The following is a 57671-nucleotide window of genomic DNA, read 5'->3' on the forward strand; positions in this document are numbered from 1 at the left end:
TCTCCGTGAGAAATCACATACCCCTTCGGAGACGCCGGTTTAATCGCTCTCACAGAGACACAAAGTCACAGAGGAAAGCCGGACATGCCTTCGCATGTCACACGGTGCCGCTGATCGACATCCGGATCATGACCGTGGAACATGCGATTGCCCTGCAGGCGATATAAACGGATAAAAAGGCAAAGGCGGCCGCAACCCATGATGCCGCAGGTCGCAAGCCGATTGTTTAGCCTCAAACGCTAAGCCGGCGGTTTTCTATGCCCGTGTGTTGAAAAAGGCCTTGGCTTCGCCGACCACGTAGAGTGAGCCGGAGATGCAGATCACGTCGTCGGGGTCGCCGGCCTTTTCGGCGAAGGTGATGGCCTCGGGAATATCCTCGATGACCCGGGCATCGGCGCAGAGGGTCCGGGCCGCCTCGAACAGGCGACGGGGGTCGATGCTGCGTTCGGTTTTGGCCCGGGTCAGGATCACCCGGCGGCACAGGGGCAGCAGGCATTTGAACATGGCGGTGTAGGCCTTGTCGTCGAGAATGCCGGTGATGAGGGTGATGGTCCGGCCGGAAAAGGTTTCTTTGAGATAGGCCGCAAGGGTATGGATCGACATCAGGTTGTGGGCGCCGTCGACCAAGGTCAGGGGACGCTCGGACACGATCTCCAGCCGTCCGGCCCAGCGGGTTTCGGCCAGTCCCTCGCGGATCGCGGTTTCATCGAGGCCGGGGACCCGGTCCATGAGGATTTCGGCGCCGCACAGGGAAAGGGCGGCGTTATCCACCTGGTGACGGCCCAGAAGATGGGTTTTCATGTCGGGCCAGTGATGATCGAGGCCGTAATAGGTGAACCTTCCCGGCTCCGATGTTCGGCGTGCTTTGAAGTCTTTGCGGTAGAGGTAGCACGGCGCGTTTTTTTCTTCGGCGGTTCGGCGGATCACGTCGATGACAGGCCTCTGGGTGGCGGCGCTGATCACCGGGACACCGGGCTTGATGATGCCTGCCTTTTCAAAGGCGATGGCGGAAAGGGTGCTGCCCAGATAGGATTTGTGCTCCAGGGAGATGTTGGTGATGACGGACAGCAGGGGGTCAATGATGTTGGTGGCGTCGAGCCGCCCGCCCATACCGGTTTCGATGACGGCGAAATCGACCTTTTTTTTGCTGAACAGGTAAAAGGCCATGGCCGTTGTCAGCTCGAAAAAGGTGGCGGACCGCTCGCCGGTATTGGCGGCCTCGACGGCTCTGTAGGACTCGACCACCTCGTCGTTGGTGACGTTCACGTTGTCGATGCTGATCCTCTCGTTGAAACTGACCAGATGGGGGGAGGTGTAGAGCCCCGTCCGGTATCCGGCCCGGTGGAGGATGTGGGACAGGGTCGAGGCCACGGAGCCCTTGCCGTTGGTTCCGGCCACGTGGATGCACCTGAAATCGCGGTGGGGGTTTCCCAGGCGGGCGAGAATGCCCTCCATGGTGGCCAGGCCCAGGACGATGCCGAAGCGGCCCAGGGCGTACATGGTGTCAAGACAGCGATCGTATTCGGTGTGTGCGGTCATAATAAGGGGGTGCCGTTCGTGTTTGTCGGGATGACCCTGGAAAAAACCCGGCATGACGCAAGGTCATGCCGGGTCTTGAAAACAACGTCTCGGTCTTTTTTTTGAGAATTATCTGTTTCGGCTTCGTGCCGTGGCAATTCTCTGGCGGCGCAGGGACTCTCTGTGCTTGCGCCGTTTGTATTCGCTCGGTTTTTCGTAGCTTTTTTTGAGCTTCAACCGTTTGAACAAACCATCGTTCTGAATTTTTTTCTTCAGAATGCGCATGGCTTTTTCCAGGTCATTATCAATGACTTTGACTTCGATTTCTTTCAAATGTATCGCCCCTTTCTTCTCATCGAATCTCCCGGCTCGAAGCGCCGGGTCGACGGTTATTTTTTTAAATCGTTATATAAACCAGTACCATTATACGAATGGGCGTCAAATGGCAAGGACAAAGTGGGCGGCCGGACCATAAAAAACCCCGCGGCGAGGCGCGGGGTTTTTCGTTTGGGTGGTGACGGCGGGTCCTGTCTTAGAGTTTGGACACCAGCTCGTTGGTGACGGATTTCATGTCGGCGGCGCCGTCTAAGGTGATGTATTTGGTCTTGCCGTTGCTCTTGGCAGCCACATCCTTGAAGTAGTATGCGCTGGCCAGGGTGCCGTCCACGGTGTTGTAGTAAATGTCGTGACGTTTGTCGATGGCGGCTTCGTCCTGGTCATCGGCGCGGGCGGTCAGAGCGCCGCCGCAGACGCGGCATTTGTCGCCGTTGGGTTTGATGGCCTCGATGCCGATGTTGTTGGGATGGTTGTTGTCGTTGACGCACAGTCTGCGGCCGGTGATGCGGAGTTTGGCGATTTCACGGTCAAGAAGGATTTCAACCACGTAGTCCAGGTTGATGCCTGCCTGTTTCAGGGATTCGTCGAGTTTCTCGGCCTGGACCTTGTTTCTGGGGAAACCGTCAAGAAGCCAGCCGTTTTTGCAGTCATCCTGTTTGAGCCGGTCGAGGATCATGGGAATGGTAATTTCGTCGGGAACCAGATCGCCGGCGTCGATAAAGCTTTTGGCTTTCTTGCCCAGTTCGGTGCCGTTTTTGATGTTTTCACGGAAAATGCCGCCGGATTCGACGTGGGCGCAATTGTACTTTTCCTTGAGGATGGAACCCTGGGTACCCTTGCCGCTGCCGTTGGGGCCGAAAAACAGGATGTTCATGACAATGTCCTTTCGAGATAAAAGTTAATGGGTTAGGGGCGTGGATGTCAGGCCGCGCTCCAAATCAATCAGAAACAGAGGGAAGAGCCTCCCCTCCGGATATTCGAGAATACAACTCGACTTTACTATATAAATGTCGATACCTTGTCAAGAACTGGAATGATTATTACCCGCATCGATGATGTCGCGGGCCAGCCGGACGGCCTCGTCTCTGGAACGGATCTGTCCCGCAAGACGTGATTCTTCGACCTGGTCGAGGATAATACGGAAAAAGGGTGAGGGGGTCATGGAAAACTCCCGGATCAGGTCCCGGCCGGTCAGCACGGGTTTTGCCCGGCGGACGGGGACAAAGGCGGTGAAATAGTCTCTGATCATGTCCCGGACGAACTGCTTGAACGCAGTCTGTTCGGGCCGGTCCGGGTCGTTTTTTTTGGACAGGAAATCGGCGCAGGCGTGCAGCAGGATGTCCGGACTGTGGTCGCCGCAGGTCATGAAAAAGCGGGTTTTCGCTTTGTTCCGGTTGGTTTTCGGATCGGTGTCGGAAAAAAGAAACAGGGGCCGGAGATGGTGGCGGATCACAAAGGCGGTGTATTTTTTTTCATACCCGGAGCACTTGAGTCGGGTGCAGATCGCCTCGGCCATGTCGGCTCCAAGGATCTCGTGGCCGTAGAAATGAATGGCCCCGTTTTTTTCGGTCAGGCAGCCGGGTTTGCCGATATCGTGAAGCAGGATGGCGAATTTGATCAGGGCGATGTGATGGCGGATCCGGAGCCGTTCGTCGTGGGGTTTTTCTATGAAGTCATCGAGATGATTGAGCATCGATTCCAGATGCTCGTAGGCGCGGAGGGTGTGTTCCAGAACGTCGAAATCGTGATGCCGGTTCTGCGGACAGGCCGAAAGGCCCTCAAGTTCGGGAAAAATGACGAACAGCAGGCCGCTGTCGATCATCTGTCGGAGGTAGACGGCGGAGTGCGGGCGCTCGAATATTTTCAGCAGTTCGGCGTTGATGCGTTCTCCGGCGCTGCGGTCGATCAGCAGGCGGTGGTGTCCGATGGCCGCCCGGGTGTCCGGTTCCAGGTCGAAATCGAACAGGGCCGCCATGCGATAAGCCCGAAGGAGTCTTATCGGATCGGCTTCAAAGGATCGGCTCGAGACCATGCGGATGCGTTTTTTTTCAAGGTCGTCCCGGCCGCCGAAGGGATCGATCAGGTCGCCGGTGTAAAGATCCACCGCCATGGCATTGATGGTGAAATCCCGCCGGGACAGGTCTTCGACAAGGGTGGGCCCGGCGGCCGGGGTGACGTCGAACACGCCCAGCGGCGACATGACCCGGTAGAGCGTAAGGCCGGGTTTGCCCAGGGTGATCACCTGGCCGTGGGTATTTTCACCGATGGCCATGGCAAACCCCTTGGGGTTGTCGAGAACAACGAAATCGTAGTCGCCGGGCACGCGCCGGGCCAGGATATCCCGGATGGAACCGCCCACCAGAAAGGCCCCTTTCCAGGGCGGGATGATATGAGTATTGAACCGCACCATATTCCGCTGTCTCTTTGTCGTGTTTGATGCTATGAATGCCGGTTGAAGAATAACCGACTATATGCGTTTTCAGGAAGCCTGTATAGAAAAAATATATTTTGGAGTCCGATGATGATTGAGACGCCGTCCATCCGGACCATCGCCGTAACCGGCGGGGCCGCCTCGGGGAAGTCCACCGTCTGCCGGTGCCTTGAAGGCAAGGGCGTGCCGGTGATCAGCCTCGACGCCGTGGCCCGTGACGTGGTCCTGCCGGGGATGCCGGCCCATGGGGCCATTGTCCGGGCCTTTGGGCCGTCCGTGCTGACGGCCGATAAGCAGCTGAACCGGCCGGTTCTTCGGGAGATGATCACCCGGGCCCCCCGGAAAAAAGAGATGCTGGAAGCCCTGGTGCAGCCGGAGATTTTAAAGGTCATGAATCAGCGTATCCGGGACTGCGCGGACAGGGGGCACCGTGTGGCGGTCATTGAAATCCCTCTGCTTTTTGAACTGGGTATGGAAAAGGATTTCGACCTGACGGTGCTGGTGGCCGTGGATGAAGCGGTCCAGATCCGGCGGCTGATGGACCGGGATCGGGTGAGCGAGGACGCGGCACGGGCCCTGATCGGGATTCAGATGCCTTTGTCTGAAAAGAAAAAAAGGGCCGATGTGATCATCGACAACAACGGGGATCGTGAACGGCTGTGTCGTCTGACCGAACGATTCTATCAGGAACGGTTCTAAAATGCGTTTTCGTGTGTCAAAAGCACTTGACAGGTAATGCGTACCTATTGTACTAAAAAAATGTTATTTCTGAAACAGGGCTTTAATCCACTGACACGAATAATCAACACGTCTCTTTGAACTAATCTTAGGACAACACGGGTGGTCGGTAACTGATGGGTTATGCCAGGCTCATTTTTTTTCCTGGTTTTTACCCAGATCTTTTCAAACCAGGCCAGGCACGAATGGTGGCACGCTGAATCAATCAACCCCAACACACAATCAGGTGAACGACAAATTTTATCTATTATTTATGGAGTGCGAGTGAATGAATATTGTTGAATTAAAGGCCATGAAGATCGAGGAGTTGGCCAAGCTGGCCAAAAAATTCAAGATCGATGGCGCCGGCGGACTCAGAAAGCAGGAGCTGATCTTCCTTCTTCTTCAGGCTCAGATCGAAAAAGACGGGATGATCTATGGTGAAGGAGCCCTTGAAATTCTTCCCGACGGATTCGGTTTTTTAAGGTCCCCGGACTGCAACTACCTGCCCGGACCGGATGATATTTATGTCTCGCCCTCCCAGATCCGGCGTTTCAACCTGAAGACCGGGGACACCGTGTCCGGTCAAATCCGGCAGCCCAAGGAGTCGGAACGCTATTTCGCCCTGCTCAAGGTCGAAGCGGTCAACTACGAGGATCCCGAAATCGCCCGGGAAAAAATCTTTTTCGACAACCTCACCCCCCTGTATCCCGATACCAAAGTCCAGCTTGAACGTGATCCCGACAACTATTCCATGCGCATCGTCGAACTGATGGCCCCCATCGGTTTCGGCCAGAGGGGACTGATCGTGTCGCCGCCCCGGACCGGTAAGACCATGCTTCTCCAGAACATCGCCAACTGCATGATCGAAAGCCATCCCCACATCGTTCCCTTTATCCTTTTGATCGACGAGCGGCCCGAAGAAGTGACGGACATGGAACGGTCGGTCAACGCCGAGGTGATCAGCTCCACCTTCGACGAACCCGCCGAACGGCACGTTCAGGTGGCGGAAATGGTGATCGAGAAAGCCAAGCGTCTGGTCGAACACAAGAAGGACGTGGTCATTCTCCTGGACAGCATCACCCGTCTCGCCCGGGCCTACAACTCCGTGATGCCGCCGTCGGGCAAGATCCTGTCCGGTGGTGTGGACTCCAACGCCCTGCACCGGCCCAAGCGGTTCTTCGGCGCCGCCCGGAATGTGGAAGAGGGGGGCAGTCTGACCATTATCGCCACGGCCCTGATCGAAACGGGCAGCCGCATGGACGAGGTGATTTTCGAAGAATTCAAGGGGACGGGCAACATGGAGCTGGTGCTGGACCGCAAGCTGTCCGACCGGCGTATGTACCCGGCCATCGATATCAAAAAGTCCGGAACCCGGAAGGAAGAGCTGCTTGTCGACAAATCCCAGCTGGATCGGATCTGGATTCTGAGAAAGCTTCTGGCCTCACTGAACACCGTGGACAGCATGGGCTTTTTGCTTGACAAAATAAGCGGAACAAAAGATAATAAAGAGTTTCTTGAATCCATGAATTCGTAACCACAGTGTTAAGGAGTTGAAATAATAATGAAAGAAGGTATTCATCCCAAGTATGTACAGACCACGGCCACTTGCGCCTGTGGGCATGTGGTCAATGTGGGCTCCACCCGGGAAGACATCAAGGTTGAAATCTGTTCGAACTGCCACCCCTTTTTCACCGGCAAGCAGAAGCTGGTGGACACTGCGGGTCGAATTGATCGTTTCCGCAAAAAATTCGCAGGGTTCGACGCAAAGAACATCAAGAAGTAGACCGACAGAGCGTTCAATGGTCATGGCTAAGGGGAATCGGGTGTCAACCCGGTTTCCCTTTTTGTCGTTTATCCACACAGATGCAAAAAAGGGCGGTTGAGGTCTCCGGTCCGTCCGGACCTGCGCCGCACACGGGGCTATGTTTCAGAAATTACAGGGTGTCGAGGATCGTTTTATCAAGCTGGAGAGGCTGCTCAGTGATCCGGCGGTCATGAACGATAGGACCCTTTATCAGAAATACATCAAGGAGCACGGTGAACTTTCACGCATCGTCGAGGCGTACCGCCAGTACCGGAAAATCCTCGCGGACATCGACAGCAGCACGGAGCTTCTAAGCGACAGTGATCCGGATATGAAGGCCATGGCCAGAGACGAGCTTGAAAGCCTGGACGTGCAGAAGGACGAGGCGGAGCTTGAGCTGAAAAAGCTTCTTATTCCCAAAGATCCCCTGGATGACAAGAACGTGATCGTCGAAATCCGTGCCGGAACCGGCGGCGAGGAAGCCGGACTGTTCGTGGGAGACCTGTTCCGCATGTACAGCCGCTACGCCGAAGCCAGAAACTGGACCATCGAGGTGATGGACAGCAGTGAGACCGGCGTGGGCGGGTTCAAGGAACTGATCATGATGGTCCACGGCAAGGGGGCCTACAGCGTTTTCAAGTACGAAAGCGGAACCCATCGGGTCCAGCGGGTGCCCGCCACGGAAACCCAGGGCCGGATCCACACCTCGGCGGTGACGGTGGCGGTTCTGCCCGAAGCCGAGGAAGTCGAGCTTCACATCGACCCCAGCGAGATCAAGGTTGACGTGTTCCGGGCCTCGGGGCCGGGCGGCCAGAGCGTCAACACCACCGACTCCGCCGTGCGACTGACCCACCTTCCCACCGGTACCGTGGCCATCTGCCAGGACCAGAAATCCCAGCACAAGAACAAGGAAAAGGCCATGAAGGTGCTTCGTTCCCGAATTCTGGACGCCATGATCCAGGAGCAGAACGCCAAGCGATCGGCCGACCGCAAGGGGCAGGTGGGCTCCGGGGATCGGAGCGAACGGATCCGGACCTACAACTTTCCCCAGGGCCGCCTGACCGATCACCGCATCGGCTTGACCCTGTACCGGCTGGACAGCATCATGCAGGGAGAGATTGACGAGGTGATCGACAGCCTGCGCACCCACAACCAGGCCCTGGCCTTGAAAAATGAAGAATCCCTCTGATTCGACCGAGGCGCCCTGGACCATCGCCCGGCTGATCGGCTGGACCACGGATTTTTTCAGCGCACGGTCCATCGACAGCCCCCGGATGACGGCCGAGCTCCTTCTGGCCCACAGTCTGGGGATCAGCCGTATCGATCTTTACCTGCAATACGACAAACCCCTGACGGCGGACGAGCTGGCGAGGTTCAAGGCCCTGATCAAGCGCAGGGCCGACCGTGAACCGGTGGCCTACATCATCGGCACCCGCGGCTTCTGGACCCTGGATCTTGACGTGTCGCCCGGGGTATTGATTCCCAGGCCGGATACCGAATGCCTGGTCGAGCGCGCCCTCATTGAGATGGCGGCGCTTTCCACAGGCGGCCGCCCGCTGACCGTGGTCGACCTGGGAACCGGTTCCGGCGCCATTGTACTGGCCCTGGCTTCGGAGAAGCCCGATCACCGCTATCTGGCTGTGGATTTGTCGCTGACCGCACTGATTCAGGCCCGTTCCAACCGGGACCGCCTCCTTCCCGGCGCGCCGGTGCACTTTGTCAACGGAAGCTGGCTCGATGCCTTTGAACCCCGGCAGGCCATGGATCTGATCGTCTCCAACCCTCCTTACATTCCCCGCGCGGTGATCGACACCCTGGAACCTGAAGTGGCGCGGTTCGAACCCCGGCAAGCCTTGGACGGCGATCATGACGGTCTTTCCTGTATACGGCATATCGTGGCCTCGGCGGCGGCCTTTCTCAGGCCCGGCGGCGTGCTTCTCATGGAAATGGGGTATGACCAGAAAGAGGCGGTCAGGGCCTTGTTCGAGGCCTCCCCGGACTATGGCGACGTCGATTTCTTCACCGATTACGCCGGCCGCGACCGGGTGGTCCGGGCCAGGAAAATCCAGAAGCCCTGACAAAATATTCTGTTGATCATCATTATATTATCTGATACATAAATTTGGATTTGTAATCGCAGCTCACACGCCTTTCGGACCGGAGACCCGGTGCTTTGATGCAAAGTCGGTTGACGGGATGATGGAGGCGGTGGAAACAACCACTCACAAGGAGAAAAAAATGGCTTACGTAACCATGAGAGAACTGCTCGAAGCCGGCGTTCATTTCGGGCATCAGACCAAACGCTGGAACCCGAAAATGAAACCGTACATTTTCGGCGCACGCAACGGCATCTACATTGTCGACCTGCAGCAGACCGTCCGTATGTTCAAGGACGCCTACGACTTCATCGCCAACGTCACGGCCGGCGGAAAGTCCGTGCTGTTCGTGGGTACCAAGAAACAGGCCCGGGAAACGATCTATGAAGAAGCCAACCGCGCCGAAATGTACTACGTGCACAACCGCTGGCTGGGCGGCATGCTGACCAATTTCCAGACCATCAAACAGAGCATCAACCGTCTGAATCACCTGAACACCATCGAAAACGACGGGACCATCAACAACTATCCGAAAAAAGAACGCCTCCAGCTGGCCAAGGAACGTGAGAAACTCAGTTCGGTCATCGGCGGCATCAGCACCATGAACGGTCTTCCCGGCGCAATTTTCGTGATCGATCCGAAAAAAGAAGCCATCGCCGTTCGTGAAGGCAAACGCCTGGGTATTCCCATCGTGGCCGTGGTGGACACCAACTGTGACCCGGATGACGTGGACTACATCATTCCGGGCAACGACGACGCCATCCGTTCCGTCCGTCTTTTGACCTCCCGCGTTGCCGATGCCTGCATCGAAGGCATGAAACGCTATGAAGAAAAACGTGTGGCCCAGGCGGATAAGGACGAGGACGCGGACTTTGACGGCGTGAAAGCCAGAGCGGAAAAGATCCAGGCGTCGGACGGCGATACGGACGGACCTGTGGTGGAAGTGATTCGCAAAAAGACGGTTGCCACTGAATACGAAGATGCGGATGATCAATCCGACGATATGGGAGAATGATTATGACAGAAGTCAATGCAGCAATGGTCAAAGAACTTCGGGACAAAACCGGTTCCGGTATTATGGATTGCAAACAGGCCCTGAAGGAAAACAACGGCGATGTTGAAAAAGCCCTTGATTTCCTCCGGAAAAAAGGCCTGGCCACTGCCCAGAAACGTTCCGGCCGGGACGCCAAGGAAGGGGTGATCCAGTCGTATATCCACATGGGCGGTAAAATCGGGGTCATGGTCGAAGTGAACTGTGAAACCGACTTCGTGGCCAAGAACGACGACTTTCTCGAATTTGCCAAAAACGTGGCCATGCACATCGCCGCCGCGGCACCCATGGGCCTTGACCCGGAGGAAATTCCCGCCGACGTGGTGGCACGTGAACGTGAAATCTATCGTGAACGCGCCCTCGAGCAGGGGAAACCCGCCAACATCGTCGACAAGATCGTCGACGGGCAGATCGATAAATTCTACAAGGACTCCTGCCTGCTGAGCCAGGCGTACATCCGTGATCCCAAGCTCACCATCAGCGATCTTCTGACCGAAACCATCGCCAAGATCGGTGAGAACATCAAGATCCGTCGCTTTGCACGTTTTCAACTGGGTGGAGAGTAATCGTTTTGAGCGAACCCATGTACAAGCGTATTTTGTTGAAGCTCAGCGGTGAAGCCCTGATGGGCGAGCAGAGCTTCGGTATCAGTCCCGACATGTTGAAATATGTCGCCGATGAAGTCCTTTCCGTCCATGAGCTGGGCGTGGAGGTGGCCATCGTGGTCGGCGGAGGCAATATCTTCCGCGGCATCAAGGCGAGTTCCTACGGCATGGACCGGGCACCCGCGGATCACATGGGCATGCTGGCCACGGTGATCAACAGTATCGCCCTTTCCAATGCCCTGGAAAAAAACGGGATTCCAACCCGGGTCCAGACGGCCATTGCCATGCACGAGTTTGCCGAACCGTTTATTCTCAGGCGGGCGGTCCGGCATCTCGAAAAAAAACGCTGCGTGATTTTCGCCGCCGGGACGGGGAGTCCCTATTTCACCACGGATACGGCGGCGGTGCTTCGCGCCCATGAAATCCACGCTGAAATCCTGATGAAGGCGACCAAGGTCGACGGGGTCTATGATTCCGATCCCGTGACCAACAAAGATGCCGCCTTTATCCGCAAGATTTCCTACATGGAGGTTCTGGAGCGTCAGCTGCATGTCATGGACATGACCGCCATCTCCCTTGCCATGGACAACAACCTGCCCCTGTCGGTCTTCAACATGTCCGGTGCGGGCAACATCAAAAAGGTTGTTATGGGCGAGGATAATGTCGGGACCCGTATCGAGAACCTTTAAGATCCCTTGCACGTTCCGCAACGCCCGTGTGACGGCGTTGCGGAACGTGTTTTTTTCTCCGTTCAAACCGCTGAATCTATGACTGTATAACCCGTTACGATCGAAAGGTGGTGTCACCATGATTGCATCCATTCATCAGGAAACCAAAGACAGAATGGCCAAGTCCATCGATGCACTCAAGAAGGAAATGCAGCGCGTCAGGACGGGTCGTGCTTCCGCCTCCATGCTCGACAGCGTCAAGGTGGATTATTACGGGACCCTCACCCCCCTCAACCAGATGGCGTCCATTTCCATTCCCGAAAGCCGGCTCATCACCGTCCAGCCCTGGGACGTCAGTGCCCTCAAGGAAATCGAGAAAGGCATTCTCAAGGCCAACATCGGCCTGACGCCGTCCAGTGACGGTAAAATCATCCGTATCTCCGTGCCGCCCTTAACCGAACAGCGCCGCAAGGAGATCGTCAAGCTGGTCAACAAAACCTGCGAGGACTTCAAGGTGGCCATCCGGAACATCCGGCGGGACTCCAACGAATTGCTGAAGAACCTCAAGAAAGACAACGAAATTTCCGAGGACCAGCAGTTCAAGGCCCAGGACAAGGTCCAGGCCATCACCGACGAGCACATCAAGATGATCGATGAGATCCTCAAAGACAAAGAAAAAGAGATTCTTGAAATTTGACCATGTCTTCCGAATCCCGTAAACGCATCGATCCCTCGAAGGTTCCCGCCCATGTGGCCGTCATCATGGACGGCAACGGCAGGTGGGCGAAGAAACGACTCCTCAATCGGGTCAAGGGGCATGAAAAAGGGTCGGAGACGGTCAGGACCATTGTCCGGGCATCCCGTGAAATCGGTGTGCGCTACCTGACCCTTTATGCGTTTTCAACAGAGAACTGGGGCCGTCCCAAAGCCGAAGTGGCGGCCCTGATGTCCCTTCTCAAGAAATTCATCCAGTCTGAAAAAAAACAGATGATGGACAACCGTATCCGTCTGAACGCCCTGGGCCGTATCGACCGGCTTCCCGATGATGTGGCCTCGGCCCTCCGGGGGGCCATGGCCGAGACCCGGAACAATGACGGCATGTGCCTGAACCTGGCCCTGAGCTACGGCAGCCGGGATGAGATCACCGGCATGGTTCAGACCCTGGCCCGCAAGGTCAAAGACGGTGAGATCGATGTGACGGATATCGACGAGGCCATGGTGTCCGGTCATCTGTTCACGGCGGGCATGCCGGACCCGGACCTGATGATCCGGACCAGCGGCGAGATGCGCATCAGTAATTTTCTGATGTGGCAGCTCTCCTATGCGGAAATCTATTTTTCTCCCACCCTCTGGCCCGATTTCAGCGAGGAGGAATACCTGGGCATCATTGCCGATTACCAAAACAGGGACCGTCGTTTCGGCAAGGTGTCCGAATAGGGCCCAGGGGGGCTCTCTCACACACAGGACAAGGTTTCTCCATGCATCTAAAACGAATACTCTCGGCTCTGGTGGCCATTCCCTGTCTGTATCTGATCATCGCCAAAGGCGGGCTTTTCTGGTTTTCCATCCTGATTTCCGTGGCGGCCCTGATCGCCCTTTCCGAGTATTATTTCATCGTGTTCAGCAAACAGCGCGAATCCGTGTTCGGGCCCGTGGCCCTGATCGGTTATCTGACCTGCCAGGCCATCGTCTTTTCCGCCTACCGGTACCCCGGACGCTTCGATCTGATGCTGGGCATAGTGGCGGCGAGCTTCATGATTTCCGGCCTTTTCACCCTGTTGCGCTACGAGGCGGGGTCCGATGCAATCTCGGTTCTGAGCCGTCAGGTTCAGGGAACGGTGTATATTCCCCTTTTGATCTCGTCACTGGTCCTGATCCGGAACGACGGGACAGACGGCGTGGCCTGGGTTTTTTATGTGCTGGTTCTGGTGGCCCTGTGCGACACCGGGGCCTATTACGCCGGAACCTATCTGGGAAAACACAAGCTCTGCCCCAAGGTCAGCCCCGGGAAAACCGTGGAGGGATTTTTGGGAGGCCTTTTTCTGACCCTAATCTGCGGCCTTGGCATCCAATGGTTTTTTTTCCCCAAACTGCCCCTTGTGATGACCCTGGTGTTTCTGGTGACGGTCAGCGTGGTGGGACCGGTGGGCGATCTGTTCGAGTCGGCGCTCAAACGGACCTTCGGGGTCAAGGATTCGGGATCGATCATTCCGGGCCACGGCGGCATTCTCGACCGTATTGATGCCCTGTTGTTCGTCGCGCCTGCGGCTTACCTGTTCAAGGTGTATCTGCTGGGATGAAACGGGGCTGATCATGAAATATCTTTCCGTGCTGGGCAGTACCGGTTCCATCGGACAAAACGTTCTGGATATCGTTTCCAGGTTCCCCGACCGCTATGCAATCAAGGCTCTGGCCGCCGCCACCCAGGTCGAGACCCTGGCCCGTCAGGTCGAACGCTTTCGGCCCGAGGTGGCCGTGGTGATCGACGAGGCCCACGCCCGGCAGCTGGCGGCCCGCCTGCCTTCGGATCTTGCCGTCGACATCGTGTTCGGAGATCAGGGCTACGCCGATGCCGCCGCCCATCCCGACGTCCACATGACCGTCTCGGCCATTGTGGGTGCCGCGGGCCTTCTGCCCACGGTGGCCGCCATCAGAGCGGGCAAGGACATTGCTCTGGCCAACAAGGAAACCCTGGTCGCCGCCGGAGATGTCGTGATGGCCCTGGCCCGGGAAAAAGGGGTCCGGATTCTTCCGGTGGACAGCGAACACAGCGCCGTGTTCCAGTGCATCGAAGGGCAGGCGAAAACGGCCCTGGCCAAAATCCTGCTGACCGCCTCGGGCGGGCCGTTCCGAACAACACCGGCTGCGGTCTTTGAGACCATCCGTCCCGAAGACGCCCTGGCCCATCCGACCTGGAGCATGGGACGGAAAATCAGCATCGATTCCGCCACTCTGATGAACAAGGGACTCGAGGTGATCGAGGCCCGTCACCTGTTTGATCTTGACGCCTCCCGCATCGAGGTGGTGGTGCACCCCCAGAGCATCGTTCATTCCATGGCCGTGTTCCACGATGGGGCCGTGCTGGCCCAGATGGGGGCGCCGGACATGCGTGGGGCCATCGCCTATGCCCTGTCCTGGCCCGAACGTCTGCCCCTTGACCTGCCGGTTCCCGACTTCGCCGCCTTAGGCGCCCTTGTTTTCGAAGCGCCCGATACCCAGCGCTTTCCCTGTCTGTCTCTGGCTTACGAAGCCTGCCGGGTCGGCCATACCCTTCCGGCCGTATTGAACGCGGCCAACGAAACGGCGGTCCATGCCTTTCTTGACCGGCAGATTCCCTTTACGGCCATCGCCCGGATTATCGAGCAGGTCATGGACAAACATGTGCTTGAAAAAAAACCGGATTTATCGGATATTATCGGGACTGACGCATGGGCAAGGGACCAGGCGGAAATTTTTATCAGACAGCAGCGGGGCAGGTGACGGGCGTCATGTCGCCTGCCTTCGTCGACATCAGGACAGCGTTACCTTATGACAACCAACATCATCGCATTGATTATCGTTCTTGGCGTGCTCGTTTTTTTTCATGAGTTCGGCCATTTTATCGTGGCCCGCCTGTTCAAGGTGGGGGTGGAAAAGTTTTCCCTGGGGTTCGGTCCGCGCATCGTCGGTAAAACCGTCGGCATGACCGACTACCGGATCAGTGCCATCCCCCTGGGCGGCTACGTGAAAATGGTGGGGGAGGAACCGAATGCGGACCTCGATCCCGCCATGATTCCCCATTCCTTTACCCACAAGTCCGTGTACAAACGGATGCTGATCGTGGCGGCGGGGCCGGTCTTCAACGTGGTCCTGGCCGTTATGATTTTCTGGGGCCTCTATGCCGGATACGGCGCCTATGACATGGACACGGTTATCGGAGGGGTCCAGGATGCCTCACCGGCCCAGGCGGCCGGCCTTCAGGCCGACGACCGCATCCTTTCCATCGACGGGGTTGTTATCAACACCTGGGAAGACATGGCCGCTCGCATCAAGGACGGCCGGGGCGGCGAGCGGGCCGTTACCATCAAGCGGGGCGAAAAGACCCTGACCGTTTCCGTGACCCCGATGCTGAGCGAAACCCGGAACCTGTTCGGGGAAACCGTCGAGCGCTACCTGATCGGCGTGGAAGCCCGGGGCGACCTGATCCGCAGAGAGATGAGCGTGTTTTCCGCCTTTGGCGAAAGCCTCAAACAGACCTGGGTCGTAACCGAAGTCACCGTGCTTTCGGTGGTCAAGATGATTCAGGGCACCATATCGAAAAAAGAGCTGGGCGGGCCGATCATGATCGCCAAGATGGCCGGCGACCAGGCCCGGGCGGGCTGGGTCAACCTGATTTCCTTTATCGCCGTGATCAGCATCAATCTGGCCATCCTCAACATTCTGCCCATTCCGGTTCTCGACGGCGGGCACCTGGTGTTTTTCGCCATCGAGGCCGTCAAGGGCAGTCCCGTCAGCGACGGGGCACGGGAAGTGGCCCAGCAGGTGGGTATGCTTCTGCTGCTTCTGTTGATGATTTTTGTGTTTTACAATGACCTGACACGCACCATCCCCACGTGAGGGGGCGGGCTTTGACGTGTGTCATGACTTTTATCAGGACCATGGACAATCATGCTCAAACGACTTGAAATCAGATTGAAACCCCAGTTAAGCGACGCCGAAGGCGAGGGCCTGCGCAAGAAAGCAAAGGCTTATTTCGGTATGGAGATCGAGGCGGTGAGGACCATCCACATCGTGACCATTGCCGCCGATCTCAGTGATGCGGACTTTGCCGTCATTCAGCGGGAACTGTTTACCAATCCCGTGACCCAGGAATCCTCGTTTGAGCCCCTGGACACGCCCTTCGACTGGTGTCTGTGGGTGGGGTTCCGTCCCGGCGTCCGGGACAACCCCGGCAGCACGGCCGTGGAGGCCATCGAGGACATCCTGGGCAAACGGTTCCGCCCGGACGAAGCGGTTTACACCTCCAGGCGCTACTGTATCGTATCGAAAACCATGACCGAGGCGGACGCCCATACCCTGGCCGGGCAGCTTCTGGCCAACGACATCATCCAGCAGTGGAAGGTGTTCTCAAACGAAAGCTGGGATCCGGCCGTCGGCGTGGGCTTCATCGTGCCCCGGGTGATGCTCGACCATACCCCCACGGTCGGCACTCTCTCGGTTGCAAGCGACGCCGTGCTTCAACACATCAGCTTCGAGCGGTCCCTGGCCCTGAACGCCAAGGACATTCCGGTGATCCGGAACTATTTTCTCCGTGACGAGGTCCGTCGTGAACGGGCCGCCGTGGGTCTTGCCGATCCCACCGACGTGGAACTGGAATACATCTCCCAGAGCCGCAGCGACCATTGCAATCACAACACCTTCCAGGGCGTGTTCCGCTATACCGATGCCGAAACCGGCGAAACTATCGTCGAGGACAACCTGTTTCGGACCTACATCAAAGAACCGACCCTTGCGCTCAAGGACCGCAAGGACTGGGTGGTCTCAGTGCTCTGGGACAACGCGGGCATCGGCCGGTTCGACGAGGAAAACAACTACGTGATCACCGGCGAGACCCATAATTCCCCGTCGAACATGGAAGCCTACGGCGGTGCCATCACCGGCATCGTGGGGGTTTACCGTGATCCTCTGGGCACCGGCCTGGGTTCCCGGCTGGTCATGGGCAGTTACGGCTTCTGCGTGGCGGACCGGGATTACGCCGGGGAACTCAAACCCCGTCTCCATCCCCGTCGCCTGCTCGACGGCGTCATCGAAGGGGTCAAGGACGGCGGCAACAAAAGCGGGATTCCCACCCCCTTCGGCCAGATCTATTTCGACCGGGGCTATCTGGGCAAAAGCCTGGTCTTCGTGACGGCCCTGGGCATCATGCCCGCCACGGTCAAGGGTAAACCGTCCCATGAGAAAAAAACCTCCCCCGGCGATCTGATCATCATGGCCGGGGGCCGGGTGGGCAAGGACGGCATCCACGGCGTCACGGCATCCTCCGAGGTGTTCAGCGAACACACCCCGGCCGGGCATGTGCAGATCGGCGACCCCTACACCCAGAAAAAAATGCACGACTTCATTCTTGAGGCCCGTGACGAGGGGCTGATCGAGTTCATCACCGACAACGGCGGGGGCGGCTTGTCCTCGTCCATCGGCGAATCGGCGGAAATCAGCAACGGCTGCCGTGTGGAACTGGACAAGGTCCCCCTGAAATACGACGGCCTGGACCAGTGGGAAATCTGGATCTCCGAATCCCAGGAACGGATGACCGTGGTCGTCCGGCCGGAAAATCTCAGTCGGTTCATGACCCTGTCAAAACGGCACGCGGTGGAAAGCACCGTCATCGGAACCTATACCGATTCGGGCAAGCTTCACATCACCTACAAGGGCAAGACCTGCGCCTATGTGAACATGGACCTTTTGTCCGAGGGCTTCCCCCAGTGGGAATTCGATGCCCTGTGGCTGTCTCCCGAAAAACGCGGGCTGACGGAACCGGTACTGGGCGAGCCGGCGGATTACCCGGTCCTGCTTATGGATCTTCTGGACCGGCCCAACCTCTGTTCAAAGGAATGGGTGGCCCGGCAGTACGACCACGAGGTTCAGGGCACCAGCGTGATCAAACCCCTGGTGGGCGGCGAGCGGGATCTGCCGAGCGATGCCTCGGTGATCAGGCCGGTTCTGGGTTCCGAACGGGGCCTTGCCTTTTCCCAGGCCCTTCTGCCCGCCTACTCGGCCATCGACGCCTATCACATGACCGCCTGCACCATCGACGAGGCGGTTCGCCGCCTGATCTGTGTGGGGGCCGATCCCGACCAGATCGGCGGGGTGGACAACTTCTGCTGGCCCGACATCCAGTACCATCCGGTGAAAAATCCCGACGGCCGTTTCAAGGCCGCCCAGCTGGTCAGGTCCTGCCGGGCCCTCAAAGACATGTGTCTGGCCTATGAAATTCCTCTGTTGTCCGGCAAGGACAGCATGTATGTGGACGGTCACCTCAAAGGCCGTTACGGCCAGACCGTCAAGGTGTCGGCTCGGGAGACCATGCAGTTCTCGGCCTCGGCCGTGGTTTCCGACATCAACCGCTGCGTGACCATGGACGTCAAGACGGAGGGCGATCTGATCTATCTGATCGGCGGCACGTCCGATCATCTTGGCGGATCGGAGTATTACGAGCATCTGGGCCTTGTGGGCCTGAACGTGCCCGTCGTCAATCCGGCCCATTTCATGCCCCGCTACCGGGCCCTGTCCCGGGCTCTGGAAACGGGCCTTTTGGCCTCGGCCCACGGTGTGTACCGCGGCGGCCTCGGGGTTCATCTGGCCCTTGCGGCCATGGGCGGCTGTCTGGGCATGGAGGTGAATCTGGCCGATGTGCTGTGGGAAGGGGACGAAACCGGACGGCGGAACGACCGCATTCTGTTTTCGGAAACCCCGGGGCGGGTCATCGTGACGGTTGCACCGGATCATGCCCCCGTCTTTGAAAAACTCTTTAAGGGCCTGGCCCTTTGCCGGATCGGCCGGGTGGGTTCAAAAACGGCTCCCGTGACGATCACCGGCATCGGCGGCGAACCCCTTGTGTCCCTGACGGTGGCCCGGTTGAAACAGGCGTGGAAGAAACGGTTTGGAGATCTGATATGAAAGATGTGAAGGTGCTTGTTCTGACGGGTTACGGCCTGAACTGCGATCATGAAACGGCCCATGCCTTCGAGCTGGCCGGGGCCGTGGCCGACCGGGTGCATATCAATGCCCTGATCGACGGGAGCGCATCCCTGTCCGATTATCATATTCTGGTGTTCGGCGGCGGATTCAGCTGGGGTGACGACCACGGCGCCGGGGTGGTGCAGGCCGTGCGGCTCAGGACCCATATCGGTGCGGCCGTCGAAACGTTCATCGCCGGGGGCAATCTGGTCATCGGCATCTGCAACGGATTCCAGACCCTGGTCAACATGGGACTTCTGCCCGGTTTCGACGGCGACTACCGGAGCCGGAAGGTGGCCCTGACCTACAACGACTGCGGCAATTTCAGGGATGACTGGGTCCATCTCGCGGTCAACCCGAACTCCCCCTGTGTGTTCACCCGGGGCATGGACAGGATGGAGTATCCGATCCGTCACGGTGAAGGAAAATTCTACGCCGAGGCGCAGGTGATCGACACCCTGATCGAGAACGGGCAGGTGGTGCTGCGCTACGCCCTTTCCGACGGGACCCCGGCCCGTGGACGGTTTCCCGAAAATCCCAACGGATCGGTGGACGACATCGCAGGGATCTGCGACACCACCGGCCGGGTGTTCGGCCTGATGCCGCACCCCGAAGCCTTCAATCATCCGACCAACCATCCCGCATGGACCCGCAGGCGGGAGACGGACAGGCGAAAGGGGATGGACGGCCGGCCCGGGGCCATGGACACGCCGGGTATCCGTCTGTTCAGAAATGGGGTTGACTATATCCGTAACAGGGGCCTATAATCCCTGGCATTCAGCCCGGAAATCATTGAAACGGTTCCTTTCCGGTTGTCCCGGAGACCGAGGAACCGTTTTTCTGCACACCGGCTTCGCCGAAATCCGCACCGGACACGCTCAACCGGGAGACGCCCTGACCCTATGTTCGCCTATGGCCTGAAAACCAACATCGCGGTTCAGATCGCCCTGATTCTTTTTTTCGGCATGGGCCTGACGGTGTTCATGACCACCAATGTGGTTGAGCACCTGTTGATCCGAAATCATGTGGCCCGTGGCCGGATGCTTCTTTCGATGATCGAACGGGAGCCCGATGGGCCCGGTCGTTTTCTGACGCCTGTCCTCCTGGATCAGGCGGGGGTGTCCGGGCTGGTGATCGTTCATGGAGATTCCGGACCTAACGACCGGTGGGGAGCGGGCGTCGAGACCCTGGAACCCCATGCCCGAAAGGCTCTGGACACGGGCCGCTTCATGGAAATCTCCGCCGGAAAGGACTGGGGGGTGTTCTGGCTCCAGGCCCAGTCGGTGATTCTTGCGGCACCCCTTGCCTTCGATCACGCCTCCGCGGCGGCGCTTTCGATTCCCCTGTCCCCCCTTTACAGCCAAATACGCCGGGCCCAGAGCCTGATGTTCATCTATGTTCTGATCAACGGAACCGTGCTGACTGCCGTTTCGGTCTATCAGCTGTCCCGACTGGTGGTCCGTCCCGTCAAGCGGCTGCTCCGGCGGGCGGAGGACTACCACGGAAACGACAAGGATCTGATTTTTGACGAGAAGGGCGGCAACGAGTTCAACACCCTGTCCAAGGCCCTCAACAACATGCTCGGCAGGATCTCAGACGGCCGGGAAGCTTTGGAGAAGACCGTCGTGTCCCTGGAGCGGAGCAACCGGGAACTTCAGAAGGCCCAGAAGGATATCATCCGGGCGGAAAAACTCGCCTCGGTGGGGCGCCTGTCTTCGGGCATCGCCCATGAGATCGGCAACCCCCTGGGTATTGTCAGCGGGTATCTGGAACTGATCAAGAACCCGTCCATCGACACGGAGCGGAAAAACGACTTCATCGCCCGGGCCGAACACGAGCTGGCCCGCATCGACCGGATCATACGCCAGCTTTTGAACTATTCCAGGACCTCGCCCCCCACGCACCGGTTTTTTTCCGCCCACGACACCATTGCCGAGGTGGCCGAGATGCTGAAGGTTCAGCCCGTGATGGCCGGTATCGCCGTCGCGCTGGACCTTGCGGCGAAAAAAGACCGGATCATGGGGGATGCGGATCTGTTTCGTCAGGTGCTGATGAATCTGGCCTTGAACGCGGTGGACGCCATCGGACTCTGTCCGGACCGTCGTCCGGGGACGATCACGGTCGAAACCGTTAATCAAGGCGGTGAGCGGCCGTCGCTTGTTGTCTGCGTGGAAGACAACGGCGCCGGTATTCCTCAGAAGAATCTGGACGTGATTTTCGATCCGTTTTTCACGACCAAGGACCCCGGCAAGGGCACGGGTCTCGGGCTGTCGGTCTGCTTCACCATTATCCAGGACATGGGCGGCCATATTCAGGTGAAGAGCACGGAAGGGTCGGGAACCCGGGTGACCATGGGGTTTCCCCTGCCCGGCAGTGACCGGGAGCCGGCCGATGACGGGGGTGAGTCCCGATGAATGCCGCAGACATCAAAAAACGGCTTCTTGTCATCGACGACGAGGAGAACATGCGCCACATGCTGGGCTCCATGATGGAGCAGTTCGGCTATCAGGTCGAGACGGCGGCCGACGGCACAGGGGGGCTTGACTGCGTGGACCGGGCCCGTGCCGACGGACGGCCCTTTGACGTGATTCTTTGCGATATCAAGATGCCGGGCATGGACGGCATGACCTTTCTGGTCGAGGGGCGTGAGCGGCTGGTGGGCAGCACCGTGGTGATGATGTCCGCCTACGGCACCATTGATCTGGCCGTTGAAGCCATGAAACAGGGGGCCTACGACTATATCTCCAAGCCGTTCAAGGCCGACGAGATCAAGCTGGTTCTCGAAAAGGCCAGTGAACGGGAAAAACTCAAAAACGAAAACCTGTTTCTCAAGAAACGCATTGAAACCATGGAAACGGGTTACCGTTTCGACACCCTGACGGCCCGGAGTCCGGCCATGAAAGAGGTCTTTCATCTCGCTGAAAAGGCCTCCCGGTTCAGCACCACGGTGCTGATCACCGGGGGCAGCGGGACGGGCAAGGAGCTGATCGCCAAAGGCATTCACCGGATGAGCGATCGGGCGGACAAGGCCATGGTGCCGGTCAACTGCGGCGGGATTCCCGAAGCCCTGATGGAGAGTGAGTTTTTCGGGTATAAAAAAGGCGCCTTCACCGACGCCCGTTACGACAAGAAGGGTCTGTTCGAGGAGGCCGACGGAGGGACCCTGTTTCTCGACGAGATCGGCGAGCTGCCTTTGTCCATGCAGGTCAAGCTTTTGCGGGTGCTTCAGGAAAACGAGATCCGCGCCGTGGGGGAACTCAAGACCCGGAAAATCGACGTGCGGGTCATCGCCGCCACGGCCCGGGATCTGGCCCTGGAAGTCCGGGAGGGTCGGTTCCGTGAAGATCTTTATTACCGGCTGAACGTGCTGTCCATCACCCTCCCGCCCCTCAAGGATCGGCGGGAGGATATTCCGGTGCTCTGCGAGCGGTTCATTGCGATGTTCAATGAGCGCTTCGGACGGAAGATCCGATCCATCGCTCCCTCGGCCATGGGCCTGTTTTTTGCCTATGACTGGCCCGGTAACATCCGCGAACTGGAAAACGCCATCGAGCGGGCCATCGTGCTGGCCGATGACGACGAACTCCTGCCCGAGCATTTCACCGCCCTGAAACCTAAGGGCGGTTCGGAGGATGCCGGGGGCGAAGACGGCGAGGCCTTTGCCCTGCCGCCGGGGTTTTCACTGAAACCCGCCCGGGAGCGGCTCGAGCGGGTGATGATCGTCCGCGCCCTGACGGAAACCGGGGGCAACCGGACCCGCGCGGCCCGTCTTCTTGAAATCAGCCATCCGTCACTCTTGAGTAAAATCAAGGCCTATGATATCGATTTGTAAAAAAATATGAACGGTCAAGGGGATTGATCCTATGCGCTCATTTGTCAACTCACCAGCGGTCCGCACCATCCTGTCCTTTTTTCGCCGTGTCTTCAAGGCCGAAGACGGGGCCTACGACACTCCCGCGAAGGTCGTCGACCGGCCCGCGGAAGACGCGGGGGACGAGATGGTCGCGGAGGCGTCGATCACCCGGTTCGGCGAGGCCCTGGCCGATGCCGAGTATCTGATTTCACGCAAGATGTTCCGTGAAGCCCTGGTGATTTACCGGAAACTCAACAGCGAGCTGACCGGAAAAGATGAGCTGATGAAAATTCAGTTTGTCCGGGAAAAAATTGAAATGCTGCTCAGCAGGATCAACCAGGAACCCACCCTGGCCGAATCGGCCCAGGTGATCGCCGAGGAAAAACGATCGGCCGAGGAACGCTATGCCGCCACCGTGCTCGAGGCGGACCATTACTTCGAGCACGAGCTGTACAACGAATCCCTGTTTCTCTATCTCAAACTTCAGAAGGAATGGGCCGCCTCCGGCGACCTGGAGAAGATCAACCATATCCGGGAAAAGGTCGCCTTTCTCAACGAGGTGGTCGATGACGACTTCAAGATCTCCCTTCAGCCCATCGATACCCCGCCGGTCAGCGATCTGACCGTTCCGCCGGAATCAGGCGACCTGTCCCGCCTGTTCGGCGAAATGATTTCCGATGCGGAGGAATTGATCACCCGGCGCCAATACCGTGAAGCCCTCGGCATCTACCGGAAGCTGAACAGTGATCTGGCCGGAACCGGCGAGTTGATGAAAATCCAGTATGTGCGGGATAAGATCGAGCGCCTGATCGAACGGATCAATCTCGAACCCACCGCCCCCGAGGCCGCCGAAATCATCGCCCAGGAAAAACGTTCGGCCGAAGAACGGTTTTCGGCCACACTCAACGAGGCCGATCAGTACTTCGAGCATGCGTTGTACGACGAGGCCCTGTTTCTTTACCGGAAGCTTGCCAGGGAATGGGCCGCCTCGGGTGATCGTGGGAGAATCGATTGCATCGCCGAAAAAATCAGGGCCTGCGACGGTCTGACCCAGGAGCCGGTGACTCCGGACGAACAGGGCCCCACGGTTTATCTGAATGACGAGGGCAGTCTGACCGACGAGGCCCCGCCGGCGCCGGAACCGTCGGCGACCGGTCCGACCGTTGTGCCGGGTCCCCTCTACGCCTTTCTTTCCCGCCGGCGCCTTCTGCTGATTGCGGCCCATGCTCTTCTGCTGATTCTTGGAATGTATGCCCTCGTCAACAATCCCCTGGACACCATGCCGTCTCCGTACCGGGGTGAGGTTTACATCATCACGCCCTGCGCGGGCATGGGCGTGGACGATGTGGAAGCCCTGGTGACGGTGCCCGTCGAAAAGGCCATCGAGGGCATGGCGGCCGTTCAGTCGGTCACCTCGCTGTCCGAACGAAACCGATCGTCGATTCGTGTGGTCCTGACCAACGACGCGTCCCATGCCGAGGCCTATGCCCGGATCAAACAGCACGTTCTGGCCGTCCGGAAAAGTCTGCCCGCCACATGCGGAAACTCGGACTTTGTGTTCGTTGACGACGGGGCCGCCGATCCGGTCGTGCGTCTGAATCTTGCCGGAAAAATGCCTGAGCCGAACCGGCAGATCCTGGCGGATCAGCTCAAAACGGTCCTTAAGGCCGTTCCGGGTGTCCGGCATATCGACGTCACCGGTAAATCATACAACGAGGTCCATGTGTCTGTGTCTCCCGAGAAACTCAAGGAACACGGGCTGACGTTTTATGAGGTGTGCCAGGCCCTCCGGTTCGCGGGATCCCTGGATGAGAGCGGCCGGATTTCCGGCGGCGTGGCCCGGTTTTCCCGTGAAGCCGATGTGATGACTGTGCTGATCCGCAAAGACGCGGACGGCAGGGACATCCGGATGTCCGACGTGGCTACCGCCGCCGTGATGAAGCCCCTTGCCCCGAAAGACCGGGCCTCGGTCAACGGAACGGCGGCCACCCGGCTGACCGTTTTGAAAAATCCGTCGGCCGATACGGTGTCGCTGGTCCGACAGATCCGTCAGAAAGCCGAGGCGTTCAGGGACAGCCACCGGGAAGACGGTCTGCTGCTGACCGTCACCGACGATGCGTCCGAAGGCCTGATCCGCTCTTTCAGCGCCTTTGTCCGGAACCTGACGGCGGGCGCCCTCCTGATGGCGGCGGTTCTGTGGATCGGTCTCGGTTTTCGAAACACCGTGATCGCCATGGTCGTCATTCCCCTTGCCGTCGTCGCGACCCTGTTCGTCAAGTATGCCCTGGGGATTCCCTTGTATACCGTCAATCTTCTGGTGTTCATGATGGTGGCGGGCATGCTGGTGGACAGCACGGTGGTGGTTGTCGAGGCCATCCATCGGCAATGGACCGCGGGCAAGGCTCTGGACCGGTCGACGGCAGACGGTCTGGCCGAGACGGCCCGTCCCATGGCGGTGTTTCTGGTCGCCCTGATACTGGGTTTTGCGCCCATGTTTCTCGGGCAGGGGCCCATGGGTTCCCTGTTTCTGATGATTCCCCTTCCCCTGATGTTTGCCCTGACCGTCTGTCTGGCCGGTGCGTTGATCGTCGCTCCCGCCCATATGCTGCAATGGGGCCGTTTTGAACAGCGGGAAGTGTCGCCGACCGGCGTTGCCGTACCCCGATCCCGATCGGCTCTGGAACGCCGATACGCGGGTCTGGTCGGCACGTTGATCCGCCATAAACGCCGGACCTCGGCGGTGACGGTGCTGCTTCTGGCGGCCTGTCTGGTTGTGATCGGTCTTTCCCTGTCACAGCGTGTCGGGTTGATCGACGTGGATCTGGTTCCGGATGTTGCCACGGCCTGCCAGGTTCAGGTGATCATGCCCGACGGCGTTTCCATCGATACGACCGATCGGATGCTTCGCGACCTGTCGGCCCTTTTCGTCCATGACCAGGCCGGTGAAAACGGACCCGCGGTCACCGCACTGGCCGGACGGATGACCGGGCCCGACGGCCTGAAGATGTCGGGGGAACGTTACGGCAGTATCATGATTCCCCTGCGTCGGCATGAGGCCCCGGCCATGGTGGAGACGATCCGCATGACCGTTTCTGATCATCTGGAGGCCGCCGTTCCCGACCCGGCGAGCCGGCCTCGAATCCGCGTGATTCCCATGCAGGGCGAAACCCCCCTTGGGATGACCGTCGGCCTTCGCCTGTCCGGTTCCGACCCGGATCAGGTTCTGAACGCCGCCGACCGGCTGATCCAGGAGTTGACCACATCGAAACAAACCCGGGGACTGATCGTTATCGGTGACGACCGACCCCGTGACGTTCGGACCGGGCGATACGCCCTCAAGCCCTCCCAGGCCCAGGAACCCGGGGTTGCCGATCGCATCACGGAAATCCTGGCGGCGGCGGAAGGCGGCGTCTTTGTGGGAAAATTCCAGGCCGCCCCGGGGGACCTGGACCTGAACGTCCGGCTGAACCGCAGGGCCGAAGAAGTCAAGGGCGGAAGCTCCCTGCGTGACCTGTACGATATGCCCGTGATCGCCGGGAATGCCGATACCCCGGCGCGATCCCTCGGTGATCTGGTGATGCCCGATCAGGGACCCGAGCCTGATTTCAAACGTCGGATCAACGGGCGCCCGTCCGTCACGATCTGGGGTTTGATCGAGAATCAGTCGGATCTGACGCCCCAGGACCTGGCGTCTCTGGCCTCCGGACAGCTTCAAAAAAACCTTGCCGGTCAAGGGGCGGCAGATCTGGTTCTCGTCGGTGCGCCTCCTGAAACGGCGGATCGGTTCAATTCCTTTTTTATCGGACTTTTTATCGCCTCGTTTGTGATCTACCTGATCCTGGGCCTTCGCTTCGGAGACTTCATCCAGCCCCTGATCGTGTTTGTCGCCCTGGCCTTTCCCCTTATCGGGGTGACGGCGGGGCTTGTGCTGGGCCGCTTTACCTTCACGGCAGCCGGGCTGATGGCCCTGGTGGGGATCGCCATGACGGCGCTGTTCCAGACCCTTTTGATGGTCGAAGGCATCAACGCCCGGATCAGGGACGGCCTGGAGTTGGATGAGGCCATCATCGAGGCCTGTACCCGTCGCATCAAACCCGTGCTTTTAACCACCCTTTCGGTGATGCTGTGGTTTTTGCCCATGGCCCTTGGCCTTTTCGGCGGCTCAGCCGAATGGACCGGCATGGCCCTGACCCTTGTGGTCGGCATGGGCCTGACCAGCCTGTTGACGGTTTGCGCGGTTCCCGTTCACTATGCCATGGCTGCCCAGACCCGGAATCTGTTCACGGGAGACCCGGTCTGACGGGGAGGGGCACGATCGAAGGCCTCGTGCCGTCCGGACAGACCGTTCTATGACCAATGATCCGAGCGATGGCCCCGATCGTGTCCATGTTTCGTGTTGACACCGCCCCGCCATTTGTTGGATAATCGTAAAAAATAAAAAAATCATCACTTTTCTGAAGGGTTACAGCCATGGACAGGCCCCGAATCGATAGGGACGGCGGCCGTTTTATTCGTTGACGATCCGCATGATCGGACAGGACATCTTCGATGGATCAGGTTGAGCGGACATACAGGGCGATTCTCGAAACCATCGCCGACGGGTACTACGAAGTGGACCTTTCCGGTAACCTGACCTTTTTCAATGATTCCCACGCGGAACTCCACGGCTGCCCGCGGGAGCAGCTGCACGGCCTGAACTACAGGGATTATGTGGTCGACGAGGATGTGGACAAGGTGTTTTCCGCCTTCAACCGGGTTTATGAAACCGGAAAGCCCCTCAAACGCATGGAATTCGCCATGTACCGTCAGGACAACACCCGTCACCATGTGGAATGCTCCATCTCCCTGATCCGAAATGCCGCGGGCGAAAAGGTGGGCTTCCGGGGCATGGCAAGGGACGTCACCGATCGCAAACTCGACCAGGAAGCTCTGCGAAAAAGCGAGGAACGCTACCGCACCATCCTGGAGAATGTCGAGGAAGCCTACTACGAGATCGATCTGCAGGGCAACTTCACACTGGTCACCGATGCTCTTTCCCGAAACCTCGGTTATTCCAGGGACGAGCTTTTGGGTATGAACTACCGGGCTTACATGGACGAGGAAAACGCAAGCAAGGTGTTCACGGTCTATCACGATGTCTTTGTTCAGGGCGACCCCCAGACCCTGTTCCAATATGAGGTGATCCGCAAGGACGGCCGTCGCATCGTCAATGAAATCTCCATTTCCCTGATTCGTGACGAGCAGGGCCGTCCCACGGGCTTCCGGGGCGTGGGACGCGACATCACCCGGCGGAAGGAGGTCGAGATTGAACTTCAGCGGGCCAGGGACCAGGCCGAAGCGGCCAGCCGGGCCAAGAGTGATTTTCTGGCGAACATGAGCCATGAGATCAGGACCCCGATGAACGCGGTGCTGGGGTTCACCGATCTGTTGCTGGAAAACCCCGGCGATGAGGCCCGGGAAGAGTACTTGAACATCATCAAACAAAACGGGGAAGTTCTGGTGGGGCTTCTCAACGACATCCTCGATTTTTCCAAGATCGAATCCGGCCGGCTGGATTTCCAGGAACTGGACTTCGATCCCGAACTGGTGGTCTACGACGTGCTTGACATCGTCCGGTCGGGCATCGGAACAAAACCCATCGAACTGCTCTGCCGCATCGACGACACGGTCCCTCCCTTGATTTCCGGCGATCCGTTGAGGTTTCGTCAGGTGATCACCAACATTTTGGGAAACGCCGTCAAATACACCCCTGCCGGGGAAGTGGAGATCACGCTTTCCGTGGAGGCCGTTGAGTCGGACCGGCTGAAGCTTCACGCGATGATCCGCGACACCGGCATCGGTGTTCCCGGCGACTGCCGTCAATCCATATTCGAGGCTTTTCACCAGCTGGACAACACGTCCAGCCAGCAGTACGGGGGCGTGGGTCTGGGTCTTGCCATCTGCAGGCGCATCGCCGGGCATCTGGACGGGGAGGTCTGGGTCGAATCCGGAGCCCCGGACGATTCCGGATTGCCGCGAGGCAGCCGGTTTCATTTTACCGCCTGGTACACCCGGGTCCCGGATCGTGTCGTCGCGCGGAAACCGCCGATTTCCCTTCGAGGGAAACGGATTCTGGTTGTCGACGGCAACGGGGTGAGCGGTGACATTCTGTGCGTCATGCTTCGCGCCGCAGGCATGGAGGCCGTGGCGTCGGACCGGGCCGACGGGGTGACGGACAGGCTGACCGTCGCCGGAGCCGCCGGACAACCTTTTGATGCCCTGCTTGTCGACACCGGTTTGCCCGAAGCGGCAAACGGCCTCCTGATTGAACGGCTCCAGAGCGCACCCGCCCCCTTCGATCGTCTGACGGTCATCGCCCTGTCGTCGAGCACCGAGCGTGACGCCCTCCATTGCCGCGATATCGGTTTCGACGGTTTCCTGTCCAAGCCGGTTCGCCGGGACCGTCTGCTTCAGATGCTGGCGAACCTCTTGGGCCCCGCGGCGTCCGAATCCGGATCGGGGACGCCCCGACGATCCATGGCTACGGGCTATTCCATCCGGGAGGATATGAAGCATGCCGCGGCCATTCTCCTGGCCGAAGACAATCCGGCCAACCAGAAGCTGACCCAGACCATGCTGACCAAGGCGGGGTATCGGGTCGACGTGGTGGCCAACGGCCGGGAAGCGGTGTCGGCCGTTGAGGCGGCCCCCGACCGGTTCGATCTGATCCTGATGGATGTCCAGATGCCGGTCATCGACGGAATCGAGGCCACGCGGATCATTCGGATGAAGGGATTCACCGAGGTGCCGATTGTCGCACTCACGGCCCACGCGCTCAGCGGCGACCGGGAGAAATGCCTGGCGGCGGGAATGAACGCTTACACCACCAAGCCCATCAAACGGGACGCGGTCTTTCAATTGCTCGACCAATGGGTGTTCAGCCGGGATGCGGGTCGGCTCAGGGGGCATGGCCGATGATGCAGGCGGGTCGTGTTCTTTTTCTTGTCTGGATGATGGGGCTAATTGCTGTTTGGGGGGCCGGATGCCGCCCCGGGGGCGGCCCGTCCCTGCCCCAATCCGCCATCGACGAAGGCCTCCCCGAGAACGTCAAAGGCCCGTTGAACGCGTTGTACGACAGGGATGCCGATGCGGTCCTGTCGGCCATGGAGACCCTGGCCGACCTGGGGGCCGACGCCCTGCCGTCGATACCCTATCTGGTGTCGATGCTCGATGATCCCCGTCTGGGCACCCGCTGGGTCCGGGGCTACGGGGCGCCGCTGCCCCTTTCCAAGGGGGCGGCCCTGGCTCTGGGGGCCATGGGGCCCCCGGGGGTGCATGCCCTGGCCGACGCCCTGGCTGGCACGTCCCAGGTTCGGGGCATGCAGGATGACCTGAAACGGGAGGCGGTGGCCGGCGGGTTCAAACGGGCCCTTGCCCTATACGGGGATGATGTGGCCGCCGGTGTCCGGCACAGCCCCCGGGCGGTGTCGATCCTTTCAGCCGCCCGGGTCTGCCTGGCCCTGTCCGAGGCCCCCGACCGCCTGGATCCCGTGGACCCTCGGGCCGGTCTGAAATACTACAAGTACTTCGATCCGATTCCCGGTCGGGAGGGTCTGGCCGTCTATATCGAGATGCTCGGACTCATCGGCGATGATCGGGCTCTTGATCTGCTCAGAACCATCGCCCCGCCGGACGGTTCCGGTTCGGTCGAAGGCTTTGAAACGCCGGCCCTGATCGCCTGGTATCGCATCGAGCCCCTGCCTGTTTCGGCCATGCACCCCGCCCTGGCCGAACGTCTGCTGATCGAGTTCACGGTCCGGGGGGACCTGCCTAGGGTCAGCGGCCTCCTTGAGCAGGGCCTCTCGCCGGATGTCGTCAGCCGGACGGGTCGCCCCCTGATTGCCCTCGCCCTTGACAACCGGCACACCGATCTGTTCGAGGCCCTGGTCCGGGCCGGAGCCTTGGTGGATATTCGATTGTCCGGCGACGATACCCTTCTGATCCGCTCGGCCCGGGCCGGGAAACCCGATGATGTCCATGCCCTGCTGTTTCAGGGCGCGGATCCGGGTCTGGTCAACAGAGCCGGAGAAACGGCGCTTTCGGCGGCCCTTGACGGGCTCCGCGGTGCCTGGAACGGTTCGGCCGATGATCCGGATGCACGGGAATATTTGCAAACCGTCGCACGGTTGGCGTCCGAAGGCGTTTTCGACCTTCCGGACGATCTGGTCCGGCGTTTCGAAGACAGGGAGTGGGCCCTGCTGGGGCTGGGCGATCGCTGATTCCTATGGGACCGCACGGAAGCTGACGGTGTTTAGCACCCGGCCCGATGCGTCGACGACATCCACCTGCCAGTCGCCAAGGTGGCGGGCCGGATCGAGCGTGACCCGGCTCCAGGTCCGGGTGCGCGGATAATCGATGCGAAGGGGTACGCGGCAGTAAACGGCCCCGTTACGGCGGTACACATGGGTCAGGGCCAGGGGCGGCCGATCCGCAAACGCCGTCATCCAGACCGTGGGTCTGGGCGTCCGGGCCAGGGAAAACACGGCCGTCGGGTCCACGGCGCTCCGGTTTTCGACCCGTCTGCATGTGACGAGTTCACCGATCCGGACGGCCGGATGGGCGTCGACGACGGATTCGGAAGGGGGTGTTTCCGCCGCCGGCACGGTATCCAAAGAGGCGGCGGGGACCACGGCAAGGGGGGCGGCAGGGGCCGGTTCCGTGTCAATCGCAACATCCTTCGGCGCCGGTTTTAAGGGGGTCGGCAGGGCGGCCGACGGGGGCGCCCCGTGCTTCGATGCCCCGGGCGGCATCAGGACCGCGATCAGAAGTCCCGCGCCGATCAGGGCGCTCGCGATATAAACGACCGCACCCGGAATGAGGCGGGCCTCACTCCGTCGCGTTTCCTTGCCCGCGACAATGGTCCGGATGGTTCCGATCAGCTCCGCGTCCCTTGTTTCAATGGTCTTTCTGTCCATAATGCTTTTCGTTTCTCCGTTGGTGTCACTCTCATACCAGCAACATCCCGGTGCTGTCCATCGTCAAATAACGCTTTTTCGGGGTTTTTTACAGGGTAAAAGACCAAACGGTTATTTTTGGAATTGACAGATCACATTTCATGTGAAAAAAAGATTCAACTTCGAAGTAACACAATCATAAACCCTGTAAAAACGTGACTGAAGGAGGTATAGGTTTTGAAAAAAGCTCAATTGAAAAAACGCTGGTTGACTGCACTGATGACGGCCCTTCTGACGGCGGCGATTCCCCTTTCCGCATCGGCGGCGAAAACCGTGAACACAGCCGATGCGCCCCTGCCGACGTCCGTCAAGGTGGATATCAACACCGCCGACGCCGCGATGCTTTGCACCCTTCCGGGGATCGGACCGGATATCGCCGAACGGATCGTCGCCTATCGCGCCGAACACGGACCGTTCACCTCGGCCGACCAGCTCGAGCAGGTCAAGGGTGTCGGGCAGAAAAAACTCGCCCGCATTTCCGGACTGGTCACGGCGGGTCCCGCGAAATAGACGGGTTGAATGAAACGATCGGCCGGTTTCTCCGCAAACCGGCCCACCCCGCCCATCGCCGTCTGCCGGGCATTCCGATCCCACGGGCGCCGATTGCCCCGGAGCCCCGGCGAAATCCTGTCGACTTTATCGCCAATCCGGTTTATAGTCCTTGTATCGATTCAATACATCACAACAAGGCGTTTTCATTCAAGTCAGGGGTTGTCCATGTCGTTGCGAAACATCAGCATGCACCGGACCCTTCTGGTGTATCAGGTTCTGATCTCCATCGTCGCCGTGGTCGCCGTGGGTTATCTGTGGATTTCGTCGGAACGGTCGCGATTTTCCTCCGAAATGGAGCGGACGCGGCAGACGTTCTTGGACGAACGCAGGCAGATGCTCGCCCGCGAGGTCGAACGCAGTCTGGATTTTGTCCGCTACATGCAGGCCCAGACCGAAGACCGCCTGCGCCGAAGCGTTCGCGAACGGCTTTACGAAGCCTATACCCTGGCCACCGGGATTTATGAGCAGAGCCGGGACGCCCTGGACAGGGCCGCCGTTGAAAACGTGATCCGCGAGTCTTTGCGAAACATCCGATTCAATGACAACAGGGGGTACTATTTCGCCTTCGATCGGGAGGGCCGGGAGGTCCTTTTGCCCATCCGGCCCGAGCTGGAAGGCAAAAACATGCTTGGCGTGACCGGCGGGCAGGGCGAATACGTGGTCCGGGACATGCTTGACCTGTTGAAGGAAGAAAACGAAGCCTTCTACACCTATACCTGGCCCAAACCGGACAGCCCGGGGTTTTACCCGAAAATCGCCTTTGTGAAAGTCTTTGAACCCCTGGGATGGGTGCTGGGCACCGGGGAATACATCGAGGATGTCAGAGCGGATATCCAGAAGGAGTGCCTGACCTGGATCAGTAACATTTCCTTTGAGGAAGACGGGTATGTGTTTGCCGGACAATACGACGGCATCAGCCTGTCGGGACCCCAGGTCGGACGGAACATGATCGATGTCGAGGATGTGAACGGGGTCAAGATCGTCCGGGAGCTGATCGGGGCGGCCCGGTCCGGCGGCGGGTTCGTCGAATACGTGATGCCGGGCTTCGACGGCAACCCCCCGGTGCGCAAGCTCAGTTATGCCGCGGGCATCGAGGCCTGGCAGTGGTATCTGGGCGCGGGCATTCATGTGGAGGCCGTGGAGGCTGAAATCGCCCGGCGGCAGGACGAACTCAACGTCCGGATCCGGCGGAGCATGCGGGATATTGCCGTGGTGCTTGTTTCGGTATTTCTGGCCGCCTTCGTTCTGCTTCGGCTCTTTTCCGTCAGAATTCATCGGAACATGGTTCAGTTCAGGGGATTTTTCGATCGTGCGGCCACCGAGTCGGCACGGATGGATGAGAACACCCTTCATTTTTCGGAGTTTGCCGAAATGGCGCGATCGGCCAACCGGATGATCGAAGAACGGATCCGGGCCGAGGCGGCACTCCAGACCTCCCACGAGCGGTTTCTCACCGTCCTCGACAGCATCGACGCCACCATTTACGTGGCCGATATGCATACCCACGAGGTGCTGTTCATGAACCGGTACATGATCGAGGAGTACGGCGGCGACAAGACCGGTCAAATCTGTTTTGAAGCGTTTGCCGGAAAGACGGCCCCCTGCGCCCACTGTACCACGGCACAGCTGCTCGACGAGAACGCGCGGCCCACGGGGGTTGTGGTGTCCCAGGGCATGAACCCCCTGACCGGCAAGTGGTATGTGACCTATGACCGGGCCATCGAGTGGATCGACGGCCGCTGGGTGAGGCTGCAGATCGCCATGGACATCACCAAGCTGAAAAAAATGGAAGAAGATCTCCATCAGGCCCGGAAGATGGAGGCCGTGGGAAATCTGGCCGGGGGCGTGGCCCATGAATTCAACAACGTGCTGTCCATCATTGTCGGCAATGTGGAACTGATGCTGGACGAGGCGGACAAGGAGGGTGAACTGCACCGGCGGTTGAGCCGAATCATGGACGCCGGTCTCCGGGCCCGGGATGTGGTGCGCCAGCTGCTCAATTTCAGCCGGAGGATCGATTCACGCAAGGAACCCGTCGATCTTCGGACCGTGGTCCGTGAAACCATGAGTCTCTTGACGGCATCCATTCCGTCGAACATCGTGATCCGCGTGACGGTCCCCGATCATCTGCCTGCCGTGACGGCCGATGCGGTCCAGCTTCACCAGGTTCTGATCAATCTGTGCAACAACGGGGCCCAGGCCATGCCGGACGGCGGCATGATGACCATCGAACTGGGGCTTGACGACCCGGACCCGGAAGCTCTGTCCCAGGCGGATCCGTCTGATGGCCCATGGATCCGGATGACGGTCAGGGACACGGGCAGCGGCATCGCCAGAAATCATCTGGACCGGATTTTCGATCCCTATTTCACCACCAAGGCCGTGGGCAAGGGAACAGGCATGGGACTGGCCGTGGTTCACGGCATTATCCGGGACCATGGCGGGGTGATTACGGTCCGGAGCATCGAGGGCGACGGCACCGCGTTCAATGTCTATCTTCCGGCCGCGAAGGAGAAAGCGGTCCCGAAGACCCCGGCCCCCGACTCGCCCCCCGGAGGACGGGAAACCCTGCTCTTTGTCGATGACGAACCGTCCATTGTGGAACTGAACCGGCAGATGCTCGAGCGGCTGGGATACCGGGTGGCGGCCGAGACCGATCCCGTTGCGGCCCTTGAGCGGTTCCGGGCCCGGCCCGCCGACGTGGATCTGGTCATCTCCGACATGACCATGCCCGGCATGACCGGCGATCAGCTGGCCCGGGCCCTGCTTGACATCCGGCCGGACCTGCCGATTATCGTCTGCACCGGTTTCAGCGAACGCATGTCTCCGGAACGGGCTGAAACGATGGGCATCCGGGAGGTCCTGATGAAACCGGTGGCCAAAAAAGATCTGGGTGATGCGATCCGCAGGGTTCTGGATCAGGCAACCCCCGAGTCCGCCGACTGACGACCCTCAAACAATCATTTCAGATAGGCGAAGGCGTCGGCCAGTTTTTTCATGTGCTGCTTTTCGCCGTTGGCAATGCCGTAGAGAATCCGTTTGATGTCGGGGTCGTTGACCAGATCGGCGCCGCTGCGGTACAGATCGAAGGCCGAGTACTCGATGTCCAGGGCCATTTCGAGGACGGCCAGAGGCTGGGGACCGGTCAGCCGGTTCAGGCGGGAAAGGGCGTCTTTCAGGGTGACTCCGCCTTCGAGGATATCGCCGGACAGGCTCATGAAAAAGGTGTCGAATTCCGGAAGATCCTCTTTGCGTTTGCTGAGAATCCGGTACAGGGCTTCGGCGTGGTCGGCTTCGGCCAGACTCAGGTATTCGACGGCGTCGCTGAACGGTTCGTCGGGGAATTTTTCAAGAATGGATTTGTAAAAATTCCAGGCCCCCTTTTCCAGGTCCATGGCGGCCAGCAGCATGTCCTCGAAATCGTCTTTGTTGCCCAGAACCTGAACCTTGGGGAAATCCTCCAGGGTTTTGCCGTTATAGGCCAGAATCCCCCCCGCCATGTTGTAGATCCGGCCCAGCGTTTTCTTCGAGTCCAGGGCCAGGGCCGCGGCGGCCCGGGACCGTGCGCCCGACCTGCAGGTGAAGATCAGGTCCACGTTTTCCGGCAGGGTGTCGAGGGCCGTGCCCAGGGTGGGAAAGGGCAGGAGCCGGGCTCCGGGGATATGGCTCTCATGGTATTCTTCGGGCTGTCTCACGTCGATGAGGGCGTATTCCTTCTCATCGTGGGAGTCGATGTAGGCGTTGAACTGATCGGCGGTGATGTCGGTGATGGTTTTGTCAGGCATAATCTCCCCCTTGACGGTTGGTTCGGGTTCCGGGATGTTTCCCCTGGGTAAAAAAAAGCACGCACAGCAAGAGGCCGTAACAGATGGTGGCCGGGCCGGCGAAAAACGGAAAAAAGTATCCCAACGGCGCCAGAATCACCACGATCACCCAGTGGGCCAGGATCAGGGTGGGTGAGTGGAGGCGGATGGGAAAATCATCAAACCGGACGATCACGGCAAGGCCCGACAGGTTCCATCCGTAAAGGGCCGCAAAGGAATGGACCTTGAGCAGAACGGTGTGAACCTCATCGTAGTACGCCGGATAAAATTCCACGATGATATAGGCGATGCCGCTGACGGCCGTGTACAGCAGAAAACCCATGCCCGAGGTCAGGAAAGCTTTCTGCTGGAGCCGGTCCACACGGGTGACGAACAGATACAGCATCATCGTCACGCTTGCGAACAGAATCAGGGTCACCACCACCTGGGGCGCCAGGGTTTCCATGAGGATAAACAGAAAAAAGATGATCACCCCCAGGTTCACGGACCAGAAGCAGAGATTGCGGACGGCTGCGGCCCAGGGACTTTCGGGGGGCTTCATGATGGAAAACATCACGGACATGGTGATCAGCGACAGCGGAAAGGAAAAGCCAAGAAAGAAGGTGTCGAGCCGGAGTTTGGGGATACTGACCCAGTGGGTGAATTCGTTGTTGACGATCACGGTCGACGAGATCAGAAGGCCCAGGGACAGGCAGAGCAGGGAGGCCTGGTTGAATTTGTCGGAAACAGGGGCCTTCGCGTTGAAAAAGTTCCAGGGGAACAAGGAAAAACGACGGATTCTTACGTTCTCGACGATCAGGGCCAGGATCAGTGAACAGACGATGGCTTCGGCATAGAATTCCAGAAAGGCCAGAAGGGCGTAGCAGAGCGAGACGATCAGAAAGGCGGAGGCCCGGGCCGTCAGCCGTTTTTGCTTTTCCGTGTAATAGAGGACGATGGTTCCGCCCGAACAGAGGTTGAACAGGAAAATGTGGAGCCGGTCAAAAGACAGGGTCACATGGGGAAGAAAGGAATGCAGGAAACCAAAGGCCAGGGCCGTGGTCATCAGGATGACGAACAGCGCTTTCAAACGGGGGTTCATGGCGTTACTCCCAGGACCTCGGCGAGGGCGTCGGTCAGGTTCGGGTGGATGAAACGGTATCCGGAATCCAGAAGCTTTTTCGGAACGATGCGTGATCCGGACAGGAGGATCTCCTCACCCATCCGGCCGAAACGGGCCCGGATCAGCCATTCGGGGATGCGAAAGGGCGCGGGCCGACGGAGCAGACGCGACAGGGTCCGGGTCAGCTCGCGGTGGGTCACCGGATGGGGAGCCGTCAGATTGACCGGTCCGGACAGCTCCGGTGTGGTGATCAGGTGGTGCATGGCGTAAAGAACATCTTCCGGAGAGATCCAGCTGACGTCCTGGCGGCCCGATCCCATGACGGCCCCGAGCCCCAGCCTGAACAGGGGCAGAAGCCTGGAAAGCGCCCCGCCCTCGGGCGAGCAGACCACGCCGATGCGCATGGTGACGGTCCGGATGCCCCGCGTGACCGCAGGAGCGCAGGCCTCTTCCCAGGCCCGGCAGAGCCGTGAAATGAACTGATTTCCCGCCCCGGCCGATTCATCCAGGCTCCGACCCGTCGCGTCTCCGTAAAAGCCGATGGCCGAGGCGCAGAGAAACACGTGGGGGGGGCGCTTCAGGCCCGCCAGGGTTTCGGAAAGGAGACGGGTGATCCGGACCCGGTTTTCGATGAGGCGGGCCTTGACGGCCTCGGTCCAGAACACCTCGCCGATGTTTTCGCCGGCCAGGTGGATCACCACATCGAAGCCTTCCATGGATCGCGGATCGAGCAGGCCCTTGTCCGGGTCCCAGAAGATTTCGGGTTTGTCGGGATCGGGTTTCCGTCGGACCAGGGTGCTGACCGTGTGCCCTGAGGTGGTCAGAAAGGGCACCAGCCTGGAACCGATGAGACCGCCGGAACCGGTGACGGCGATGTTCAGGGGACGGCCGGTTGAATTTTTCCGGAAAAGGGCGAGATCCCGCACCGTCACGGCGTGACGGTAGGCGAAGATCCGGGCCAGGTCGTGTGTGACGTAACGGTTGATCGGGCCGATAAAGGACAGAGGGGCCGGCAGGGCGAAGTCGATGCGGTCTTCGAGGATCGAGCCGGTGCCGTCGGGAATGAATAGGTGGGTGTGGTTCCAGGACGCGAAGGGGCCGCGGATCTGGGTGTCCCGGAACATCCGCCCCGGCTCGCAGGCCGTATGGACGGCGTCCCAGGCTGAAAAAACCGGGCCTGTCTTGATTTTAAGGCGCACCTTCGTGCCGGTGTCGACCCCCGGGGTCTTGGAAAGGATGATCAGCGGGGCAAAGGGCGGACTGAGGCGCCGGATGGCCCCCTCACGGGCGTGCCAGTCAAATACGTCTTCGGCCGGGGCCGCGACGGGCGTTTGTCTGATAAAGGTCTGTGTGGTCATAGGCGGCATTTAACCTTGTGGCCGAGTCGGATCCATCGGGTGGTGATGTCCACGTCGTAGACGGCGATACCGACGCCCCGGTCCGCGGCCCGGCGCAGGGCCTTGCCGTAGGCGGGATCGATGTCGTCGGCCGGACTGAACTCCGAGGCGTCCATGCGCTGGATCAGATAGAACATCATGCAGCGATGCCCCTCTGCCAGCAGGGTTTCCAGTTCATGAATGTGCTTGAGCCCCCGCTCGGTCACCGCGTCGGGAAACCGGGCCCGGCCGTCGGTGACCAGGGAGCAGTTCTTGATTTCCACATAGCAACGTCCCCGGACCGGGTCTGACAGCATCAGGTCCAGCCGGGACCTGTCGTTGATTTTGACCTCGGCCGTCACCGTGTCGTATCCGGTAAGCTCCTCGATCAGGCCGGCTTCTGCGGCGGCGCGGACCAGCCGGTTGGGCACCCCCGTGTTCACCCCCACCAGGGACGAACCCATGTCGATGATCTCGAAGGTGTAGGCCAGCTTCCGCCGGGGATCGTCATGGGCGGACAGATACACCGGCCGTCCCGGTTCCGAACAGGCCTTCATGGACCCGGAATTGGGGCAGTGGGCCGTGACCGTCCGGCCGTCGTCCAGGCGGACATCGGCCAGAAACCGTTTGTATCGGCGGATCAGGGTGCCTTGGACCAGGTCCGGCCAGACCAGGCCCCCCCGGCGGTCAGGGACGGCGGTCACCTCTCACTCCCCGAGGGCCAGAAGCTCATCCACGCCGGGCGAGGTTTCGAGCGTCCTTGAAAAATCGCGTTTTTCCTCGATGGCCTTCTTGACGGCGGAGCCGGCGGCGGTGTCTCCGTATAGGATGGCGCCCTCCAGGCGGCCGTCGCGGAAGATCAGCTGAATATAAACGTCGTCGGTCTCTTTTTCGATGACGGTGACGCTTCCGTCGGCGGGTTCGATGGCGCCGATGCTGAACAGATCCACGCCAAGGACCTTGATGGTGTTGGACCGGGGAATACCCCCGAAGGCGGTTTTCTTTCCGGCGGCGTTCATCCCGGCAATGGTGCCCTGGAACATGGCCGCGTTCCACAGGCCGTAGAGCACGCCCCGGTGTTCGGCGATGTCCCCGGCCGCGTAGATGCCGTCGACGGAGCTTTCCATGAAATCGTTGACGAGAATGCCCTGGTTCACCTCAAGGCCCGTGGTCCGGGCCAGGTAACTGTTGGGCCGGATACCGGCGGCAAAGATCACCAGATCGGCATCGACGGTTTTGCCGTTGGCCAGCACCAGGCGGGCCGCCCGTTCGTCCCCTTCGATCTCTTTGACCGTCGTTCCCGTTTCAAGGGAGATACCAAGACCCCTGACAAGACCGGCCAGCCGGGTTGCGGCCTTGCGGTTGAGCTGGCGGGGCATCAGGTAGTCGAACCCCTCGATGACGGTCACGGAAAGGGACGGCGCGGCGTTGACCAGTCCGGCGGCCGCCTCCAGCCCCAAAACACCTCCGCCGATGACCACGGCCGAAGATGACCGGGGGGCCGCTTCAAGAATTTCCTTCACATGATCGGTGGTCCGCAGGGTGGTCACGCCGTTCTTCTGGGCTCCCGGAACAGGCGGAATGAAAGGATGGGCTCCGGCGGTGATGATCAGCTTGTCATAATCCAGTTTCCTTCCGTCGCGCAGGTGGACCTGCCGTGAGGAGGGGCGGCATTCGACCACTTCGGCCCCGAGCATCAGGTCGATCCGTTTTTCGGTGTACCAGCGTTCCGGATGGATGGGCAGGGCGTCCTCGCGGACCTCGCCGGCCAGCAGCCGGGTAAGATTGAGGCGGTAATAGGGCAGGCAATCTTCCTTGGACAGCAGTACAATGTCGGCCGATTCCGATTCGGCGCGCACGGCTTCGGCCGCCGACACCCCGGCGATGCCCGCACCGACGATCAGGACGCGGCGTTTGTCCCCGCTGCCTGAATCACCGGTTTTTTGGGGGTGAATGGGCTGGAATTTGGCGGAATCGACGCCGCAGACCGGGCAGGTGTCCGGCGGGCTGTCTTCGCGGTGGGTGTAGGTGCAGACCAGGCAGGTCCAGCCCTCGATGGCCTGTTTTTCTTTGGGCGGAGCCTGTCCAAAGGGTTCAAATTTGTCTTCGGGGGCACCGCAGACCACACACTGGGCCGGGGGGGCATCACCCTTGTGAATATAACCGCATACGGTACACCGCCATTCATTTGTCGTCGCACTCATCTGTGTGGTAACTCCGTTTTTATTCGGTCAGGGGGATACGGTTTTGCCTCGGAGGATCCCCGGAAGGGGCAGGGCCTGCGGTGTGTCCGTCCGAACCCTGTGCGGGGCTCAGGCGGCATGGGCAAAGCAGGGCGCCTCGCCTCAAAAAAGAATGCGGACGGTCAACGCCGTCCGCATGCCGATTCTGTCCGGGTCGGGGTATTAGCCCGCCCGCTGTCTGTCTCTTAACGGTATGCGATCAGGCGCCTGCTCAGGAGCTTGATATGACCCATTTCTTCCTTGATGATGTTGTCGATCTTGTCTTTGCCCAGCTTGCCGGGAACCAGTTCTTTCATGCCCAGGTAAAAGACGATGGAATCTTTTTCCGCACCGATGGCGGCCTTGAGAATGTCGACCATGTTGGTGGGGTCGAGTTCTTTTTCAAAAAACACGCGGGTGTCTGCAAGAGCTTTGAGGTACTGGGGCGCTTCACCGTCGGGATCGAAGGTCGTGGCTTCCTTTTCCTGGGGAAGGAGATCCTTTCTCAGGCTTTTGAAGGTCACTTCATGGTCGTCTTCCATTTTGGCCAGCTCGATCAGGAAATCCTTTTCCTCACCGGAAACACGTTCAGCTGCTTTGCGGTAAAATGCAGCGCCGTTGCGTTCGATCTGTTCGGCCATCTCAAAAATTTCATCCGCATTAAAATCCAGTGCCATCGTGAAACTCCTTTCAATCATTCGTGAAAATGTCAGTGACTATTCAAAGTGGTTTTAAGCCAGTTCTTGATTTCAGTGTCAAGTTCGTATATTCCCTTATGATAGCCTACAGAGTCAAGGAATTTTTTTTCAAGTTCCACGGGCATTCTGAAGCGCGCCAGCTCTTCCATGTCGAAACCGTTTCGCTTCACCAGAACGATGTAAGGTTGGGCTTCCCATGTGGTGATGGCAAAATAGATCGATTCGTCATGGCTGCCCCGTGCCCGGTATCCGTCAACGGACCAGCCGGCGCCCCATTCCAGATGACGCCCCACGGCCGTGGCCGGGTTCAGATCCCATTCCACGGAATTTAAAAGGGGGATGTTTTTCCTGAGTTCATCTATTTTAAGCATGGCGGCCTCCTTGGTTGGGTTGATGAACGATCATGGTTGCTAATATGTTAATTCAATATCCATGCCGGCGCCGTCCCGCCGACGGTTGAATCCAGGCGTCGCATGTATCGTGTCTTTTCCTGCGGGACGGGTTTTTGTCGTTCACGCTGACGGTCGCGAGCACGGCGGTGGTGCCGCGCCGTGACAAACCCGTCCCCGTCATGCGCCTTCCTATAAAAAAGGTATTGAGAATTTTCCGTCAGCAGGTATGATAGAAGAACGTTTTTTTTGTCTTACAATACAACCTGTCTCATAATGATTTGTGATACACCGGCATCGCGTTGTGCCCGTATGGTTTTTTATCAAAGCGGAGGCGGTTCACGGATCACCCCGTGCACGTGAGCCCGCCGGTTGAAACAACGGGATTGCCCCGGGACACTGGACTGCGGAAGCGGGGGGACGAGCCGCCGCACGCCCGAGGAGTGCATCATCTGGCATGGAATATGTATGTCGTCCAGGCCATTTCAACCCTTTTTAACCCCTTTCACCTGTGACACGACGGAGGCATTCATGGATGTGGTTTTTCTTTCCCGGCTTCAGTTCGCTGCGGCAACAATGTTTCATTTTCTGTTCGTCCCTCTGACCCTGGGACTTTCGCTGATCCTGGCCTTCATGGAAACACGCTACGCCTGGACCAAAGATGAGGATTATCTGAGGATGACCAAGTTTTTCGGCAAGCTGTTTCTGATCAACTTCGCGGTGGGCATCGTTACCGGCATCACCCTGGAGTTCCAGTTCGGCACCAACTGGTCCCGGTATTCCCAGTACGTGGGGGATATTTTCGGTTCCCTCCTGGCCATCGAGGCCACCACGTCCTTCTTCCTGGAATCCACCTTCCTGGGCATCTGGATTTTCGGCTGGAAAAAGCTGTCGGCCAAGGCCCATGCCGTGGTGATGTGGCTGGTGGCCCTGGCCGGTTCCCTGTCCGCCATCTGGATTCTGTCGGCCAACGGATGGATGCAGCACCCCGTGGGCTACGAAATCCGGAACGGGCGGGCAGAACTCACCGATTTTTTTGCCGTTCTGTTCAATAAATTCGCCCTGCTCGAAATGTTCCACACCCTTGTGGCCTCGTATATTTTCGGCGCCTTTGTGGTGATGGGCATCAGCGCCTATCATCTGCTCAGGAAAAACGAGGTCCGGCTGTTTACCAAATCCTTCCGCATGGCCCTGAACGTGGGGCTTGTCGCCTCGGTTCTGGCGTTTATTTCCGGCGATCTCCACGGCATTCACGTGGCCGAGGTCCAGCCGGCAAAGCTGGCCGCCATGGAAGCCCACTGGGAAACCCAGGCCAAGGCCCCGATTCTTATGTTCGCTATTCCCGATGAAGAAAACGAGCGAAATATCATTGAAATCGGACGGATTCCCGGCCTGCTCAGTTTTCTGGCCACCCACGATGTCAACGCCGTGGTCACCGGTCTCAAAGACATCCCCAAAGATGAACGCCCCCCGGTTCTGATCACGTCCCTGGCCTTCAAGGCCATGGTGGGACTGGGCACCTTTTTCCCGCTGATCACCCTGGTGCTGTGGATCAGGCGCAAGAAGCTGCTGGAAACGCCCCTTCTGCTCAAGCTGATGGTCTACGCCATACCTCTTCCGGTGGTGGCCCTGGAGGCCGGGTGGGTCCTGGCCGAGGTGGGCCGCCAGCCCTGGATCGTTTACGGCCTGATGAGGACCTCTGACGCCGCGTCCCCGGTGACCGGGCCCCAGGTGCTCATCACCCTTGTCGGGTTTATCGTGGTCTACGGTCTTCTGGGCGCCGTGGGGTATTTTCTGATGTTCAGACACGCCCGCAAGGGACCGGCTCCGGCCTGATTTTTCGCTTAGAGGGATGACACACCGCCTGTCTCATATTTATGGTGATACAGGCGGCGGATATCATAACAAAAACGCACCCGCCGGGCGGGTCTTTATTCGGAGGTTCACATGGAATTGCAATCGGTATGGTTTTTTCTCTGGGGTTTGCTGTGGGCGGTTTTTTTCATGACCGACGGCTTCGATTTCGGGGTTGGCACCCTTTACCCCTTTCTGGGCAAGACCGATGAGGACAGAAAGGCGATGATTGCCGCCATCGGCCCTGTCTGGGACGGCAACGAGGTCTGGATGATCACGGCGGGCGGGGTGACCTTCGCCGCCTTTCCCACGGTCTATGCCGTGATGTTTTCCACGCTTTACACGCCGCTGATGCTGATTCTTTTCGCCCTGATCGTGCGGGGGGTGGCCATCGAGTTCCGCAACCAGATCGATAACCCGGCCTGGAAAAAGGTCTGGGACACCTGTTTCATCATCGGCAGCGCGGCCCCGGCCCTGCTGTTCGGGGTGGCCTTCGCCAACATCTTCAAAGGCCTTCCCATTGACGGCGACGGCATCATGCACGGTAATCTTCTGACCCTCCTCAACCCCTACGGGCTTCTGGGCGGCGTTCTTTTTCTTTCGATGTTTGCCCTGCACGGGGCCCTGTGGCTGGGACTGAGGACCGAGGGCGAGCTTCACGACCGGGCGGCCCGCACGGCGAATCTTCTCTGGCTGCCGGTTTTGATTCTCATCCTGGTGTTTGTCGGGGCGTCCTATGCGGCCACCGACCTTCTTGACAACTATCTGGCCCATCCGGTTTTGTTCATCGAGATCCTGGCCACGGCGGCGGCCCTTGTCGGTGTTCGGTTCTTTCTGAAAAAAGGGGCCTTTTTCAAGGCCTGGGGCGCCTCGGCGGCGGCCATTGTCGGGGCGACGTTTTTCGGCGTTATCGGCATGTTCCCCACCCTGTACGGCTCGACCCTGGACCCGGCCCATTCCCTGACGGCCCATAATGCCTCGTCCAGTCCTTTGACCCTGACCATCATGCTGGGGGTGGCTGTGGTGTTCATTCCCCTGGTCATCGGCTACCAGGCCTGGGCCTACAAGATGTTTTCGGGCAAACTGACCAAGGAAGACCTTAATCACGGTGAGGCGTACTGATCCGGCACGATATTTGATAGATCACTTTCTAAACCCTTTGGAGTATGGAACCGTGAGAAAATGTGATCTGAATATCAAAGCCACACTGAACCTGGTCCAGCAGATGCTGGACCTTGCCGACCAGGGCGATGAACAGCGAGAAGACAGCGGATGCGGCATCATGTTCGGCGTGATCCGGGATTCGGCCTACAAAATCCTGAAGCTTGCGGAAAAGGAGAAAGAGGCCCACATCCGCAAAGGCTGGTGGGATGAGTCCCTCGATGCCTGATCAGGCGGTTTTGCCGTCCGACAGACCTATGTTCCTTTTGTTCACGGCGGCCGGTGTTTGACCGGCCGTCCTTTGACCAACCCATGTTCAAGGAGGATGGATTATGGAAACACGTTGTCCGGGAAACGAACTCAACAAATCGTTAAGCACCCGTATCTGTGTGTGTGCGTCATGCGGCAAGGAAAACGAGATTTTTGCCGACGAGATGAACAAGAAACATTCGTGCACGGCCTGCGGCGCGGCCCTGGATCTGTCCAAATGCAAACATCGGGACTAATTTCACGTTTACAGAATGATGAACGTGTAAAACGTGGTCACATGATGTTTATCGAAACGGGAGTGCTGTTGATTGAAACGACCGTATGTGGATTTGAGTGAATGCGTTCAATGCGGAATCTGCACCGAACTGTTCCCGGATCTGTTTGTGATGAACGATGCGGGGTATGTGGAGGTGGTCGAGCGGGACAGCTATCCCGTTGACAAGGTCGAAGAGGCCATGAAACACTGCCCGGCCGACTGCATTCATGACGAGGATCGTTGATCCGGCCCTTTCGGGGGTGAAACCGACCGAGGATGGTGAGTGATGGCCCTTTCCGTGGTGACGCTGTACCGCGACATTCTGCCCCGAACCAATTGCGGCGACTGCGGGTTCCCGACCTGCACGGCCTTTGCGGGCATGGTGGTCTCCCAAAAATACCCGCTCAAAAACTGCCCCCATATCGGGGCCGACGTGCTGGCCCGTTGTGAGGCGGAACTGGCCGAACAGTATGCCCAGGGTAAGTGGCTGAAACGGGATCTTGCCGAAGACGCCCTGACCTGGGCCCGGAGCCGGGCCGCGTCCATGGCCCTTGACGACCTCCCCGACCGGATCGGGGGACGGCTGGTCGACGGGCTCCGGGGAAAGGTTCTGGAACTGCCGTACTTCAACGGGTTGATCCATGTCGCGGCCGATACGGTCACCCATGCGGACGGCCGCCCTCTGACCCGGTGGGAACAGGTGTTTGTGTTCAACCATCTGGCCCAGGGCGGCATCCGGAAACCCCGGGGCCAGTGGAAGGGTTTTGTGGAATTTCCCAATACCGTATCCAAGGTCGTGACCATGACCGGTCAGGTGGAAGAACCCCTGATCCGTCGCTTTTCAGGCAGAAAAGACGCGCTGCGGGACAAGGCTGCGGCTCTGGGGGCCGTTCCGTTCGATGCCGGGGAGGCGACGGCGGATCTGGCCCTGTGTTTTACCCCGCTGCCCAGGGTCCCCGTGGCGCTTTTGTTCTGGGACGGTGTTCCGGAGGAGGGCTTTGAGGCCCAGGTCCGGCTGATGTTCGATGTGACCGTGACCGAACATCTGGATATCGAATCCATCGTGTTTCTCAGTGAACGGATCAGGCAGCTGCTGTGCGATGACGAGCCGAAATCATGAAACGATACCGCTGCCCCTGCGGCTATATCTACGACCCCGACGTCGGCGATCCCCAGACCCGGATTCCCCCCGGAACCCCCTTTGAACGGCTTCCTCCGGACTGGATCTGCCCGCGCTGCGGTTATGAGCCGAGGTATTTCACCCCCCTTGGCGATCCCGACCCGCCCCCGCCGCGCCGGGGGTGACGGACAACCTGAAATGTGATTGTTGATCGTTCAAGGAACGCACCGTCCTCCGGGGTGGCGCGTTTCGTTTTTTGACGTCCGGGACTCGGAATCGCGATGTGCCGGTGAAAATGTAAAAAAAACAAACATGATGTTTGACATGTTGTTTAAAAGATGACTAAGTAAGTCGGTCGTCCGGGGTTTTACGTTTCCATCGGGATCATTCAGTATCTCCGGCCCTTAGCACGTTCATTCCTCCCGTGCGGCCGGCACGGCGGGGACGTTTTTCAATCGTAAACATGAATTGGGACAGACAGGCGGTCTGTCCGTTGCCGGGTTGTCATGAGCGTCATCGATTCAATCAGGAAAAGCGTGATGAGTCCACTGACCAGAAAGCAGTTTCTGGCCATTCTGGTGTTCAGTTCGGTGATGACCTTCATCGACACAAGTATCCAGCTTTACATCGAATTCAAGGGAGACCTGGGCTACGTGGCCTCCCAGTTCGAGCAGATCGAAAACAGCCATCTGAACAGCCTGGTCTCCAGTCTGTGGAAGCTGGACGAGGAGCAGATCGCCATTCAGCTGGGTAACGCCGTCAGCCTTCGGGATATCGGGTACATCGAGATCCGCGACGACGACGGCCGTGCCACCCATCGGGCCGGAACCCCGGCCCGGGGGCAGAGGTTCCAGTCTCGGACCTACGATATGGTGTACAGCAGCAGTACCATCAACCGCCATATCGGCACCCTGTACGTGGAGGCCGATCTCACGGGGGCTTACCAGCGGCTGTTTCGACGTACCCTGATGATTTTCACCACCCAGGGCATCAAAACCTTTTTCGTGTCCTTTTTCATCCTGTTTATCCTGCATCACATGGTCACCCGGCATCTGATCACCCTGGCGGGCTACATGCGTCAGGTGAACATCGAAACCTTCGACGCCCCCCTGACCCTCAACCGGAAATCCCGGCCCCAGGGCCGTCGGGACGAACTCGACGAGGTGGTCTCGACCATCGACAATCTCAGGAACGCCATCAATTTCTACATCGACAACCAGGACCGGGTGGAAAAGGAACTTCGGTCCAGCGAGCGGAAATTCAGGACCTTCGCCGAACAGGCCATCATCGGCATCTGCATTGTCCGGGACGGGTCGATGATCTTCACCAACGAGGGGTTGTCGTCCATTTACGGATATACCCACGACGAATTCCTGACCTTTGAACGTGAAGGCATTTTGCGACTGTTTCACCATGAGGACGCCCCCATCGCCAAGGACCTTTACAAGGCCAACCTGAGCGGCATCGGTGACTCGGTGGAACTGCGGGCCCTGACCAAAACAGGCCGGGAGAAATGGGTTCAGCTGTTTTCCAAACCCGTCAGCACCGACGAGGGTCTGACCATTTACTGCATCATTGTGGATACCACCGAGCGGCGGCTCTACGAAAACGAAATGACCAAATTCAAGGTCATGACCGACAAGGCCAGCTACGGCGCCTCCATTGTGGATCCCCATGGAAAGATCATCTATGTGAACGACTGTTTCTGCCGGATGCACGGCTATACGTCCGACGAGCTTCTCGGACGGCCCATGACCCTGGTCTATCCCCGGGAACAGGCGGGACGGGCGAGCCGGCTGAAACGCCTGCTGCTCGACAAGGGGCACTACGCCGCCGAGCCCGTCGACCATGTGACCAAAGACGGCCGGGTCTTTCCCACGCTCATGAACGAAAATCTGATTCAGGACGCCCAGAACCGACCCCTCTTTTCATCGGCCACCACCATCGATATCACCGACATGCGGCAGCTCGAAGAACAACTCAAGCATTCGCACAAGATGGAGGCCATCGGCACCCTGGCCGGCGGGGTGGCCCACGACTTCAACAACATTTTAGGAATTGTCCTGGGCAATGCCGAGATGGCCCTGCAGTGGATTCCCGAAGCCAGCCCGGCCTGGATGAATCTCACCGAAATCCTCACCGCAAGCAACCGGGCCAAGGGCGTGGTCCGCCAGCTTTTGAACTTCAGCCGAAAATCCGAGGAACAGGAAAAGGAACCCAGCCGGATCGGGCCCCTGGTCAGGGAATCGGTAAACCTGCTTCGGGCCTCGCTGCCGAAAACCATCGAGATCAGCTATTCTGAAGAAGAGGACCTTCCGGCGGTGATGGCCAACCCCACCCACATCCATCAGATCATGATCAACCTGTGTACCAACGCGTCCCATGCCATGGAAAAAAAGGGCGGGGTCCTTCGCATCGAACTCGGTCGTTACACGATGAACGGCAAACCCGAAGACGGCGCTCCGGCGCTTCCTTCGGGATCCTATGTCCGCGTGAGGGTCCAGGATTCCGGGGACGGCATCCCCAGGGACGTGATCGACAAGGTCTTCGTGCCCTACTTTACCACCAAGGAAACGGGCAAGGGAACAGGCATGGGACTTTCCGTGGTCCACGGCCTGGTCAAAAATCACGGGGGAGACATCGTGCTCGAAAGCCGGGAGGGGGAAGGGACCCTGGTGACCCTCTATCTGCCGGCCATGGAGACGCCGCCCCCCAAAGAAGCCGCGGCCCTGCCGGATTTGCCCCGGGGGACCGAGCGGGTGCTGTTCGTCGACGACGAGGGAGCCCTGGTGGACATTGTCCGGGACATGCTCGAGCGGTTCGGCTACCGGGTGGAGGCCCACAAGCACCCCGTGGAGGCCCTGGACCGTTTCCGGGAAGCGCCCGACGCCTTCGATCTGATCATTACGGACCTGTCCATGCCGTTCATGACCGGCGACCAGTTGATCCGTCATGTTCTTGCGATCCGGCCCGCCATGCCCATCGTGTTGTGCACGGGATTCCATGACGATCTGTCCGACGACAAAGCCCGGGCCATGGGTCTCCGGGCCGTACTCAACAAACCCGTCAATCTGAGGGATCTGATCATCGGGGTGCGCCGGGCCCTGGACAATCCGACCTGAGAGGCCGAAACGAAAGGAGAAAAGCTATGGATATTTCCTGGTCGTACATGAGGAAGGGGTGACAGTCCTGTTCAAAAGCCCAGGCGGTGCTTGGCGCAGGAAAACACACGCAGCGCGACGTCCGTGACGCGCGCAGGGAAACGATCGAGGAGGAAGGGGCCTGGGCCCTGATCACGTCCTGTGATACGGTGGTTGTCGCCAAAGGAAAATCCATGGTCGAATGGACGCCTTCGGCCGATAACCGGGACGAAATCCTCAAGGCGGCCATGGGCCGGAGCGGCACCCTGCGGGCGCCGACCGTGAGGGTGGAAAACACCCTTGTCATCGGTTTCAACGAGGCGGTGTACGCCCGCTTTTTTTCATAGCGTGTCACCGGGAAAGATAAAAAGTCTTTGACGCGTCCCTGCGGGCGCACGTATAATGTTCGGCATTATCCCGGCTCCTGTCCTGTCCCGTCGGGAGTCATCCGTCTGAAACACCTGTCTCATGATACAGCCGCCCCGGGGCGTTCCCGGAGAAAGCAACGTGATCGCATCGACCCGAAATCAGAGGAGGAACGCATGGAACGTGAAGCCTATCAGGACATCATCGGTTTTGCCGTCGAGTGTGAACTGGAAGCCGAAGCCTTTTACGAAAGCATCGCCGCCCGGTTGAACAATCCGACGCTCAAAGAACTGTTTACCCAGTTCGCCAAAGAGGAAAAGGGCCACCAGGCCATCTTGAAAGAGATTTACAACAAGCCCGACAACTACAAGTTGTTCGACGGCTCCAAAGATTACAAGGTTTCGGAAACCATGGAGTTTCCGGTTCTTTCCGATACCATGACGCCGGCGGATGCCTTCGCCATCGCCATGAAAAGCGAGGAGATGGCCGTGACCCGCTACCGGATTCTTTCAGACGGCTGCGCCGATGCGGACCAGAAAAAGGTTTTCGACAATCTGGCGGCCATGGAATCGGAACATAAACACAAGATGGAACAGGCCTTTGTCAATGCGGCTTACCCCGAAGTGTGGTGACGGCGGCATACCCTGTGCAGATCTTTCTTTTACCGTCACCCGATCGATGACCGGTCGATTCACCCGAAAAAAGGAGGTCAGTATGAATACATGGAAATGTGAACAATGCGGTTACCAGTTCAAGGCGGATGCTCCCCCTGAAACCTGCCCGTCCTGCAAGGCCAAATGCGCCTTTCTGGATGTGACCGTCTACACTCCGGACAGACAGTTCGAAAACGCGGACAACCGCATCAAGCCCAGGCCCGACAAGTAGGGGCGATTCGACAATCGCCCGCTTGGCTGATTCGACACTCGCCCCGACGCGGCGGAAGAAGACCATTCAGGCCCCCGGCAGCCCTGCCGGGGGCCTGTTTTGTTTGACGGTTTCGTAAGCCTTCCCGGTTAACCCCGGGGCGTCAGGGCCGGATCGGGTCATGGGTCCCGGAGCACGCGATGGACCAGGGCGGTCAGGTCCGCTTTGCTGAAGGGCTTTCGGATGAAGCCGGAAAGGCCGCTCTGTTCCATGGCCTCGGCATCCTCGCCGGGGGTGAAGCCCGAGGCCAGAATCACCCGGACATCGGGCCGGAGTCGGATAAGGGCCTCGAAGCAGTCCCGGCCGTTCATCACCGGCATGATCATGTCGAGGATTACCAAATCAAAGGCGCCCTCGTTCTCGATGAACCGGTCCAGGGCTTCGCGGCCGTTTTCGGCGCAGACCACATCGTAACCCAGCCGGCCAAGAATGGTCGAGGCGATGTCGCGCATGGCTTCTTCGTCATCGGCCAAAAGGATCCGCCCGATGCCTGACGCGGGGGTGTCGGAGGGCGGGATCTCGGGTGCGTCCTCCGATCCGTGAAGCACGGGGAAGAGAAGATGGAAGCATGTGCCCCGGCCCGGTGTGCTGGTGACCCGGATGCTGCCCCCATGCTGTTCGACGGTTCCGAAAACGGCGGAAAGGCCCAGACCGGTTCCCTTGCCCTGTGCTTTGGTGGTGAAAAAAGGCTCGAAAATCCGGGGAAGATGATCGGGGGCGATGCCGCAGCCGGTGTCGGCGATGTCAATGGCGATGTGGGGTCCGGGCATCAGGGTGAATCCGGCCATCCGGCAGGCGCTCTCGTCCAGAAACACCCGGCGCAGGGTGACGGTGATCGAGCCGCCCTCGGGCATGGCATGGGCGGCGTTGATCAGAAGGTTGAGCAGGGCGTTGTGCAGTTGGGAACCGTCCCCCAGAATCCGGGCGGGGGTTTCGTCCAGAGAAACGGTCAGCCGGATGCGCCGGTCGATGGTGCGCTCGATGATGGCCAGTGCGTCCCGGATCAGCCGGCTGACGTCCAGAGGTTTCATCTCCGCGGCCTGCTTTCGGGAAAACATCAAAAGCTTGGCCGTCAGGTCGGCGGCGCGCTGGGCGGCGCGGATGATTAAATCCAGGTACCGGGCGGTTTCCTCGGTCTGCGAGACGACGTCATTGAGCAGCTCCGCCGAGCCCAGGATGGCGCCGAGCATGTTGTTGAAATCGTGGGCCACCCCGCCGGCCAGCTGGCCCAGGGCCTGCATTTTCTGGGACTGGCGGAGCTGCTCTTCCAGGGCGTATTCTCCGGTGACGTCCCGGAACACCAGGACCACGCCGATCATCTCCCCTTTGGCATTTCGGATGGGCGCTCCGGAATCGGCGATCTGGTGTTCCTTGCCGTCGCGTGAGATCAGCAGCGTATGGTTGGCGAGCCCCACAACGGCACCGGTGCTTAGCACCCTGGCCACCGGGTCGTCCACGGGTTTCCGGCTGTGGGCGTTGATGATTACGAATATGTCGGAAAGGGGGCGGCCCAGGGCCTGGTCCACGGACCAGCCGGTCAGGGCCACGGCAACGGGGTTCATGCGTACGATCCGGCCCTCGGTGTCGGTGGCGATCACCGCGTCGCCGATGGAATCAAGCGTCACCCGAAGGCTCTCCTCGTTTTGCCTCAGTTTCTCCTCGGCCCTTTTCTTGTCGGTGATGTTGACCGTGGCGCTCATGATCACCGGCTGGTCGCCCCAGTCGATCATCCGGCTGGCGAACAGGCTGTGAAAGATGGTGCCGTCGTTGTCACGGAAGCTTATTTCGCGAAGCGGGCAGGTCCCCGTCCGCCGGAGTTCATCGACGATCCGGGCCCCGTCTTCAGGGTCGATGTGGCGGCCAAGCTCTTCCATGGTTCGTCCGATGACGGCGTCCCGGGGGAGGTTCACGGTTTCACAGAAATACTGGTTGACCAACAGGTACCGCCCGGAAAAATCATTGATCACGCATGAGAAGGGAGCCATCTCGAACAGGGTGGAGAACCGCTCCCGGCTGGCGGCCAGTTCCGTCTCCATTTTCTTTCGGGCCTCGATGTCCACCATGGACACCACGATGCTGTCTCCCACCACCGTGGCTCCGATCAGAAAGACCCTGTCCGATCCGTCCTTGCACCGGATGGTGTATTCACCCTGCTCGATCCGCCCCCCGGTGTCGATGGCCTGGGCCAGGGCCTGGTCCCATTTTTCCCGGACCTCTATGCGGTAGTCCGGGTCCGGATAGACGGTCCGGAACCAGGCGTCGGCATCGGGGATGTCGGCGGAGGTGTACCCGGTTATCCGGGAAATGGCCTCGTTGAACCGCAGAATCTCGCCCCCCATGCCCACCTCGATCAACGGAATCGGAGCCTGGATAAACAAATCGAGGTAACGTTTGTCTTTGCGCGTGATTTCCTCGTGGGCCGCCTTGAGCCCTTCAACCTTTCGGGCCAGGTTTTTCCGGAGAATCTGGGTGACGATCAGAAGGATAACGACTGTGAGGGCGGCGGCGGCACCGATGAGCATCAGCCGTTTGCGGAGGACGGGCGACAGGCCCGCGTCGGGTTTGAGGGCGATCCACCGGTCCCGGGTCGCATTGAGGGCAGCGGAGCCGATGGCGGCAAGGGCCTTGTCGACGGCGCTGTAAAGGTCCGGATACCGCCGGCTGACGCCGATGCGAAACACAAAATCGTAGTCCAGGGTTCCGGCGACATGGAGGCTGCTGATGCCGTTTTGAACGATGTAGTGGGAGGCCACGGCCAGGTTTTCCACATAGGCGTCCACCTTGCCGAAGGCCACGGCCGAAAGCCCATCCTCCACACCGGGCACGGGAACAAGGGTCAGTCGGTCTCCGGCTTCCCGTCGGAGATAGTCGACGGTGGCATAGCCGTCGACCGCGGCCACCTTAAGGCCGTGAAGGTCCGCCAGGGACAGCTGGTGCCCCAGGCGATCGGTGCCGATGATCACCACCGGGACCCGGGCGTAGGGGCGGGTGAACAGAACAAAGTGATTTCGTTCGGGCGTCTGGACGATGGTGGGGGCGACGGCGCAGGTTCCGTCCTTGAGGGCGTCGAGATGGGCGGTCCAGTCCTTGCACACCTTTTTGGTGAACGTCACCCCGAGGCGCTTTTCCACCAGGCGGATGATATCGGCCCCCATGCCGGTGAAACGTCCCTCGTCATCCTGATACTCCAAAGGGGGAAAATCCGGATTGAACCACAGTTCCACCCGGGGGGCGGTGCCGGCCAAGGCGGCCCGTTCGGCATCGGTTAAACGCAGGTCCGTCTGGACGTCGGCCCGGGCGGCCGAAACGGTGAGAATCATGGACAGAGTCAGGCCGGCCCATCGTAAGAGAGCCCGGGCGCCGGTACGGTCTGGGTGTGTCATCATCAAAAAACCTCGGTCGGGCTCGATCAAGACCCTGCGGCGGTCCGGCCTTGTCGATGGGTTTCGTGTGTGTCGATGTCGTAAGCGTTGGGGAATTACAGCGAACGGAAAAATTTCGGATATCCTATCACATCACCGTATCGTTTGCACTCATGAATTCTTTGATACAGGGTTATGACACGTTGGACAAACGTCAGGCCGTGAATCCATAAAGGATGATGGTCATCGGTCCAATACCTTCGCGGCAGTGAGCTGCACTGAGATGTCAATCCTTATGACGATTTCGGTGCCCGTTCCGGGGACCGAGTGGATGTCCAGCCGTCCTCCGATCAGATGGACCCGTTCCTCGATGCCCTTGAGGCCCATGCGTCTGTCAAGGACGGCGTTGGGCAGGCGCTCATCGACATCGAACCCCACCCCGTCGTCCTTGATCGACAGGGTGATATGATCGGGGGTGGCCACCAGGCTGACCACCACGTTTGCGGGCCGGGCATGGTTCCTGACGTTGTTCATGGCCTCCTGGAAGATCCGGTACAGATTGATTTCCGTGGTATCGTCGAAACGCCGGTTTTTCATGCCCGAGGTGTAGAACGACACGTGGACCGAGCCGTCATTGAAAAAAGTGTCGCATAAAAGTCCCATGGCGTGGACAATGCCGAATTCGTTGAGGCTGGGCGGCCGGAGATTGTATGAGATGCTCCGGACGTTGTCGATGGTGCTGCGAAGGATCCGGATCGATTGCCGGACGTCGGCTTCCGCGTCGCCGGTTTTTTCCGCCGCGAGGTTGTCCAGAAGAATTTCCTGCCGGATCAGCAGGGCGGCCAGGTCCTGGGCCACGCTGTCGTGAAGATCGCAGGCAATGCGCTGCCGTTCCTTTTCCTGGATGCGAAGGTTTTCCCGGGTCAGGATACGGATGCTGTTTTCGGCCCGGCGGCGTTCGTTGATTTCCAGGGCCAGGGCCTCGTTGGTAAGGCTCAGGGAACGGGTGCGCTCCGTGACCAGGGCATTTAATTCCTCTTCCTTGATCAGGCTCGCCCGGGTGACCAGCCATTTTTCCGTCAGGGCCGAGGCCAGCTGTTCGACCTCGCAGGTGTCGAACGGCTTCTTGAGAATCAGAACGTTCGGCGTGGGACCGAGTTCCCGGGTGATGTCCTGGAAGGAATAGTCCGCGTAGGCCGTGCACAGCACCACCTGGACAAAGGGGTCGTCCCGGAGGATGTACCTGATGGTCGCAAGGCCGTCCATGCCCGGGGGCATGCGCATGTCCACGAAGGCCAGCATGAAGGGTGATCCGTCTTCTCGGGCCTTGCGGATCATGGATAGGCCGTCTTGGCCCTGGAGGGCGAAAGACAGGCGGTAGGGCGGCGCCGGGACGGACTCGGGGCCCGGCGGCGTCATGTCGAAATAATCGGAGGCCAGGTGATCGATGGCGGCGTAGGCGTTTCGGTTCGGACTGAGGATTTTCAGGAAATCCTGATGGATGTCGGGGTTGTCGTCGATGATCAGAATGGGTCTGGGAGCGCTGCTCTGGTGTATCATGGCCGGCCTGTCTCGGGTTCGATGGGAAGTTTGAGTTCGAACAGGGCGCCCTGATCGTTTCCGCCGCTGAAGACGGAAAGGCTGCCCTGCATGTCCTGGGCGAACAGGGCGCAACTGTGAAGGCCGAACCCGTGCCCCTGTTTCTTGGTGGTGAAGCCGTGGTTGAAAATCCGGAGCTTGTGTTCCGGAGGAACGCCGATGCCGTTGTCGCTGACATGGATGACCAGAAACCCGTCTGCGGTCTGTCGGACCGAAAGGCCGATGACCCGCTCGCGGCCCCTTGTTTCGCGTAGGGAATCGATGGCGTTGTTGATCAGGTTGGTGAGAATCTGAATGACCTTGTGCCGGGAAAGACGGAGCCCCGGCAGGTCACAGGGTTCGTAATCCAGCCGGATGTGATGCCGGGACAGGGCGTCGCCGCAGAACTGGACGGCCGTGCGGATCAGTTCGTCGACCGGGACACGATCCGCGAGGTCTTCGGACTTGCTGTAACGCTGCTGGCAGGTGACGATGTCGGTGATATGGGCCACATGCCGGGACAGGGCCTCCATGTCCCGGACCAGGGCCTGGTTTTCTTCGTCAAGATGGCCGGACAGGGCCGTGAGAAAGGCCGCCATCTTTTCGCCTCGGCCTTCCCGGGTCAGATAGTCGCTCAGCCGGTCCCGGTTTTCCTCCATCTCCCGGGCGATCCGGCCGATGTGAGAGACCCGGGACTCGAAGACCCGCCGTGACGCCGTCGTGATGATCACATTGATGCTGTTCAGGATGTTGCCCACATTGTGAAGGACATCGATGGCCGTTTCGGCCATGCCCGCCCGGTGGGCGGTGTCGAGCAGGATGTCGTGTTTCTTCCGGATTTCGTCGCGGGACTGCTCAAGGGCCTCGGCCATGTGATCGATGGCCCGGCTGAGCACTTCGAGTTCGTCGCCGGTGCGGATGCCCGACCGGACCGACAGATCTCCTTCGCCGATCTGATGGGTGGTCCGGGCCAGAAGGCCGATGGGCCGCGCCATGCGCCGGGCAAGAATGAACGAGACCACAAGGCTGGCCGTCACCGAGGCCAGGGCGATCCAGAAGGTCCGGGCGTAGAGGGTTTTAAGGTCCCGGCGGTATTCGTCCGTGGACAGACCGATGTGGATGTAGCCCCATCCCATGCCTGAGAACGTCACCGGGTAGGACGTATGGAACACCTCCCTCTCCGCGACGGGACTGCGGGCGATCAGGACCGGCCCGGGGGAAAGCTCCGAATGGTTTGCCCCGGATGTCTGGTGCCAGGCGTTTTTTTGGTTGACGATGGCCGAACCGTCCTTTCGGCCGAAGATGACATACAGAACCAGGGGATTCTCGTCGATGACCCCCAGGCTGTTTTCAATGGCGTCACCGTAATCTTCGAGGACAATGGCGGTGGAAATGACAGGTGACAGGGCCGAATGGATCAGTCGTGCGTACCGGGTCAGCCCGGCGATGATTTTCCGTTTCTGGGCCGGGATCACCGACAGCCCGAAGACGATCACCGTCAGGACCGCGATCAGCCCGCTCAGGGTGAAAAAACGAAAAAAGAAACGTTTTCGGGGCGGCGGATCATCGATGGGGGGGCGGGTCGTTCCCATGGCCGCCTTACTCCCCGTGTCCCGAAAGGGTCCGGTGGGACCGGTAAAGGGCCTCGATGGTGGCGATGGATTCGGCCCGGTAGGGAGACACCCC

General features: G+C 59.4%; 48 protein-coding genes and 1 pseudogene (1 of these 49 running past the window's edge). 33 read left to right on the top strand and 16 right to left on the bottom strand.

From position 1 onward, the window contains the following. Positions 1–255: 255 nt before the first annotated feature. From ACYQ11_RS14030 to ACYQ11_RS14045, 4 genes are all read right to left on the bottom strand, one after another. On the bottom strand, positions 256–1539 hold the full coding sequence (locus tag ACYQ11_RS14030; RefSeq protein WP_459924428.1) for a bifunctional folylpolyglutamate synthase/dihydrofolate synthase: 1284 nt from the start codon (positions 1537–1539) through the stop codon (positions 256–258). A gap of 108 nt (positions 1540–1647) precedes the next feature. Next, the gene (rpsU, locus tag ACYQ11_RS14035; RefSeq protein ID WP_459924429.1) at positions 1648–1851 is read right to left on the bottom strand and encodes a 30S ribosomal protein S21; all 204 of its coding nucleotides are present in this window, start codon (positions 1849–1851) and stop codon (positions 1648–1650) included. A gap of 199 nt (positions 1852–2050) precedes the next feature. Then, on the bottom strand, positions 2051–2728 hold the full coding sequence (locus ACYQ11_RS14040; RefSeq protein ID WP_459924430.1) for an adenylate kinase: 678 nt from the start codon (positions 2726–2728) through the stop codon (positions 2051–2053). A gap of 147 nt (positions 2729–2875) precedes the next feature. Continuing rightward, on the bottom strand, positions 2876–4264 hold the full coding sequence (locus ACYQ11_RS14045; protein WP_459924431.1) for a CCA tRNA nucleotidyltransferase: 1389 nt from the start codon (positions 4262–4264) through the stop codon (positions 2876–2878). Between the two features lie 108 nt (positions 4265–4372). Here ACYQ11_RS14045 and coaE point away from each other — a divergent pair, with 108 nt between their 5' ends. The 20 genes from coaE to ACYQ11_RS14145 all read left to right on the top strand — a co-directional run bounded on the left by coaE (position 4373) and on the right by ACYQ11_RS14145 (position 31056). Beyond that, positions 4373–4984 carry a dephospho-CoA kinase gene (gene coaE / locus ACYQ11_RS14050; protein ID WP_459924432.1) on the top strand — a complete coding sequence of 204 codons (612 nt, stop codon included), beginning with the start codon at positions 4373–4375 and terminating at the stop codon, positions 4982–4984. 307 nt (positions 4985–5291) lie between these two features. Beyond that, positions 5292–6539: a transcription termination factor Rho gene (gene rho / locus ACYQ11_RS14055; protein WP_459924433.1), complete on the top strand. Its 1248-nt coding sequence runs from the start codon at positions 5292–5294 to the stop codon at positions 6537–6539. Between the two features lie 27 nt (positions 6540–6566). Beyond that, positions 6567–6788, top strand: coding sequence for a 50S ribosomal protein L31 (gene rpmE / locus ACYQ11_RS14060; protein WP_459924434.1), 222 nt, complete (start codon positions 6567–6569; stop codon positions 6786–6788). A 139-nt stretch (positions 6789–6927) separates the two neighbouring features. Continuing rightward, the gene (prfA, locus tag ACYQ11_RS14065; RefSeq protein WP_459924435.1) at positions 6928–7998 is read left to right on the top strand and encodes a peptide chain release factor 1; all 1071 of its coding nucleotides are present in this window, start codon (positions 6928–6930) and stop codon (positions 7996–7998) included. Beyond that, positions 7982–8887 (top strand): peptide chain release factor N(5)-glutamine methyltransferase, encoded by a 906-nt coding sequence (gene prmC / locus ACYQ11_RS14070; RefSeq protein ID WP_459924436.1) that lies wholly within the window; start codon positions 7982–7984, stop codon positions 8885–8887. The genes prfA and prmC overlap by 17 nt, the downstream gene beginning before the upstream one ends. A 160-nt stretch (positions 8888–9047) precedes the next feature. After that, complete coding sequence (gene rpsB / locus ACYQ11_RS14075; RefSeq protein ID WP_459924437.1) at positions 9048–9920, top strand: 30S ribosomal protein S2; 873 nt, start codon at positions 9048–9050, stop codon at positions 9918–9920. Between the two features lie 2 nt (positions 9921–9922). Then, entirely contained in the window at positions 9923–10522 is a 600-nt protein-coding gene (tsf, locus tag ACYQ11_RS14080) for a translation elongation factor Ts (protein ID WP_459924438.1), read from the top strand. 17 nt (positions 10523–10539) lie between these two features. After that, positions 10540–11250, top strand: a complete 711-nt coding sequence (pyrH, locus tag ACYQ11_RS14085; protein ID WP_459924497.1) for a UMP kinase — start codon at positions 10540–10542, stop codon at positions 11248–11250. 118 nt (positions 11251–11368) lie between these two features. Next, on the top strand, positions 11369–11926 hold the full coding sequence (gene frr, locus ACYQ11_RS14090; RefSeq protein WP_459924439.1) for a ribosome recycling factor: 558 nt from the start codon (positions 11369–11371) through the stop codon (positions 11924–11926). Between the two features lie 2 nt (positions 11927–11928). Continuing rightward, on the top strand, positions 11929–12666 hold the full coding sequence (gene uppS / locus ACYQ11_RS14095) for an undecaprenyl pyrophosphate synthase (protein ID WP_459924440.1): 738 nt from the start codon (positions 11929–11931) through the stop codon (positions 12664–12666). A gap of 41 nt (positions 12667–12707) precedes the next feature. Further along, the gene (locus tag ACYQ11_RS14100; RefSeq protein ID WP_459924441.1) at positions 12708–13529 is read left to right on the top strand and encodes a phosphatidate cytidylyltransferase; all 822 of its coding nucleotides are present in this window, start codon (positions 12708–12710) and stop codon (positions 13527–13529) included. A gap of 13 nt (positions 13530–13542) precedes the next feature. Then, positions 13543–14709 carry a 1-deoxy-D-xylulose-5-phosphate reductoisomerase gene (locus tag ACYQ11_RS14105; protein ID WP_459924442.1) on the top strand — a complete coding sequence of 389 codons (1167 nt, stop codon included), beginning with the start codon at positions 13543–13545 and terminating at the stop codon, positions 14707–14709. Between the two features lie 48 nt (positions 14710–14757). Next, positions 14758–15825 carry an RIP metalloprotease RseP gene (gene rseP / locus ACYQ11_RS14110; RefSeq protein WP_459924443.1) on the top strand — a complete coding sequence of 356 codons (1068 nt, stop codon included), beginning with the start codon at positions 14758–14760 and terminating at the stop codon, positions 15823–15825. 51 nt (positions 15826–15876) lie between these two features. Then, entirely contained in the window at positions 15877–18885 is a 3009-nt protein-coding gene (locus ACYQ11_RS14115; RefSeq protein WP_459924444.1) for an AIR synthase-related protein, read from the top strand. Then, complete coding sequence (locus ACYQ11_RS14120; protein WP_459924445.1) at positions 18882–19712, top strand: phosphoribosylformylglycinamidine synthase subunit PurQ; 831 nt, start codon at positions 18882–18884, stop codon at positions 19710–19712. Before ACYQ11_RS14115 ends, ACYQ11_RS14120 begins: the two co-directional genes overlap by 4 nt. 135 nt (positions 19713–19847) lie before the next feature. Then, entirely contained in the window at positions 19848–21359 is a 1512-nt protein-coding gene (locus ACYQ11_RS14125) for a sensor histidine kinase (protein WP_459924446.1), read from the top strand. Further along, positions 21356–22777, top strand: a complete 1422-nt coding sequence (locus tag ACYQ11_RS14130; protein ID WP_459924447.1) for a sigma-54-dependent transcriptional regulator — start codon at positions 21356–21358, stop codon at positions 22775–22777. The genes ACYQ11_RS14125 and ACYQ11_RS14130 overlap by 4 nt, the downstream gene beginning before the upstream one ends. Positions 22778–22808: 31 nt before the next feature. After that, the gene (locus ACYQ11_RS14135; RefSeq protein WP_459924448.1) at positions 22809–27098 is read left to right on the top strand and encodes an efflux RND transporter permease subunit; all 4290 of its coding nucleotides are present in this window, start codon (positions 22809–22811) and stop codon (positions 27096–27098) included. Between the two features lie 248 nt (positions 27099–27346). Further along, a complete protein-coding gene (locus tag ACYQ11_RS14140; RefSeq protein ID WP_459924449.1) occupies positions 27347–29755 on the top strand; it encodes a PAS domain S-box protein in 2409 nt (802 codons plus the stop codon). Further along, a complete protein-coding gene (locus tag ACYQ11_RS14145) occupies positions 29752–31056 on the top strand; it encodes an ankyrin repeat domain-containing protein (RefSeq protein WP_459924450.1) in 1305 nt (434 codons plus the stop codon). Before ACYQ11_RS14140 ends, ACYQ11_RS14145 begins: the two co-directional genes overlap by 4 nt. A 3-nt stretch (positions 31057–31059) precedes the next feature. Here ACYQ11_RS14145 and ACYQ11_RS14150 read toward each other — a convergent pair whose 3' ends face one another. Further along, on the bottom strand, positions 31060–31752 hold the full coding sequence (locus ACYQ11_RS14150; RefSeq protein WP_459924451.1) for a DUF2914 domain-containing protein: 693 nt from the start codon (positions 31750–31752) through the stop codon (positions 31060–31062). Positions 31753–31968: 216 nt separating this feature from the next. Between ACYQ11_RS14150 and ACYQ11_RS14155 the strand changes: the two genes are divergently transcribed. Both ACYQ11_RS14155 and ACYQ11_RS14160 read left to right on the top strand, forming a co-directional pair. Then, the gene (locus ACYQ11_RS14155; protein ID WP_459924452.1) at positions 31969–32301 is read left to right on the top strand and encodes a ComEA family DNA-binding protein; all 333 of its coding nucleotides are present in this window, start codon (positions 31969–31971) and stop codon (positions 32299–32301) included. Between the two features lie 207 nt (positions 32302–32508). Then, positions 32509–35289, top strand: coding sequence for a cache domain-containing protein (locus tag ACYQ11_RS14160; RefSeq protein ID WP_459924453.1), 2781 nt, complete (start codon positions 32509–32511; stop codon positions 35287–35289). Between the two features lie 14 nt (positions 35290–35303). Here the strand turns inward: ACYQ11_RS14160 and ACYQ11_RS14165 are convergent, their stop codons facing one another. The 7 genes from ACYQ11_RS14165 to ACYQ11_RS14195 all read right to left on the bottom strand — a co-directional run bounded on the left by ACYQ11_RS14165 (position 35304) and on the right by ACYQ11_RS14195 (position 41936). Further along, the gene (locus ACYQ11_RS14165) at positions 35304–36128 is read right to left on the bottom strand and encodes a rhodanese-like domain-containing protein (protein ID WP_459924454.1); all 825 of its coding nucleotides are present in this window, start codon (positions 36126–36128) and stop codon (positions 35304–35306) included. Continuing rightward, positions 36121–37248 carry a hypothetical protein gene (locus ACYQ11_RS14170; protein WP_459924455.1) on the bottom strand — a complete coding sequence of 376 codons (1128 nt, stop codon included), beginning with the start codon at positions 37246–37248 and terminating at the stop codon, positions 36121–36123. Before ACYQ11_RS14170 ends, ACYQ11_RS14165 begins: the two co-directional genes overlap by 8 nt. Beyond that, positions 37245–38627, bottom strand: a complete 1383-nt coding sequence (locus tag ACYQ11_RS14175; RefSeq protein ID WP_459924456.1) for a TIGR01777 family oxidoreductase — start codon at positions 38625–38627, stop codon at positions 37245–37247. Before ACYQ11_RS14175 ends, ACYQ11_RS14170 begins: the two co-directional genes overlap by 4 nt. Further along, entirely contained in the window at positions 38624–39349 is a 726-nt protein-coding gene (sfsA, locus tag ACYQ11_RS14180; RefSeq protein WP_459924457.1) for a DNA/RNA nuclease SfsA, read from the bottom strand. The genes ACYQ11_RS14175 and sfsA overlap by 4 nt, the downstream gene beginning before the upstream one ends. A 3-nt stretch (positions 39350–39352) precedes the next feature. Continuing rightward, positions 39353–40849: an FAD-dependent oxidoreductase gene (locus ACYQ11_RS14185; protein WP_459924458.1), complete on the bottom strand. Its 1497-nt coding sequence runs from the start codon at positions 40847–40849 to the stop codon at positions 39353–39355. Between the two features lie 224 nt (positions 40850–41073). Next, entirely contained in the window at positions 41074–41544 is a 471-nt protein-coding gene (locus ACYQ11_RS14190) for a ferritin-like domain-containing protein (RefSeq protein ID WP_459924459.1), read from the bottom strand. A gap of 32 nt (positions 41545–41576) precedes the next feature. After that, the gene (locus ACYQ11_RS14195) at positions 41577–41936 is read right to left on the bottom strand and encodes a DVU0772 family protein (protein WP_459924460.1); all 360 of its coding nucleotides are present in this window, start codon (positions 41934–41936) and stop codon (positions 41577–41579) included. 549 nt (positions 41937–42485) lie between these two features. Here ACYQ11_RS14195 and ACYQ11_RS14200 point away from each other — a divergent pair. The 11 genes and pseudogenes from ACYQ11_RS14200 to ACYQ11_RS14250 all read left to right on the top strand — a co-directional run bounded on the left by ACYQ11_RS14200 (position 42486) and on the right by ACYQ11_RS14250 (position 51006). Continuing rightward, complete coding sequence (locus ACYQ11_RS14200) at positions 42486–43790, top strand: cytochrome ubiquinol oxidase subunit I (protein ID WP_459924461.1); 1305 nt, start codon at positions 42486–42488, stop codon at positions 43788–43790. A 111-nt stretch (positions 43791–43901) separates the two neighbouring features. Then, positions 43902–44930 (top strand): cytochrome d ubiquinol oxidase subunit II, encoded by a 1029-nt coding sequence (gene cydB, locus ACYQ11_RS14205; protein ID WP_459924462.1) that lies wholly within the window; start codon positions 43902–43904, stop codon positions 44928–44930. 52 nt (positions 44931–44982) lie between these two features. Then, positions 44983–45198 carry a hypothetical protein gene (locus ACYQ11_RS14210; RefSeq protein ID WP_459924463.1) on the top strand — a complete coding sequence of 72 codons (216 nt, stop codon included), beginning with the start codon at positions 44983–44985 and terminating at the stop codon, positions 45196–45198. Between the two features lie 103 nt (positions 45199–45301). Beyond that, the gene (locus ACYQ11_RS14215) at positions 45302–45475 is read left to right on the top strand and encodes a hypothetical protein (protein WP_459924464.1); all 174 of its coding nucleotides are present in this window, start codon (positions 45302–45304) and stop codon (positions 45473–45475) included. Positions 45476–45547: 72 nt separating this feature from the next. Continuing rightward, a complete protein-coding gene (locus tag ACYQ11_RS14220) occupies positions 45548–45739 on the top strand; it encodes a ferredoxin (RefSeq protein ID WP_459924465.1) in 192 nt (63 codons plus the stop codon). Between the two features lie 42 nt (positions 45740–45781). Next, positions 45782–46615 carry a DUF3786 domain-containing protein gene (locus ACYQ11_RS14225; protein WP_459924466.1) on the top strand — a complete coding sequence of 278 codons (834 nt, stop codon included), beginning with the start codon at positions 45782–45784 and terminating at the stop codon, positions 46613–46615. Continuing rightward, positions 46612–46800, top strand: a complete 189-nt coding sequence (locus ACYQ11_RS14230) for a rubredoxin (protein ID WP_459924467.1) — start codon at positions 46612–46614, stop codon at positions 46798–46800. The genes ACYQ11_RS14225 and ACYQ11_RS14230 overlap by 4 nt, the downstream gene beginning before the upstream one ends. Positions 46801–47154: 354 nt before the next feature. Continuing rightward, the gene (locus ACYQ11_RS14235; protein ID WP_459924468.1) at positions 47155–49737 is read left to right on the top strand and encodes a PAS domain S-box protein; all 2583 of its coding nucleotides are present in this window, start codon (positions 47155–47157) and stop codon (positions 49735–49737) included. A gap of 74 nt (positions 49738–49811) precedes the next feature. After that, a pseudogene (locus tag ACYQ11_RS14240) lies at positions 49812–50102 on the top strand (ArsC family (seleno)protein); the annotation flags it as partial. Between the two features lie 195 nt (positions 50103–50297). Further along, the gene (locus tag ACYQ11_RS14245; RefSeq protein ID WP_459924469.1) at positions 50298–50753 is read left to right on the top strand and encodes a ferritin-like domain-containing protein; all 456 of its coding nucleotides are present in this window, start codon (positions 50298–50300) and stop codon (positions 50751–50753) included. 82 nt (positions 50754–50835) lie between these two features. Beyond that, positions 50836–51006: a rubredoxin-like domain-containing protein gene (locus tag ACYQ11_RS14250; protein ID WP_459924470.1), complete on the top strand. Its 171-nt coding sequence runs from the start codon at positions 50836–50838 to the stop codon at positions 51004–51006. Between the two features lie 158 nt (positions 51007–51164). Here ACYQ11_RS14250 and ACYQ11_RS14255 read toward each other — a convergent pair whose 3' ends face one another. The 4 genes from ACYQ11_RS14255 to ACYQ11_RS14270 all read right to left on the bottom strand — a co-directional run. Further along, a complete protein-coding gene (locus tag ACYQ11_RS14255; RefSeq protein WP_459924471.1) occupies positions 51165–54431 on the bottom strand; it encodes a PAS domain S-box protein in 3267 nt (1088 codons plus the stop codon). 219 nt (positions 54432–54650) lie between these two features. Continuing rightward, positions 54651–55967 (bottom strand): ATP-binding response regulator, encoded by a 1317-nt coding sequence (locus ACYQ11_RS14260; RefSeq protein WP_459924472.1) that lies wholly within the window; start codon positions 55965–55967, stop codon positions 54651–54653. After that, the gene (locus ACYQ11_RS14265) at positions 55964–57577 is read right to left on the bottom strand and encodes a sensor histidine kinase (RefSeq protein ID WP_459924473.1); all 1614 of its coding nucleotides are present in this window, start codon (positions 57575–57577) and stop codon (positions 55964–55966) included. Before ACYQ11_RS14265 ends, ACYQ11_RS14260 begins: the two co-directional genes overlap by 4 nt. A gap of 7 nt (positions 57578–57584) precedes the next feature. Beyond that, positions 57585–57671: the 3' end of a phosphate/phosphite/phosphonate ABC transporter substrate-binding protein gene (locus tag ACYQ11_RS14270; protein ID WP_459924474.1), read on the bottom strand. Its footprint extends 864 nt past the window's final position; only the last 87 of its 951 coding nucleotides appear in the window; the start codon falls outside the window, past its right edge; it ends in the stop codon at positions 57585–57587.

It is taken from the genome of Desulfatiferula olefinivorans, assembly GCF_054657895.1.

Bases quoted from the DNA above. Each gene is read 5' to 3' on its own strand.
- ACYQ11_RS14030 (WP_459924428.1), bottom strand. From the start codon at position 1,539: ATGACCGCACACACCGAATACGATCGCTGTCTTGACACCATGTACGCC.
- ACYQ11_RS14040 (WP_459924430.1), bottom strand. From the start codon at position 2,728: ATGAACATCCTGTTTTTCGGCCCCAACGGCAGCGGCAAGGGTACCCAG.
- ACYQ11_RS14045 (WP_459924431.1), bottom strand. From the start codon at position 4,264: ATGGTGCGGTTCAATACTCATATCATCCCGCCCTGGAAAGGGGCCTTT.
- coaE (WP_459924432.1), top strand. From the start codon at position 4,373: ATGATGATTGAGACGCCGTCCATCCGGACCATCGCCGTAACCGGCGGG.
- rho (WP_459924433.1), top strand. From the start codon at position 5,292: ATGAATATTGTTGAATTAAAGGCCATGAAGATCGAGGAGTTGGCCAAG.
- rpmE (WP_459924434.1), top strand. From the start codon at position 6,567: ATGAAAGAAGGTATTCATCCCAAGTATGTACAGACCACGGCCACTTGC.
- prfA (WP_459924435.1), top strand. From the start codon at position 6,928: ATGTTTCAGAAATTACAGGGTGTCGAGGATCGTTTTATCAAGCTGGAG.
- prmC (WP_459924436.1), top strand. From the start codon at position 7,982: ATGAAGAATCCCTCTGATTCGACCGAGGCGCCCTGGACCATCGCCCGG.
- rpsB (WP_459924437.1), top strand. From the start codon at position 9,048: ATGGCTTACGTAACCATGAGAGAACTGCTCGAAGCCGGCGTTCATTTC.
- tsf (WP_459924438.1), top strand. From the start codon at position 9,923: ATGACAGAAGTCAATGCAGCAATGGTCAAAGAACTTCGGGACAAAACC.
- pyrH (WP_459924497.1), top strand. From the start codon at position 10,540: ATGTACAAGCGTATTTTGTTGAAGCTCAGCGGTGAAGCCCTGATGGGC.
- frr (WP_459924439.1), top strand. From the start codon at position 11,369: ATGATTGCATCCATTCATCAGGAAACCAAAGACAGAATGGCCAAGTCC.
- uppS (WP_459924440.1), top strand. From the start codon at position 11,929: ATGTCTTCCGAATCCCGTAAACGCATCGATCCCTCGAAGGTTCCCGCC.
- ACYQ11_RS14100 (WP_459924441.1), top strand. From the start codon at position 12,708: ATGCATCTAAAACGAATACTCTCGGCTCTGGTGGCCATTCCCTGTCTG.
- ACYQ11_RS14105 (WP_459924442.1), top strand. From the start codon at position 13,543: ATGAAATATCTTTCCGTGCTGGGCAGTACCGGTTCCATCGGACAAAAC.
- rseP (WP_459924443.1), top strand. From the start codon at position 14,758: ATGACAACCAACATCATCGCATTGATTATCGTTCTTGGCGTGCTCGTT.
- ACYQ11_RS14115 (WP_459924444.1), top strand. From the start codon at position 15,877: ATGCTCAAACGACTTGAAATCAGATTGAAACCCCAGTTAAGCGACGCC.
- ACYQ11_RS14120 (WP_459924445.1), top strand. From the start codon at position 18,882: ATGAAAGATGTGAAGGTGCTTGTTCTGACGGGTTACGGCCTGAACTGC.
- ACYQ11_RS14125 (WP_459924446.1), top strand. From the start codon at position 19,848: ATGTTCGCCTATGGCCTGAAAACCAACATCGCGGTTCAGATCGCCCTG.
- ACYQ11_RS14130 (WP_459924447.1), top strand. From the start codon at position 21,356: ATGAATGCCGCAGACATCAAAAAACGGCTTCTTGTCATCGACGACGAG.
- ACYQ11_RS14135 (WP_459924448.1), top strand. From the start codon at position 22,809: ATGCGCTCATTTGTCAACTCACCAGCGGTCCGCACCATCCTGTCCTTT.
- ACYQ11_RS14140 (WP_459924449.1), top strand. From the start codon at position 27,347: ATGGATCAGGTTGAGCGGACATACAGGGCGATTCTCGAAACCATCGCC.
- ACYQ11_RS14145 (WP_459924450.1), top strand. From the start codon at position 29,752: ATGATGCAGGCGGGTCGTGTTCTTTTTCTTGTCTGGATGATGGGGCTA.
- ACYQ11_RS14150 (WP_459924451.1), bottom strand. From the start codon at position 31,752: ATGGACAGAAAGACCATTGAAACAAGGGACGCGGAGCTGATCGGAACC.
- ACYQ11_RS14160 (WP_459924453.1), top strand. From the start codon at position 32,509: ATGTCGTTGCGAAACATCAGCATGCACCGGACCCTTCTGGTGTATCAG.
- ACYQ11_RS14165 (WP_459924454.1), bottom strand. From the start codon at position 36,128: ATGCCTGACAAAACCATCACCGACATCACCGCCGATCAGTTCAACGCC.
- ACYQ11_RS14170 (WP_459924455.1), bottom strand. From the start codon at position 37,248: ATGAACCCCCGTTTGAAAGCGCTGTTCGTCATCCTGATGACCACGGCC.
- ACYQ11_RS14175 (WP_459924456.1), bottom strand. From the start codon at position 38,627: ATGACCACACAGACCTTTATCAGACAAACGCCCGTCGCGGCCCCGGCC.
- ACYQ11_RS14185 (WP_459924458.1), bottom strand. From the start codon at position 40,849: ATGAGTGCGACGACAAATGAATGGCGGTGTACCGTATGCGGTTATATT.
- ACYQ11_RS14190 (WP_459924459.1), bottom strand. From the start codon at position 41,544: ATGGCACTGGATTTTAATGCGGATGAAATTTTTGAGATGGCCGAACAG.
- ACYQ11_RS14195 (WP_459924460.1), bottom strand. From the start codon at position 41,936: ATGCTTAAAATAGATGAACTCAGGAAAAACATCCCCCTTTTAAATTCC.
- ACYQ11_RS14200 (WP_459924461.1), top strand. From the start codon at position 42,486: ATGGATGTGGTTTTTCTTTCCCGGCTTCAGTTCGCTGCGGCAACAATG.
- cydB (WP_459924462.1), top strand. From the start codon at position 43,902: ATGGAATTGCAATCGGTATGGTTTTTTCTCTGGGGTTTGCTGTGGGCG.
- ACYQ11_RS14215 (WP_459924464.1), top strand. From the start codon at position 45,302: ATGGAAACACGTTGTCCGGGAAACGAACTCAACAAATCGTTAAGCACC.
- ACYQ11_RS14225 (WP_459924466.1), top strand. From the start codon at position 45,782: ATGGCCCTTTCCGTGGTGACGCTGTACCGCGACATTCTGCCCCGAACC.
- ACYQ11_RS14230 (WP_459924467.1), top strand. From the start codon at position 46,612: ATGAAACGATACCGCTGCCCCTGCGGCTATATCTACGACCCCGACGTC.
- ACYQ11_RS14235 (WP_459924468.1), top strand. From the start codon at position 47,155: ATGAGTCCACTGACCAGAAAGCAGTTTCTGGCCATTCTGGTGTTCAGT.
- ACYQ11_RS14245 (WP_459924469.1), top strand. From the start codon at position 50,298: ATGGAACGTGAAGCCTATCAGGACATCATCGGTTTTGCCGTCGAGTGT.
- ACYQ11_RS14250 (WP_459924470.1), top strand. From the start codon at position 50,836: ATGAATACATGGAAATGTGAACAATGCGGTTACCAGTTCAAGGCGGAT.
- ACYQ11_RS14255 (WP_459924471.1), bottom strand. From the start codon at position 54,431: ATGATGACACACCCAGACCGTACCGGCGCCCGGGCTCTCTTACGATGG.
- ACYQ11_RS14260 (WP_459924472.1), bottom strand. From the start codon at position 55,967: ATGATACACCAGAGCAGCGCTCCCAGACCCATTCTGATCATCGACGAC.
- ACYQ11_RS14265 (WP_459924473.1), bottom strand. From the start codon at position 57,577: ATGGGAACGACCCGCCCCCCCATCGATGATCCGCCGCCCCGAAAACGT.